Origin of the sequence: Limnohabitans sp., from assembly GCF_023910625.1 — a bacterium.
GTDB lineage: Bacteria > Pseudomonadota > Gammaproteobacteria > Burkholderiales > Burkholderiaceae_C > Limnohabitans_A.
In genome coordinates this window covers 2,299,340-2,352,773 of the sequence record NZ_JAAVVW010000003.1, presented here as the reverse complement: position 1 = coordinate 2,352,773, position 53,434 = coordinate 2,299,340, and the positions used below count along the sequence as shown (strand labels likewise).

Here is a 53,434-nt window from a genome sequence, read left to right as displayed (position 1 = left end):
CCGATCATTCGGCCACCACCCGGGTGAACGCAAACGATGTCATCTTCTTCTGCCCAGCAGGCCATGAGTTTTTCGAGGTCAGCGTTGTGCAAAGCATCGTAAAAGGCTTGCTCGACATCGTCTGGCGTCCCTCCCACCAATGCAGCGCTCAATTTTTGGCGTTTCATATTGCTCTCTTGAAGTGGTCTCCATTTTGCCAATAAAAAACCCGGCAGCATTGCTGCGCCGGGTTCTGTGATTTGCCGCACCTCACGAGGCAACAATGCAGGTCTTCAGAATTACTTTTTGCGGTATTTGCGCAGGGCAGACAATTGGGCTGCCATGACCGCCAATTCCGACTGCGCGACAGCCAAGTCGATTTCGCTGTTGGCGTTGCGCAGTGCCTCTTCGGCCAATTGTTTGGCCGCATTGGCTTTTTCTTCGTCGAGGTCTTTGCCGCGAATCGCGGTGTCCGACATCACGGTCACGCAGTCAGGTTGCACTTCCAAAATGCCACCGGCCACGAAAACGAATTCTTCACCGCCGTCAGCCTTCTCGATGCGAACCGACCCGGCCTTGATGCGGGTGATCAGGGGCGTGTGACGTGGGTAAATGCCCAGCTCGCCAGACTCACCGGGCAAGGCCACAAACCGGGCTTCACCCGACCAGATGGACTCTTCGGCACTGACCACATCAACGTGGATGGTGTTCATGTTTTCTCCTTAAAAAGGTGCTTTGACGCGGGCTGCAGGGAGACTGGTCGGCCACCCTGCGGCACTGCTTTAAGCGGCCTTTTTGGCCTTTTCGAAAGCTTCGTCGATGGTGCCGACCATGTAGAAAGCTTGCTCTGGCAGGTGATCGCATTCGCCAGCCACAATCATCTTGAAACCACGGATGGTTTCGGCCAATGTGACGTACTTGCCAGGCGAGCCGGTGAACACTTCAGCGACGTGGAAAGGTTGTGACAGGAAACGCTGGATCTTGCGAGCGCGCGCCACGGCCAACTTGTCTTCGGGAGCCAAGTCGTCCATGCCCATGATGGCGATGATGTCGCGCAGTTCGCGGTAACGCTGCAAAGTACCTTGCACGGCGCGCGCGGTTTCGTAATGGTCCTGGCCCACGACCAAGGGGTCGAGTTGGCGGCTGGTGGAGTCCAGTGGATCGACCGCTGGGTAGATACCGAGCGATGCGATGTCACGAGACAACACCACGGTGGAGTCCAAGTGAGCGAAGGTGGTCGCAGGCGATGGGTCGGTCAAGTCATCGGCTGGTACGTAAACGGCCTGAATCGATGTGATCGAGCCGACTTTGGTCGACGTGATGCGTTCTTGCAAACGGCCCATTTCTTCGGCGAGTGTTGGCTGGTAACCCACCGCAGAAGGCATACGGCCCAACAAGGCGGACACTTCGGTACCGGCCAGTGTGTAGCGATAGATGTTGTCCACGAAGAACAACACATCTTTGCCTTCGTCACGGAAAGATTCGGCGATGGTCAAACCGGTCAGGGCCACGCGCAAACGGTTGCCTGGTGGCTCGTTCATCTGACCGTACACCATGGCCACTTTTGACTCTTCGAGTTTCTCGAGGTTCACGACGCCGGAGTCCGCCATCTCGTGGTAAAAGTCGTTGCCTTCACGGGTGCGCTCACCCACACCTGCGAACACGGACAAGCCGCTGTGCGCTTTGGCGATGTTGTTGATGAGTTCCATCATGTTCACGGTCTTGCCCACACCGGCACCACCGAACAAGCCTACCTTACCGCCCTTGGCGAACGGGCAAACCAAATCAATCACCTTGATGCCGGTTTCCAGCAGTTCTTGCGAAGGCGACAGTTCGTCGTATGCAGGGGCCTTGCGGTGGATCGATGCGGTCAGTTCTTGGCTGACGGGGCCACGCTCGTCGATGGGTGAGCCGAGCACGTCCATGATGCGGCCCAGTGTGGCTTTGCCCACGGGAACGGTGATGGGGTTGCCGGTGTTGGACACCATCAAACCACGACGCAAACCGTCGGATGAACCGAGCGCAATGGTGCGCACAATGCCATCGCCGAGCTGCTGCTGCACTTCTAGGGTCAGCGCGGAGCCTTCCATTTTGAGTGCGTCATAAACCTTGGGCATCTGGTTGCGTGGAAACTCCACGTCGACCACGGCACCAATACACTGAACAATTTTTCCTTGGGCTTGCATTTTTCGCTCCAAATAATTTGAATTAGCTGAACTGGGGATCAACCGCTGATCGCGGCTGCGCCAGAGACGATTTCCGACAGTTCTTTGGTGATGGCGGCTTGACGTGTCTTGTTGTAAACGAGCTTGAGCTCGCCTATCACATTGCCTGCGTTGTCAGTAGCTGCCTTCATGGCCACCATGCGCGCGGCATGCTCGGAAGCCATGTTTTCGGCCACCGCCTGGTAGGCAAGGGCTTCTGCATAACGCACCAGCAACTCGTCAATGACGGTTTGGGCATCGGGCTCGTAGATGTAATCCCATGCATGCCCATCGCCAGCGGCTTGTGTCTGGGCCTGCATATCGGCTTTGGACAAGGGCAGCAACATATCGATGGTGGGCACTTGTGCCATGGTGCTGACAAACTTGTTGTAGCACAGGTACACCGCGCTCACCTGGCCTGCGGCGTATGCGTCGAGCAACACTTTGACGGGACCAATCAACTTGTCCAAATGTGGTTTGTCGCCCAACTGCGTCACGTGGGCCACCACCTTGGCATTGACCCGGTTCAGAAAACCCAGCCCTTTGCCACCAATGGCCACCGCCATGGGCGTTTTGCCCTGGGCTTTTGCTTCACGCAATTGACCTGTCACAGCACGCAACAAGTTGGTGTTCAAGCCACCACACAAACCCTTGTCTGTGGTGACCACAATGAAGCCCACCGACTTGCCGTCGTTGCGCTGCATGAAGGGGTGCACATACTCAGGGTTGGCCTGTCCAAGATGGCTCGCAATGGTGCGAATCTTCTCGCTGTAAGGGCGGGCCGTGCGCATACGCTCCTGCGCTTTGCGCATTTTGGAGACAGAAATCATCTCCATGGCCTTGGTGATCTTCTTGGTGTTTTCCACCGATTTGATCTTGGTGCGTAGTTCCTTGCCCGATGCCATCAGAGGCTCCTTTTGATCAGGTGGAAATTAAGCAAAGCTTTTCTTGAAAGCGGCCACGGCGGTGTGCAATTCGGCTTCTGCCTCTTTGTCCAACGCTTTGCTGCTTTCGATCTTGGCCAACAAAGCAGCGCATGAATCTTTCAAGTAAGCGTGCAAGCCGTGCTCGAAAGCCAATACCTTCTTGACGTCGATGTCGTCCATGAAGCCTTTGTTCACCGCAAACAAGCTGGCACCCATCAGGCTGATGGACAGCGGGCTGTACTGGGCTTGCTTGAGCAATTCCGTCACACGGGCACCGCGGTCCAGCTGCTTGCGTGTGGACTCGTCCAAGTCAGAAGCGAACTGCGCAAACGCCGCCAATTCACGGTACTGGGCCAAGTCGGTACGGATACCGCCGGACTGGCCTTTGATGACTTTGGTCTGGGCCGAGCTACCCACGCGAGACACCGAGATACCGGCGTTGATCGCAGGGCGGATACCGGCGTTGAACAAACTGGTTTCCAAGAAAATCTGACCGTCGGTGATCGAAATCACGTTGGTGGGCACGAAGGCCGACACGTCACCGGCTTGGGTTTCGATGATGGGCAGAGCCGTCAAAGAACCCGTCTTGCCCGTCACGGCACCTTTGGTGAAGGCTTCGACGTAATCGGCGTTGACGCGGGCTGCGCGCTCGAGCAGACGGCTGTGGAGATAGAACACGTCGCCAGGGTAGGCTTCGCGGCCTGGAGGGCGGCGCAGCAGCAGCGACACCTGACGGTAAGCCACGGCTTGCTTGGACAGGTCGTCATAAACGATCAAAGCGTCTTCGCCGCGGTCACGGAAGTACTCGCCCATCGTGCAGCCGGAATAGGCTGACACGTACTGCATCGCAGCGGATTCAGAGGCGGAAGCGGCCACCACAATGGTGTATTCCATTGCGCCAGCTTGCTCCAAAGCACGCACCACGTTCTTGATCGACGAGGCTTTTTGGCCAATCGCGACGTAAACGCAGGTCATGTTCTGACCTTTTTGGTTGATGATGGCGTCGATCGCAACAGCGGTTTTGCCTGTCTGGCGGTCGCCAATGATCAATTCGCGCTGGCCACGGCCCACGGGCACCATGGAGTCGATCGACTTCAGGCCGGTTTGCATGGGCTGGTCTACCGACTTACGCGCAATCACGCCGGGGGCGACTTTTTCGATCACGTCAGTCATCTTGGCGTTGATCGGGCCTTTGCCGTCAATCGGCTGACCCAGAGCGTTCACCACACGGCCAATCAACTCGGGGCCGACGGGCACTTCCAGAATGCGGCCAGTGCACTTGACTGTGTCGCCTTCAGAGATGTGCTCGTACTCGCCCAAAATCACGGCGCCGACTGAGTCACGCTCGAGGTTCAGGGCCAAGCCGAATGTGGCGATGCCATCGGCTGTGGATGGGAATTCAAGCATTTCGCCCTGCATCACATCAGACAAGCCGTGCACTCGAACGATACCGTCGGTCACAGACACCACAGTGCCTTGGTTACGGATGTTGGCGCTGGCGGACAGCCCCTCGATGCGGCTCTTGATCAGTTCAGAAATTTCTGCGGGATTGAGTTGCATGACTCTTTCCTTCTTTCTTTAAATATGTCCGGTCTCCACCCGCATCAAGCGGTGAGGGCCGATTTCATTTGTTCCAGTCGGGCCTTGACGGAGGTATCGAGCACCTCGTCACCCACCACCACACGAACACCACCAATCAAGGAGGCATCCAGTTCGACGCTCACGTTGAGCTTACGCGCAAAGCGTTTTTCGAGCGTGGTCGACAGGTCAGCCAAGGCCGACGCATCGATGGGAAATGCACTGTAGACAACCGCATCAGCAGTGCCACCTTTTGCATTCATAAGAACCCGGTACTGCTGCGCTACGACAGACAGTGCACTGAGACGACGGTTTTCGATCACCAGGCGCAGGAAATTCTTGCCAGCCTCGGGCAGTGCCACATTTGCATGTTTTTGCACCACGTCTGAGATCAGCTCAAATGCCTGCTCATCGGACACTTTGGGGCTGTCGATGAACTGCTGCAGTTGCGCGTTGTCGGCAACTGCAGCCAGCTCTTCCAGCCAAGCGGCCGTGCCAGCAAGATCGGATGCCTGCGCCTTGAACAGCGCTTCGGCATAAGGGCGGGCGATGGTAGCAAGTTCTGCCATGGTCTTCTCTGGCTGGAGCTTTTTACAGCTCGGTCTTCAAGCGGCTCAGCAGATCAGCGTGGACACCGGCATTGACTTCCTTGCGGAGAATCTGTTCGGCGCCTTTGACTGCCAAAGCTGCGACCTGCTCGCGCAAGGCCTCACGGGCTTTGACAGACTGCTGCTCAGCTTCGGCTTTGGCAGCGGCGATGATCTTGTTGCCTTCTTCGATGGCACGTGCCTTGGCTTCATCCACGATGCCATTTGCACGGCGCTCGGCATCAGCCAAGCGCGAAGCCGACTCGTTGCGCGACTTGGCCAACTCGGACTCAACACGCGCATTGGCATTGGTGAGTTCGGCATTGGCTTTATCAGCTGCAGCGAGACCGTCAGCGATTTTTTGTGCCCGTTCGTCTAGCGCTTTTGTGATCGGGGGCCACACGAATTTCATCGTGAACCACACCAGAATCGCAAAAACGACCATCTGAATGAACAGCGTAGCGTTAATGTTCACGGTTCAGTCCTTCTTCTGTTGGAAGAGGTGCGTGGATTACTTCAGGACGAAGGGGTTGGCAAAGGCGAACAGCAAAGCGATGGCCACACCGATCAGGAAAGCAGCGTCGATCAGACCCGCCAAAATGAACATCTTGGTTTGGAGTTCATTCATCAATTCAGGTTGACGAGCCGAAGACTCGAGAAACTTGCCGCCCATCAATGCGATGCCGATGGAAGCGCCGATAGCACCCAGACCAACGATCAAACCACATGCCAATGCCACCAGGCCGAGAATGTTTTCCATGAGAAGCTCCTAAAAGTTAGTGGAAAAAAGAAACAAGGGGAAAAAGAGTCATCAATGTGCGTCGTGCGCCTGACCTGTGTAAATCAGTGTCAACATCATAAAGATGAAGGCTTGCAAAGTGATGACCATGATGTGGAACAGCGTCCAAACCGTACCGGCGATGACATGGCCAATGGCCAGGCCCACACCAGTTGTCGACAATGCCCAACCGCCGCCCATGAGGGCAATCAACATGAACACCAACTCACCAGCAAACATGTTGCCAAACAGTCGCATGCCGTGCGAAACCGTCTTGGCCAAATATTCAATCATCTGCATCAGGAAGTTCACCGGCCACAAAGCCCAATGGTTGCCAAAAGGTGCAGCCACCAGCTCATGCGCCCAACCACCCAGACCCTTGATCTTGATGTTGTAGAAAAGGCAAATGACCAAAACCGAGGTCGACAAGCCCAAGGTGGTCGACAAATCGGCCGTGGCGACCACACGCATGTAGTCCTTAAAACCCAAAGCCGGGCCTGCTGTGTGCCAGGCGTGTGGGATCAGATCCACAGGGATCATGTCCATGAAGTTCATCAGGAAAATCCAGACGAAAACCGTCAGCGCCATAGGAGAAATGAGTTTGCGGCTCTTGGGGTTGTGGATCACGCTCTTGGCCTGGTTTTCCACCATCTCGGAAAGAATCTCTACAGCAGCCTGAAAGCGCCCGGGCACACCCGAGGTGGCCTTGCGGGCACCTGCCCACAAGAACCAGCAGCCGATTACACCCATCAAGATGGAGAAGACCACTGAGTCAAGATTGAAAAGACTGAAGTCAACGATGCTTGTCTGCTTGACACCTTCAAAAGAAAAATTCATTTGCAGGTGTTGCAAGTGATGCTGGATGTATTCTCCAGCCGTTGGGGCGTGCGCGCCAGCGTTTTCTGCAGCCATAAATCACCAATCAGTTCAAAAAATAGTCGGCTTCGATTTGCGTTGCATCCAGCCCAGCGCCATGGCCAGCCAGTACACCTTCATCGTCACCACGAAACCGGCCACCAAGGCAAGCCAGCTCAGATCAGAAACCACTTTAGGCGCCGCCAGAAGCAGCACCACGGTCAAGACCACCTTGACCAATTCCCACACCATCAGACCGATCCAAGCTGGTCCGGGTTGGGCCAGGCGCATTTGTCGGCTCAAGGCACGCACAAACACGACCGCCGGAATCACCACTGCCACAGAACCCCAAGCGGCCGAGAGGGCCAGACGGGATTGCCCTGTGACCCAGCCAGTCAACAAAGCCAACACACACCCCACACCAACTTGCAAGATCAACACCCGCCAAGGAGATGGCACCGGATTTCGCTGGCGCCAAGCCTGGGCTTGTTCTGCTGTCAGGGGCTTGAATTCGGGTTCAAGGCCTTCATCTGCAATAACTGGTGTGTGCCCGGTGGTACCCGTTTCAGGGGATGAGGCGATTTTGGTCATCTCAAATTACGCCGAGGTTAGGTACACAGCAATTGCTGCAAAGCCCATGATTATACGTAGAAACCCGTGCGCCTTATTTTTTGACCCCTTCCGAATTCCCTTGACATTGCCCGGATTGGATGCGGCAACGACAATCTCTTTTATTCGCGCCGTTGGCGCACATGGGGAAGCCAACTGATGTACGAATGGATTAAATTTTTACACCTTGCCGCTGGCATCGTCTGGCTGGGCGGCATGGCCCTGATCATTTTGGCTTTGCGCCCAGTGGTCATCGCCCGCATGGCCCCACCCGATCGGCTGGGCCTCATGTGCGGCGTATTGAGCCGCTTTTTTGCCATGGTCTGGGGCTCGATAGCCCTGATTTTGGTGAGTGGCTTCTGGATGTTGTCGGTCACCGACATGAGGCTCGCCCCAAAAGGATGGCATGCGATGTCCGGTTTGGGTCTTTTGATGTGCCTGATCTTTGCGCACATCTGGTTTTCGCCATTTCGCCGACTCAAAGCTGCTGTGCAAACCTCTGACTGGCCCACTGCAGGCAAAGCTCTTGGGCAGATTCATCCTCTGGTGGTCACCAACTTTGCCCTGGGCGGGCTGGCGGTCCTGGCTGTGGTGGTCTGGCGTTAAGCTTGCGATCCAACCGGAACACCCCCCATGAGCGCTTCCACCACCCCTCCCGCCGGCTTTGACCCGCGCAAAGACACCCTGATCGAGTACCCCTCGGTCTTTCCCATCAAGGTCATGGGTGCCATGGTCGACGGCTTTGCCGAAGCCATGTGCCAAGTCGCCCTGCAATTTGACCCGGGCTTTGACGCGCGCAGCATCGAGCTGCGCCCCAGCAAGGGCGGCAACTACCTGGGCGTGACACTGAGCATCACGGCCACCAGCCGCGAACAACTCGACGACCTGTACCGCGCCCTGACCTCGCACCCGATGGTCAAAATCGTGCTTTGAGCATGGACATCCGGCAGCTTGGGCGGGTGGACTACTTGCCAACCTACGAGGCCATGCAGGCCTTCACGGCGGCCAGGACAGCTGACACCCCGAATGAACTTTGGCTGTGTGAGCACCCCCCCGTGTTCACCCAAGGGCTGGCGGGGCAAGCCTCGCACCTTTTGACGCCAGGCGATATTCCAGTGGTGCAGACCAACCGGGGCGGGCAAGTCACTTTTCATGGCCCCGGGCAGGTCATGGCCTACCCCTTGGTCAACCTGCAGCGCGCCGGTTACTACGTGAAGGAATATGTCTTCAAACTCGAGGAATCCATCATCCGCACCTTGGCCCACTTTGGCGTCACCGGCCACCGCGTGGCAGGCGCACCGGGCATTTATGTGCGCTTGAATGATCCTTTCAGCCATGCGGCGCTGGTGGGCCCGGCCCCCGCCAACGACCCGTTCAAGGGCCTGGGCAAGATCAGCGCTCTGGGCATCAAGGTCAGCCGACATTGCACCTACCACGGTGCGGCCCTGAACGTGGCCATGGACCTTCAACCCTTTGAGCGTATCAACCCCTGTGGTCATGCCGGGTTAAAAACCGTGGACCTTTTTACAATCGGGGTAGAGACCACTTGGGACGAAGTCGCCCAGGTGCTGACGAGCCAACTCGCCGCCCTACTTTGAAACACCGCTCCGAACTGACGCACCTGACCCGCCGCCTTGCGGCGACCGAAAGAAACCCATGAGCAACACCCACACCGAACGCCCCGTGGTCCGCGAAGCGCAAAGCGTTGAAAACTACGACCCCATGGCCAAGCAAAAAGCGGCGGCCAAACTCTCGCGCATCCCGGTCAAAGTGGAACAAGCCGAAGTGCTGAAAAAGCCCGACTGGATACGCGTCAAGGCGGGTTCATCCAGCTCGCGCTTTGACGAAATCAAAAAAATCTTGCGCAGCAACAAACTGGTGACTGTGTGCGAAGAGGCCAGCTGCCCCAACATCGGCGAATGCTTTGGCAAGGGCACGGCCACCTTCATGATCATGGGCGACAAATGCACGCGCCGCTGCCCATTTTGCGACGTGGGCCATGGCCGCCCCGACCCGCTGGACGTGGACGAGCCGGACAACCTGGCCAAGACGATTGCACAGCTCAAGCTGCAATACGTGGTCATCACCAGCGTGGACCGCGATGACCTGCGCGACGGCGGCGCTGGACACTTTGTCGAGTGCATCCGCAAAACCCGCGAACTCTCGCCCAACACCCAGATCGAAGTGCTGGTGCCCGACTTCCGGGGCCGCGATGACCGCGCACTCGAGATCCTGAAGGCCGCACCGCCCGATGTGATGAACCACAACATGGAAACCGTACCGCGCCTGTACAAGGAAGCGCGCCCCGGCTCTGACTACCAGTTTTCACTGAACCTGCTGAAAAAATTCAAGGCACTGTTCCCAAATGTGCCGACCAAGAGCGGCCTGATGGTCGGCCTGGGCGAGACCGACGAAGAAATTCTGGACGTCATGCGCGACATGCGTGCGCACCACATCGAGATGCTGACCATTGGCCAGTACCTGGCCCCCAGCAACAGCCACCTGCCGGTGCGCCGCTACGTGCACCCCGACACCTTCAAGATGTTCGAGGCCAAGGCCTACGAAATGGGCTTTTCGCACGCGGCTGTGGGTGCGATGGTGCGCAGCAGTTACCACGCGGACCAGCAGGCGCATGCAGCCAGCCAAAACCTGACCGACAGCTTCACTTAACTCCCCACTCCCCTCTTGCACCCCGCCCATGACCGATTCAAGCCCTTACACACCTCCCAAAGTCTGGACATGGAACAAGGCCAACGGCGGTCGATTTGCCAACATCAACCGACCCATCTCTGGTGCGACGCACGAACAAGACCTCCCGCGCGGCAAACACCCGCTTCAGTTGTACTCGCTAGGCACGCCCAACGGTGTGAAGGTGACGGTCATGCTGGAGGAGTTGCTGGCCTTGGGGCTGGCAGGTGCTGAATACGACGCTTGGCTGATCCGCATTCAAGAAGGCCAACAGTTCAGCAGCGGCTTTGTGGGTGTCAACCCCAACTCCAAGATTCCTGCGCTGCTGGACTGCAGCGGTGAGCAGCCCGTTCGGGTGTTTGAATCGGGCGCGATTTTGCTTTATTTGGCTGAAAAATTCGGCACCCTGGTTCCCACTGACCCTACTAAACGCGCCGAATGTCTGTCGTGGCTGTTTTGGCAAATGGGCAGTGCACCTTATTTGGGCGGCGGCTTTGGCCATTTTTATGCCTACGCGCCCGTGAAGATCGAGTACGCGATTGACCGCTTTGCCATGGAAGTCAAACGTGAAATGGATGTGCTCGACCGCCGCCTGGCCGAGCACCGTTTCATCGCGGGCGACGATTACACCATCGCCGACATCGCCATCTGGCCTTGGTACGGTGCGCTGGCCAAGGGCCTGTTGTACGAAGCAGGTGAGTTTTTGCAAGTGCAAGACTACACGCATGTGCAACGATGGGCCGACACGCTGGCGGCGCGCCCAGCCGTGCAACGCGGCCGCATGGTCAACCGGGTGATGGGCGCGCCCGAAACCCAGTTGCACGAGCGTCACGATGCCGGCGACTTTGACTCCCGCACGCAGGACAAAATCGGCCAAGGCTGAACTGCTGGACATCACCCGTGGGTGAACCCGCTTGGCCTAGCGCGGCATCAGACTGGCCGGATCGTCTGTGGTCAGCACCTGTTGGGCCCAAAGCGCCAGCTTGGTGGCGTCTGATCGCAGCACCTGCTGCTTGACGGGCAGGATCTGCGAGGGGTGCATCGAAAAACTGCGCAGACCCAAACCCAGCAGCAGCCGAGTCATGGCCACATCGCCCGCCATCTCGCCACACACTGAGACCCCCTTGCCTTGCGCGCGGCACTCGGCGATGGTGTCGGCAATCAGGCGCAGCACCGCCGGGTGCAGCGGGTCATACAGGTGCGCCACCGACTCGTCGGCCCGGTCGATGGCCAGGGTGTACTGAATCAAGTCGTTGGTGCCGATGGATAAGAAATCAAAGTGTTTAAGGAACAAGCGCAATGACAAGGCCGCTGCCGGGATCTCGATCATCGCACCCAGTTTGACCGGGCCATGGGCTTGCCCTCGGCGGTCCAGCTCGTGCCGGGCTTGTTCGATCAGGGCCAGGGTCTGGCGGATCTCGCTGCCATGCGCCAGCATGGGAATGAGCAGGTGCACCTGCCCTTGTGCTGCAGCGCGCAAGATGGCGCGCAGCTGGGTCAGGAACATGGCCGGGTCGGCCAGACTCCAACGGATGGCGCGCAAGCCCAGCGCCGGATTGAGGTGCGCCGCATCGTGGCGGGTGTCATCGAGCGGCTTGTCGGCCCCGACGTCAACTGTGCGGATGGTCACGGGCAGTCCGTTCATGCCATCTACTGCGCGCCGATAGGCTTGGTATTGTTCTTCTTCGTCAGGCAAGTGGCCCTGGCGTCCCATGAACAGGAATTCGCTGCGAAACAAGCCCACGCCCACAGCCCCAGCCATAATGGCAGCCCGGGTGTCTTCGGGCATTTCGATGTTGGCCAAAAGTTCGATTTTTTGGCCGTCCAACGTCACTGCCGGGGTGTGCCGCAGGCGGACCAGCCGCTCTCGTTCAACCCTGCCCTGGCGTTGCCTGAAGCCGTAGTCGGCCAGGATGATGGGCGAGGGGTCGACGATGACCACACCCGCATCGCCGTCGATGATGACCCAATCGTCTTGCTTGACCCATTGGCTGGCGGTGCGCGCGCCCACCACAGCCGGGATGTCCAGGCTGCGGGCGACGATGGCGGTGTGCGAGGTTTTGCCCCCCACATCGGTGACAAATCCGGCAAACACGCTTTGCTTGAACTGCAGCATGTCCGCTGGTGACAAGTCGTGCGCCACCAGCACCAGCGGCACATCGGTGTCGCCGAGCTGAAGTTCTTGCTGAGGCTGCGCGGGCCGCTGAGCCTTTTCCTCCAGACTGCCCGTGCCCTTGAGAAATTGCAGCACCCGCTCGCCGACTTGCTCCATGTCGGCTTTGCGCTCGCGCAGGTAAGGGTCTTCCATTTCGTCGAACTGGCGCACGATGACGTCGAGCTGGCTGGTCAACGCCCATTCGGCGTTGTAACCACGCTCCTTGATCCAGTGCACCACTCCGGCAGTCACTTCCTCGTCCAACAACAGCATCAGGTGAACATCAAGCAGGGCCGCCAGTTCATGGGGCGCGTCTTTGGGCAGGTCTTTTTGCAGCCTTTGCAGCTCATCGACGACAGCATCGCGGGCCACCCGCAGACGTTCGATTTCGGCGTGCATTTTGTCGGGCGTTACAAAATAATGCGCCACATCGGCCCGACTGGAGGCCACAAGCACTGCGCGCCCAATGGCGATGCCACGCGCTACCGCCAGACCGTGGATGCTGAAGGTCATGGCTTACTCGCCTTCGCCGAATTTGTCATTGATCAGCGCCAGAAGAGCCTGCAGGGCTTGGTCAGCCTGCTCGCCCGAGGTCTCAAGGCTCACCTGGCTGCCCAGCCCGGCGGCCAGCATCATCACGCCCATGATGCTTTTGGCATTGATCCGGCGTTCGCCCTTGCTCATCCAGACTTCGCATGGGAAGCTGCCTGCCAACTTGGTCAGTTTGGCCGAGGCTCGTGCGTGCAAACCCAGCTTATTGCTGATGGTCACGGTGGCTTGGGGCATGTCTCTTTCCTGATTGATTTTGGGGTGCGGTGCTGCCCACGGTCATCACGCCCTGGGTGCCACCTGCTTGGGCACGGGCCGCCAGTGCCTCCAGGCTCTCGTGGCGGTAACACACGCTGCGCAACAGCATGGGCAAATTGGCCCCGGCCACCAACCGGGTGCTGAGACCGTTATTGAGTTGTTGCGCGACGTTACAAGGCGTGGCACCGAATACGTCACTGAGCAGCAAGACCTGCGCTGTGCCCAGCTCGGCCATGGCCTCACACGCCCGTTTCAGGCTGTCCTCGGGGGCGTCGTCAGGCTGGATATCGAGCGCCAGCACCCCCGTCGCACAGTCCGGAAAAACGTGCAGCGCACACTGGCGCAAGGCGCTGGCCAAGGGGGCGTGGGCTATGAGAAGGATGCCGATCATAAGCAGGGCATTATCAGGCTTGGGCAGGCTTTTTCAGCATGAAATACACCCAGGAGAGCACAGAAGTGAGCCCAAAGCAGGCCAGTGCTGCCTGGTAGGCGGCAGCGTTGGGCAAGCCCAAGCCGCGCCCGGCATCCACCAACAGACCAATGCCCCACTGCACTACGAAGATGCCCGCAAAAATCACCAGGTTGTAGGCAGACAAGGCGCGCCCTGCAAGATGCGCCGGAAATGCCGTACCCACAGCCGGCTGGGCCAAGGCCACAAAGGTGCTGCTTACACACAACAATGCCATGCCCACCGCAGCGGCAGAACCAATGGATGGCCCCATCCAGACCAGCGCAGCGATGACCCCGAAGCTCAAAGGCAAGCCCCAGGCAATCAACCGCTCGACGGGAATGCCCCGACGCGCCAGGCCCGGCGTGATCAAGCCCCACAACCAAAAGGTCACCAGCATGGCCAAGTTGATGAGGAACAAGCCGGATGCCGCCTCAGCCGCTGTCCAGCCCGCCACCTGCGTCATCCAAGGGCCCGCCCACAAAGTCTGGATGGCCACCATGCCGCCGTAGCTGAAAAAGCCGATCGGTGTCATGCGCCAAAAATAGGCGCTGCGCCAGATTTCGAGGTAACTGCCGTCGTCGTCGGGCGGCGTCTGCGCGGTAGCGGCCGTCAGCGCAGCCTTTTGCCACACCGGCACCAACAGGGCAATCAAGAGCATGGCAATGGCGATCATCACGCCCAGCATCACAAACAAGGCGCGCCAGCCCCAGATGGGCATGAGCCACTGCACCGGCAAGGTGGCGGCCAGCATGCCCAAAGAGCCGGTCATCAGCATCCATGAGTTGGTGCGCAATTGGGTGTTGGCGTCAAACCAGCGACGGTAGCCGGTCAACGGTGCCATCAGGCAGGCGCTCACCCCCATTCCGCACAGCACGCGAGCTGCCAGCAAACCATGAAAACTGTCGGCCCACGAAAACGCCAGACAGCCCAGCACCGCGAAGCTGAGGAAGCCCAGAATCACTTTTTTGGGACCATTGCGGTCCAACCAACGGCCCAGAGGCAACTGGGTCAGAGAAAACCCCAGAAAATAGCCACCTGCCAACAAACCAAGGTCTTGCGCGCTCAGATTGAACTCGGTGGTCAGGGTTGGCGACAAGGTGGCGGTGATGGCCCGCACCAGGGCTGAGAAAAAGTAAGCCAAGGCAAACGCCAGAAAAACCACCACCGCCAAGCGCCGCGGCAGGTGGTCAGGGTTCGACTGGTCGTTCTTGGGCAGGGTGGCAGCGCTCATGGCTTGAAGCTCTCAAACAAGGTGTTGGCCAGCTCGGTGGGCTTGTTTTTGTCGTACACCACGGCGTGGATCAGGCGCAGGCGATCGCCCTCGGCGAGGGCACCCCATACGGCATCCATGGCCACAGGCTCACCATTGACCAGCAGCCCCATGACCTGGACCCGAATGGACGTGGTCAAGGGCAGGTGTGTCGAGCGATGCCAGGTCTGCTGTTGTTCGGGGGCCAAGGGGCGCTCGACGCGGGCGTTGTCCAAAGCGGCTTTTTGCCATACGACCATCGCTTCGTTGGCATCGGCTCCTGTGGGCAACGTGGCCGTCATCACGGCAACCATGGACGATTCGCTTTTGCAGCCCACCACTTGCAAGTCGACAGACCCACCGGCCAAGGGCACGGCTCGGGTGGTCCGGTCGGGTTTACAAGGCAATTGGACCTTGAGTGCGCTGCCTTCAAACGAGACGTCCCGCCAGTTTTGTGCAGGGCTGCAGGCGCTCAGGCCTAAGGTCAGTGCCGAGATGGTCGTCAGGGCTGATGAGTGGTTTCGCATGGGGTGATTATCCTGTTCAGCAGGTCGCTCGTCTTTTGGTGACAATGTGTTCCATGAATTCATTAGACGGTATCCGCGTTCTTGACTTGTCCCGCGTGCTTGCAGGCCCCTGGTGTACCCAGACCTTGGCCGACCTGGGGGCCGACGTCATCAAGATCGAGCGCCCCGGCACGGGCGACGACACCCGCACCTGGGGGCCACCTTTTTTGAAAGACGCCCAAGGCCAGGACACCGCCGAGGCCGCCTACTATTTGGGCGCGAACCGCAACAAGCGATCGGTGACGTGTGACATCGCCCAGCCCGAAGGCCAAGCGCTGATCCGCGAACTGGTTCTGCACTGCGATGTGTTTGTAGAGAACTTCAAAGTCGGCGACATGGCCCGGTACGGCCTTGACTACGCGAGCCTGAGCGCGCTGAACCCCAAGCTGGTCTATTGCAGCGTGACCGGCTTTGGCCAGACCGGCCCTTACCGCGAACGGGCGGGCTACGACTATGCCGTGCAAGGCATCGGCGGCCTGATGAGCGTGACGGGTGAGCGCGACGATTTGGGCGGCGGCCCGCAAAAAGTGGGGGTGGCCGTGGCCGACCTGTTCACCGGCATGTATGCCACGGTGGCCATTTTGGCGGCCCTTCGCCATGTTGATCGCACTGGCCAGGGGCAGCAGGTGGACATGGCCTTGTTGGACACACAAGTGGCCATGCTGGCCAATTTGGGGGCGAATTACCTCGTCAGTGGCAAGGTGCCGGGACGCGTGGGCAATGCGCATCAGAACATCGTGCCCTACCAGGTGTTTGAAACAGCGCCCCCCGCAGGATCAGCCTCAGGAAGCCGAGACCACCTGATTTTGGCGGTCGGCAACGATGGTCAATTTGCCAAATTTTGTGCGGTCGCAGGCTGCCCCGAGCTGGCCCAGGACCCGCGCTATGCGCTGAATGCCGACCGCGTGCGACACCGTGCCGAACTGGTGCCCGTGCTCGAAACCCTGCTGAAAACGCGCACCAAGTCGGACTGGTTGGCAACGCTTGAAGGAGCCAAAGTGCCCTGTGGTGCCATCAACACGCTGAACGAGGTGCTCACCGACCCGCAGGTGCATGCCCGCAGTATGGTTAGCGATTGGGTGCACCCGATCAAAGCCAACCTGAAGCTGGTGGCCAGTCCAATCAAAATGAGCTTGACCCCGGTGCGCCAGGATCTGCCACCCCCCATGTTGGGGCAACACACGGCCCAAGTTCTGCAAGAGGTGCTGGGCTGGAGCGCTCAACAGCAGGGGGCATTGCGCGACAAAGGCATCATTTGATGTCTGGCTTTGTGCCAATGTCCTTAGGGCGAACGGTTTTGTGGAACGTTTTAAACTCTTGCGATGAACTATCCCGCCACGTACAAACCCCATTTGGAATCACCCCTTCGACGCCTTTTGACCGGGGGGGGGGCCATGGCGCTTTGTTTGGCGCTGTGGGGATGCGCCAATGAGCAGGCCCCCGAATCAACTTTTGTGTTGCTCGATGGCAGCACGCTCAGTTCGAACCAGTTACACGGCAAAGTCACCTTGGTCAATTTTTGGGCCACCAGCTGCACCTCCTGCGTTGCCGAAATGCCGGATTTGGTGGCCACTTATAACAAATACAAGGACCGCGGCTACGAAACAGTCGCTGTCGCCATGCGTTACGACCCTCCCAGTTATGTGGTCAATTTTGTCCAAACACGCCAGCTACCGTTCAAAGTTGCCATTGACAACACAGGGGGCGTTGCGCGTGACTGGGGCGAGGTTCAACTCACCCCCACCACCTTCTTGGTCAACAAGCGTGGAAAAATTGTCAAACGTTTTGTGGGAACTCCCAATTTTGCGGAGTTGCACCAATTGATCGACAAATTACTTGCCGAAACCTGAGCGCCAGGGCTTCATTTCGGCAGTGGTCTGACCCTGTGGTCTGGCACCAGTGTTTGATCTCAGTCTTTGCGAAGAAAGGCGTCGTGACAGGCCTTGCATGAGGCAGCAGCAGGACCCATGGCTACCTTGAGTGCGTCAATGTTGCCTGCTTTGGCTGCGGTGTTGACTTTGACGATCTCGGCTTGCATTTTGTCTGCGGCATCTTTGAATTTGATCTCCTCTGTCCAGATCTCTGGTTTGGCACGGGTGTCGCCCTTGTCTGTGCCTTGAGCAAAGGCCGCCCAGGGCAGCTTGGCCATGACGGCAACGACCTCGGCATTCTCTATCGCGGCCTTGGCGTCGTAAGGTGCCCTTCCATTGGCCATTGCCCCCAATCGGCCGAAATGTGCGGCCATCACATTTAAACTTGCCTTGCGGTATTTGATGGCGTCTTCGGCTTTGGCAAATTGGGCCTGTGCCGGTATGGCGAGGGTGCTGGCCAGCAACGTGGCGATGAGGCTCCATGTTTGTTTCATGTTTGACTCCAATCAGTTTGAAAAAGCAGCATACAGTTTATGCCGCGCCAGTATCGCAGAAATTCATGGTTTTATGCAGCTTTGAAAGTGTTTATGTTCACTGTTCGTGTTTGGGATTTACCCACCCGCCTTTTTCATGGGGCTTTGGCCATCTGTGTTTTGGGCTTGTTCATCACAGCCGAACTTGGTGGCAACGCCATGCTTTGGCATTTTCGTTTGGGCTTTACCGTCCTGGCACTTTTGTTGTTCCGCTTGGTGTGGGGGCTGGTGGGTGGTCATTGGTCGCGCTGGTTGCAATTGTCCTTGCGGCCCTCTCTGGTTTTGGCCTATCTGCAAGGTCGAGTTCCAAGCCAGCATTGGGTAGGACACAACCCCATGGGCTCTTGGTCCGTGCTGGGATTTTTGTTTGTCTTGGGTCTGCAGGTGGGCACCGGGCTGATCAGCGACGATGAAGTCAGCAACGTTGGACCCCTGTCTTTCCTGGTGCCTGGAGCTTGGGTGACTTTGGCCACCACATGGCACAAAGACTGGGGTCAACTGATTGTTGCATTGTTGATTGCCCTGCACCTGTCCGCACTGGTTTGGTACCGCGTCAAGAAAAAATTGTCTTTGGTGCCAGCGATGGTGCACGGTGACAAAACCTTCACTCAACCGGCCACACCTTCGCGTGACGATCGACCTGTCCGCTGGCTGGCCTTGTGTTTGTTTGTGCTGTCTGCTTGCGGTGTTTACCTGTTGGTTTCAATCAGGCCTTGACTTGGGCCTTAAACTGTTGATTTGACTTTGTATATACCGCCTTGCTAGCCTCTGCCGAAAATCCTTCCGTGTTGTTGTGCGCCCCCAGCTCCGATAAGGATTGGGCAATGACACGCGCCATTTTCCTAGAATATGCAGACACCCTTGCAGTTGATTTGCGTTGTTTCCAGAATTTTGAGCATGAGGTTTCCAACCTGCCCGGTGAATATGCTCACCCCCGTGGTACTTTGCTGCTGGCATGGGTAGACGGGCAATTGGCGGGCTGTTGTGCACTTCGACCCTTGGATGCTTCCGACTACACCAATGCAGCTGAAATGAAGCGCCTGTTTGTTCGCCCCCGGTTCAGGGGCCTGGGTCTGGGGCGTTTGCTGTGCGAGGCCATCTTGGACGCTGCGCGACATGCCCGTTACAGCTGCGTCTTGCTCGACACTTTGGATGATATGGAGTCCGCGCGTGCTTTGTATGAGGACTTGGGATTTTCAGAAATCCCGCCTTACTATCACAACCCCTATGCCGGGGCACACTATTTAAAGGTAGACATCGATTGACAGCCAGGGCCTGGTTTGTCATCTCTGATTCAGACTCGGCCTTCACGAAAAAAAGGGGCCCGAGGCCCCTCTTTTGTCAGTTTGACGAATTAACCTTTAGCTTGCGCCAACAGTGTGGCAGCGTCGCTGACTTCGAACTTGCCTGGGCCTTCGATGTTCAGAGTGGTGACCGTACCATCCTTGACAAGCATCGAGTAGCGGTTGCTGCGCAGACCCATGCCGCGCGCGGTCAGGTCCAACGTCAATCCAGTGGCCTTGCTGAAATCTGCACTGCCATCGCCCAGCATGCGCACTTTGGCACCCGTCTTTTGTTCACGCGCCCATGCTCCCATCACAAAGGCGTCATTCACACTGACACACCAGATCTCGTCCACACCTGCGGCTTTCAGTGCCTCGTGGTGCTCCACATAACCTGGCACATGTTTTGCTGAGCATGTGGGGGTGAACGCGCCCGGCAGAGCAAACAGGGCAATTGTCTTGCCTGCAGTGGCTTTGGCCACATCGACAGGATTGGGGCCAATGCTGCAACCGTTGCCCTCAACTTCAACAAATTCCGTCAATGTGGCGGCAGGCAGTTTGTCTCCGACTTTGATCATCTGATTCTCCTAAAGTGGGTTGTGGCCTCTTGGCCGGGTAAAAAAAACGACCCAATATTGTGGGTCGTTTTCTGGAAGTTTGCAGAAGTCAGGCTATTGGGCTTAGACCGCTTCGGCTTTCTGCACCAGGCGGCTGGCCACCCAGTTTTTGGTCTTCGAAATCGGACGGCTTTCCGTGATTTCGATGGTGTCGCCCAGGTGGTATTGACCTGTTTCGTCGTGCGCGTGGTACTTGCTCGATTTGGCCACGATCTTGCCGTAAAGCGCGTGTTTCACACGACGCTCGACCAGCACGGTCACGGTTTTGGCGCGCTTGTCGCTGACCACCTTGCCAATCAAGGTGCGCTTGAGGGATGTTTTGGCTTCCGTCATGGTCACTCCTTACTTGGCGGCTTGCTTTTGGGCAAGGATGGTTTTGGCACGGGCAATGGCACGGCGAGTCTGGCTCATCGTTCCAGTGTTGCCGAGTTGTTGCGTGGCTTTTTGCATACGCAGACCAAAGTGGGCTTTTTGCAGCGCTTTGATCTCGTCTTTCACACCAGCAACGTCTTTTTGGCGCAATTCAGCAGCATTCATTTCTTGTTTCTCCTGAATTATTGGCCAATCATGCGGGCCACAAACGTGGTGCGCAAGGGCAGCTTGGCAGCAGCCAATTTGAAGGCTTCGCGTGCCAACTCTTCGGGCACGCCTACGATTTCGTAGAGCACCTTACCGGGTTGGATCTCAGCCACGTAGTACTCGGGGTTACCTTTACCGTTACCCATACGCACTTCAGCAGGCTTGGTGGAAATCGGCTTGTCGGGGAACACACGAATCCAGATGCGACCACCACGCTTGACGTGACGGGAAATCGCACGGCGTGCGGATTCAATCTGGCGAGCGGTCAAACGTCCACGGTCTGTGGACTTCAGGCCGAAGTCACCAAACGCCACCGTGTTACCACGGGTAGCGATGCCGGTGTTGCGGCCTTTCTGTTCCTTACGGAACTTTCTGCGAGCAGGTTGCAGCATGTTGTTACTCCTTATTGACCGTCAGCTGCTGCAGCTGGCGCGGCGACTGTGCGTACGCGCTTAACGGCGGGTTTGGCATCACCACCTGCACCGGCGGGCTTGTCGCTGCCGTCGGTGGGTGCTGTGTTGGTGCCAGCGGGGCGACGTGGGCCGCCTCGGCGATCGCCTGCGGGGCGCTCACCTGGACGTGCATCACGGCGTGGACCGCGTGGGCGGCGTTCTTCTTCGGCACGTGGCTCAGCCAAAGCTGGCGCATCGTTGCGTCCCAAGGTGTCACCCTTGTAGACCCAGACCTTGACACCGATGACGCCATAAGTGGTCTTGGCTTCGGATGTGGCGTAGTCGATGTCAGCGCGCAGGGTGTGCAATGGCACACGACCTTCGCGATACCACTCTGTTCGCGCAATCTCAATGCCGTTCAGACGACCAGCGGACATGATCTTGATGCCCTGGGCACCGAGACGCATGGCGTTTTGCATGGCGCGCTTCATGGCGCGGCGGAACATGATCCGCTTTTCGAGCTGTTGCGTGATGCTGTCAGCGATCAGTTGCGCATCGATTTCGGGTTTGCGCACTTCCTCGATGTTCACGGCCACTGGCACACCCAGACGAAGAGCGAGTTCTTTCTTGAGCAACTCGATGTCTTCGCCTTTTTTGCCGATCACCACACCTGGACGAGCCGAAAAGATGGTGATGCGGGCACTCTTGGATGGACGCTCGATCAGCACGCGGGAAACCGCAGCATTCTTGAGCTTGGCCTTGAGGTACTCACGCACCTTGATGTCTTCGGCCAGCATGCCGGCGAAGTCTTTGTTGCTGGCGTACCAACGGCTGGACCAGTTACGGCTCACGGCCAAACGGAAGCCGGTAGGATGGATTTTTTGTCCCATGTTTCTTCCCTGGCTTAGTTGCCGACCGTCACATACACATGGCATGTGGGCTTGCTGATGCGGTTGCCACGGCCTTTGGCGCGGGCGGTGAAACGCTTGAGCGTAGCGCCTTGCTCGACGTAGATGGTTTTCACCTTCAACTCGTCGATGTCAGCGCCGTCGTTGTGCTCGGCGTTGGCGATGGCGGATTCCAGAACCTTCTTGACGATGCCCGCAGCTTTCTTTTGCGTGAAAGTCAAAATGTTCAGAGCTTGATCCACTTTTTTACCGCGAATCAAATCGGCGACCAGGCGGCCTTTATCGACCGACAAACGGACGCCCCGGAGGACTGCACGTGTTTCCATGGTCTTTCCTTATTTCTTCTGGACTTTTTTGTCCGCAGGGTGACCCTTGAATGTCCGGGTCAGTGCGAATTCGCCCAATTTGTGACCCACCATTTGGTCGGTCACATAGACAGGAACGTGTTGCTTGCCGTTGTGAACGGCGATGGTCAGACCGATAAAATCGGGCAGAACCATGGAGCGACGTGACCATGTCTTGACGGGCTTTTTGTCTTTGGTGGAGACGGCTTTTTCAACCTTAGCCAACAAGTGGTGGTCAACGAATGGACCCTTTTTGAGAGAGCGTGTCATTTTCTAACCCTTACTTCTTGCGACGCGACACGATCATGACCTGTGTGCGCTTGTTGTTACGGGTACGGTAGCCCTTGGTGAGGTTGCCCCACGGGTCTACTGCATGACGGCCTTCGCCGGTACGGCCTTCGCCACCACCGTGCGGGTGATCCACGGGGTTCATGGCCACGCCACGAACGGTTGGGCGGATACCCATCCAGCGCTTGACACCGGCCTTGCCCAATTGGCGCAGGCTGTGTTCTTCGTTGGCGACTTCACCGATGGTTGCTCGGCACTCGATGTGGATCTTGCGAACTTCACCGGAGCGCATACGCACCTGAGCGTAGATGCCCTCGCGAGCCAGCAAGGTGGCCGAAGCTCCTGCCGAACGTGCGATCTGGGCACCCGCACCGGGCTTGAGCTCGATGCAATGGATGGTCGAACCCACGGGGATATTGCGAATAGGCAAAGTGTTGCCAGCGCGGATCGGTGCTTCGGCACCCGACATCAGGGTTGCACCGGCTTCAATGCCACGGGGGGCAATGATGTAACGGCGCTCGCCATCGGCATAGCACAGCAAAGCAATGTGCGCAGTACGGTTAGGGTCGTACTCGATGCGCTCGACTTTCGCCGGAATCGCATCCTTGTCGCGCTTGAAATCGACCACGCGGTAGTGGTGCTTGTGACCACCGCCTTTGTGGCGGGTTGTGATGTGACCGTTGTTGTTACGGCCCGATTTTTGGTGCTGAGGTTCCAGCAACGGCGCGTAGCCTTCACCTTTGTGCAGGTGGTCACGCGTGACCTTCACCACGCCACGACGGCCTGGGGATGTCGGTTTGATCTTGATGACAGCCATGATTACGCGGCCTCCCCAGACAGGTTCAGCTCTTGACCTGGTTGCAGCGTGACATAAGCCTTGCGAATGTTGTCGCGGCGGCCAATGGTCTTGCCAAAACGCTTGGTCTTGCCCTTGGTATTCACCACAGACACGCCTTTGACCTCGACCTTGAACATCAATTGCACAGCGGCTTTGATTTCAGGCTTGGTAGCGTCCTGTAGCACTTTGAAAGTCACGGTGTTGGTTTTTTCAGCAACCATGGTGGCCTTTTCGGACACGATGGGGGCGACCAGCACGGACATCAGACGACCTTCGTCAAACTTCACGGCGCTCATGCAAACATCTCCTTGAGTTTGTCCATGGCACCTTTGGTCACGAGGACTTTCTTGAAGTTCACCAAAGACACGGGATCGGCGTAACGTGGCTCAACGATCAGGATGTTGATCAGGTTGCGCGATGCCAGGTACAGGTTTTCGTCGACTTCGTCGGCGATCACCAGCACGTTGTCCAGACTCATGGCCTTGAACTTGGCAGCGAGCTGCTTGGTCTTGGGTGTCTCAACCTTGAAAGAGTCCACCACGGCCAGACGTCCTTCGCGGGCCAACTGGGAGAAGATCGAAGCCATACCCGCGCGGTACATCTTCTTGTTGATCTTCTGTGTGAAGTTTTCGTCAGGCATGCTCGGGAAAATCCGACCACCGCCACGCCACAAGGGCGAGGAGGTCATACCCGCACGAGCGCGACCCGTACCTTTTTGCTTGAAAGGCTTCTTGGTGGAGTGGTGAACTTGTTCACGGTCCTTTTGAGCGCGGGTGCCTTGACGGGCATTGGCCTGATAAGCCACCACGATTTGGTGGATCAGGGCTTCGTTGTATTCACGACCGAACACAGTCTCGGGCGCATCCACTTTGGAGGCGGCTTGACCTTGGTCGTTCAGGAGTTCGAGCTGCATCAGTTCGCTCCTTTAACTTTAACGGCTGGACGCACAGTCACGAAGCCGCCTTTGGAACCGGGAATGGCACCCTTGATCATCAACAGGCCACGGGCTTCGTCAACGCGGATCACGGCCAGGTTCTGCGTGGTGCAAGTGACATCGCCGAGGTGACCCGACATTTTTTTGCCAGGAAACACACGGCCAGGATCTTGTGCCATCGAAATCGAACCAGGCACATTGTGCGAACGGCTGTTACCGTGCGATGCGCGCTGCGATTTGAAGTTGTGACGCTTGATCGTGCCGGTAAAGCCTTTACCAATGGAAGTGCCTTGCACGTCCACTTTCTGGCCCACAGCGAACACAGCCGCCACAGGCACAGTGGCTCCGGCGGCGAACTGGGCTGCTGTGTCAGATGTCACGCGGAATTCTTGAATGATTTCACCGGCTTCCACGCCGGCTTTGGCCAGGTGACCAGCGATGGGCTTGGTCACGCGCGATGCCTTGCGGGCACCAAATGTCATTTGCAAAGCGACATAGCCATCGTTCTCTTGGGTTTTGACCTGGGATACACGGTTGTTGGACACATCCAGCACTGTGACAGGAACGGAATCCCCATCATCAGTGAACAGACGCATCATGCCCACCTTGCGACCCAGCAACCCGAGGGAGTTACTAAGACTCATTGTTTTCTCCAAAACTTCCACCGTGGCCACTTCAATTGGCAGCCCCGTTTGGTGTGTGAAAGACTGTTAATAAATCTCACCTTCATCAGGTGAGCCTGAAATTATAGCCCGACTCGCCATTACTGGCAAATCGGGCTCTATTTCAAGTGTTCGGATGGCTTTACAGCCATCCCATACTGCATCACTGCAGCTTGATTTCGACGTCCACGCCTGCAGGCAGATCGAGCTTCATCAGGGCGTCAACTGTTTTGTCAGTCGGGTCAACGATGTCCATCAAACGCTGGTGCGTGCGGATTTCCAACTGGTCACGGCTGGTCTTGTTGACGTGCGGCGAACGCAAGATGTCAAAACGCTTCATGCGGGTTGGCAAAGGCACGGGGCCCTTGACAATCGCGCCGGTGCGCTTGGCGGTGTCAACAATCTCGGCAGCGGACTGGTCGATCAGTTTGTAGTCAAACGCCTTCAGGCGAATGCGGATTTTTTGCTTGGATGACATGTCAATTCCTTGTGGTGAGTGTTCTGCTTGCTACAGCGCAAAGGCCAATCCTTTGCGCTGCTGCGCCACAAAAGAATCAAGCGATGATCTTGGCAACGACGCCAGCGCCAACCGTGCGGCCGCCTTCGCGGATGGCAAAGCGCAGGCCTTCTTCCATCGCAATGGGGTTGATCAACTTCACAGTGATCGACACGTTGTCACCCGGCATCACCATCTCTTTGCCTTCTGGCAACTCGATCGCGCCCGTCACATCCGTCGTACGGAAGTAAAACTGTGGGCGGTAGTTGTTGAAGAATGGCGTGTGACGGCCACCTTCGTCTTTGGACAAAACATAGATCTCGCCCGTGAAGTGGGTGTGCGGCTTGATCGAGCCGGGCTTGCACAGCACTTGGCCGCGCTCGACATCTTCGCGCTTGGTGCCGCGCAACAAGATACCGACGTTGTCGCCCGCTTGACCTTGGTCCAGCAGCTTGCGGAACATCTCAACGCCCGTGCAAGTGGTCTTGACGGTGTCTTTGATACCGACGATTTCGATTTCTTCACCGACTTTGACGATACCGCGCTCGATGCGACCCGTCACCACAGTGCCGCGGCCAGAGATGGAGAACACGTCTTCCACGGGCATCAGGAAAGCACCGTCCACTGCGCGGTCAGGCGTAGGGATGTAAGTGTCCAGCGCATCGGCCAGCTTCATGATGGCTTCTTCGCCCAATGGGCCTTTGTCGCCTTCGAGGGCCAACTTGGCAGAACCCTGGATGATGGGGGTGTCGTCGCCTGGGAAGTCGTACTTGGACAACAACTCGCGCACTTCCATCTCGACCAGCTCGAGCAACTCAGCGTCGTCGACCATGTCGCACTTGTTCAGGAACACGATGATGTAAGGCACGCCCACCTGACGGGCCAACAGGATGTGCTCACGGGTCTGAGGCATAGGGCCGTCAGCTGCGGAGCACACCAAAATAGCGCCGTCCATCTGGGCAGCACCGGTGATCATGTTCTTCACATAGTCAGCGTGGCCAGGGCAGTCCACGTGGGCGTAGTGACGGTTGGCCGTCTCGTACTCAACGTGGGCGGTGTTGATCGTGATACCACGGGCTTTTTCTTCGGGTGCAGCGTCGATCTGGTCGTACGCCTTGGCAGCACCGCCGAACTTGGCAGCCAACACGGTGGTGATGGCGGCAGTCAGGGTGGTCTTGCCGTGGTCAACGTGACCGATGGTGCCCACGTTGACGTGGGGTTTGGTCCGTTCGAATTTTTCTTTAGCCATTTTTCAATCCTTAAAAAGAGCAATGCCCGTGTGTTGGTTTAATGTTTGCATCAGGTTGCTGGATCACTCCGCACGGGCACAGAGTGGCACTTGATCGCAGACAGTTTCTGAACTTTCAGATCTGACTGTTTTTAGTCAGAGGTACCCGAGCAAATTCGCAGGCGAATTTGCTCGGGCACTCATGCATTTATTTAGCCCTTGAAGCGACGATGGCTTCGGCCACGTTACGTGGGGCTTCAGCGTAGTGCTTGAATTCCATCGTGTAGGTGGCGCGACCTTGCGACATGGAGCGCAGCGTGGTCGAATAACCAAACATTTCGGACAAGGGCACTTCGGCCTTGATGGCTTTGCCACCACCAACCATGTCGTCCATGCCTTGAACCATACCGCGGCGTGAGGACAGATCGCCCATCACGTTACCGGCGTAGTCTTCAGGGGTCTCCACTTCCACAGCCATCATCGGCTCCAAAATCACGGGTTGGGCTTTGCGGCAACCTTCTTTGAAACCAAAGATGGCGGCCATCTTGAAGGCCATTTCGTTCGAGTCCACATCGTGGTACGAACCGAAGTGCAGCGTGACTTTGACGTCAACGACTGGGTAGCCCGCCAACACGCCTTGACCCAGAGCTTCGATCACGCCTTTTTCCACCGCAGGGATGTATTCACGAGGAACCACACCGCCTTTGATGGCGTCCACGAATTCGAAACCCTTTCCCGGCTCTTGAGGCTCGACCTTCAACACCACGTGACCGTATTGACCCTTACCACCGGACTGACGCACGAACTTGCCTTCGGCTTCGTCCACGGTCTTGCGGATGGTTTCGCGGTAGGCCACTTGGGGCTTGCCCACGTTGGCCTCCACACCGAATTCACGCTTCATGCGGTCCACGATGATTTCCAGGTGCAGTTCGCCCTGTCCGCCAATGATGGTCTGGCCGGATTCTTCGTCGGTTTGTACGCGGAAAGATGGGTCTTCAGCAGCCAGTCTCGACAAGGCAATGCCCATCTTTTCCTGGTCCGCTTTGGACTTGGGCTCCACTGCTTGGCGGATCACCGAGTCAGGGAACACCATGCGCTCGAGCGTGATCACCGAGTTGGGATCGCACAAAGTCTCGCCCGTGGTCACGTCTTTCAAGCCCACGCATGCGGCGATGTCGCCGGCACGGATTTCGTCGACTTCTTCGCGGTTGTTGGCGTGCATCTGGACGATACGACCAATGCGCTCTTTCTTGCCGCGCACCGCGTTGTAAACGGTGTCGCCCTTTTTCAGAACGCCGGAGTAAACGCGCACAAAAGTCAGCTGACCCACAAACGGGTCGGTCATCAACTTGAAAGCCAGCGCAGAGAATTTTTCCTGGTCATCGGCCTTGCGGGTGATTTCTTGTTCTTCTTCGTCGAAGCCTTTAATGGCTTTCACGTCCAAAGGCGAAGGCAGGAAATCGATGACACCGTCCAGCATGCGCTGCACGCCCTTGTTCTTGAAGGCGGTACCGCAGAACATCGGCTGAATCTCGGAAGCCAACGTACGGATACGGATGCCTCGCTTGATTTCTTCTTCGGACAAGTCCCCCTCTTCAAGGTACTTGTTCATCATGTCTTCCGATGCCTCAGCAGCGGCTTCAACCATCTTCTCGCGCCACTCTTTGGCGGTTTCCACCAGATTGGCAGGAATGTCTTCGAAGGTGAACTTCATGCCCTGGGAAGCTTCGTCCCAGATGATGGCCTTCATCTTGATCAAGTCAACCACACCTGTGAAGTTGTCTTCAGCACCGATAGGGATCACGATCGGCACGGGGTTGGCCTTCAGGCGCAGCTTCATTTGCTCAACGACTTTGAAGAAGTTGGCACCTGTACGGTCCATCTTGTTCACAAAGGCCAAACGGGGCACTTTGTATTTGTTGGCCTGACGCCACACGGTTTCAGACTGGGGCTGCACGCCGCCCACCGCGCAGTAAACCATGCAAGCACCGTCCAGCACGCGCATGGAACGCTCCACTTCGATCGTGAAGTCCACGTGGCCAGGGGTGTCGATGATGTTGAAGCGGTGCTCCTCAAAGGAGCTGTCCATGCCTTTCCAGAAGCAGGTGGTGGCGGCAGAGGTGATCGTGATGCCACGCTCTTGCTCTTGCTCCATCCAATCCATGGTGGCAGCGCCGTCGTGCACTTCACCAATCTTGTGGTTCACGCCGGTGTAAAACAGGATACGTTCGGTTGTGGTGGTCTTGCCGGCATCAATGTGGGCCGAAATACCGATGTTGCGATAACGCTCGATGGGGGTGGTGCGAGCCATGATGGTCCTCTTGAGAATTCAGATTCAAAAATGAAACCTCGCTACGCCGTCTCTAGGGCATAGCGAGCGGGTCTCTAGCCAGGTGGGGCCGCACAGACCATGCTTTGCAGCAAGCCGGCGGCCTCAACGATGCATGAGAACCACGCACTAGCCGCCTCAGAAGCGGAAATGCGAGAAGGCCTTGTTGGCTTCGGCCATGCGGTGAACTTCGTCACGCTTTTTCATGGCACCACCACGGCCTTCGTTGGCCTCGAGCAACTCGTTGGCCAGGCGCAGGGCCATGGACTTTTCACCGCGCTTGCGAGCGGCTTCTTTGATCCAGCGCATCGACAGGGCCAAGCGACGAACTGGGCGCACTTCAACAGGCACCTGGTAGTTCGCACCACCCACGCGGCGGGATTTCACTTCCACCATGGGCTTGACGTTGTTGATGGCAATGGAGAACAGCTCGACAGGGTCTTTGCCTGTTTTCTTTTCCATGTTTTCGAGGGCACCGTAAATGATGCGCTCGGCCACAGCTTTTTTTCCACCTTCCATGATCACGTTCATGAACTTGGACAACTCGACATTGCCGAACTTGGGATCCGGCAGGATTTCACGTTTAGGGACTTCGCGACGACGTGGCATATTTCACCTCATATTGCTTCAGTTGGTATCTTTTCAGACACCGCGAGGGTTATTCAAAACCGCTCACTTACTCGACCCACCTGGACAATTCCGGGTTTCGGGTCACTTCGCTGTATCACCGCGCCACGCGGGAAACAGCACCGAAAATTTTCAACCCGAAAGGATTTACTTGGCTTTTGGCTTCTTCGCGCCGTACTTGGAGCGAGACTGCTTGCGGTCTTTCACGCCTTGCAAGTCCAAAGAACCGCGGACGATGTGGTAACGCACACCCGGCAAGTCTTTGACACGACCACCGCGCACCAGAACCACGGAGTGCTCCTGCAGGTTGTGGCCTTCACCGCCGATGTACGAAATGACTTCGAAACCGTTGGTCAAGCGAACTTTGGCGACTTTACGCAGCGCAGAGTTAGGCTTTTTTGGCGTCGTGGTGTACACGCGGGTGCACACGCCACGGCGTTGTGGAGAGTTTTGCATCGCAGGGCTTTTGGACTTGATCGTTTCGACCTCGCGCCCCTGACGCACCAATTGATTGATGGTTGGCATTGTTTGTAACGTCCCTAAACGTTGAATTTCGACAAAAGAATCTTCCCCGCCCCAAAAGCGGAAAAGCCCGCCAGTATAACCGCAGCCAGGATGCAGGGCAAGTTATCCACAATCAATCGCGTGGGTTACTTGATCCAAAGCCGCAAAGACCCCCAGGCACGCCCGAAAACGCCCGCTTGCTCGACCGGCTCGAGTACCGTCAAGGGCACCTCAAACAAAGGCCTGTCACCCTGCAAAACCTTGAGACTACCCACAGTCTGGCCCTTGACAAAAGGAGCGACCAAGGGGTCTGGGCGAACAACTTGCGTTTTCAATTGGGCCACCGTGCCCGACGGCACAGCCACCACCAAAGGGCGCTCGGTGCCCAACTTGAGGACCGCCTGTTTGCCTTTCCAAACCGCAGGCGTTACCACGGCTTGGTTGGCGTCAAACAGTTTGACCGCGTCAAAAGCGGCGTAACCCCAATTGAGCAGTTTCTGGCTTTCATTGGCTCGCGCGTTTTCGCTTTCGGCACCCAACACCACGCTGAGCAGGCGACGTACCCCGACATTGGGGAACTCGCGTTTGGCCGAAGCCACCAGACAATAACCCGCAGCCTGGGTGTGGCCAGTCTTGAGTCCGTCCACCGCAGCATCCCTGAACAACAGCAAATTGCGGTTGGTGTCATTGGCAGCAGGGGTACCCGAATAACGGTACTTCTTGATCGCGTAATAGGACACGTACTCCGGAAAATCACGCATCAATCGGGTGGCCAACATGGCCAGGTCACGCGCCGTAGTGGTGTGACCCGGTGCTGTCAAACCCTCCGGATTTTTGTAGGCAGTGTTGCTCATGCCCAGAAAACGGGCTTGATCGTTCATGAGCTGGACAAACCGTTCGACGCTACCCGCCACCCCTTCAGCCAAGGCCACCGTGGCATCGTTACCGGACTGCACGATCATGCCCTTGATCAGATCCTCAACGGGCACCTGCATCTTCGGGTCAATGAACATGCGCGATCCTGGCATTTTCCAGGCACGCTCGGAAACAGGCAGGGTTTGTTGCAAGCTCAATTTGCGGGATTTGAGCGCATCAAAAACCAAATAGGCGGTCATCAGTTTGGTCAAAGAGGCCGGCTCGACCATCAAGTCGGGATCCTTGGCTGCGAGTACCTGATTGGCCGTGATATCCATCAACAAATAAGCCCTGGCAGCCACCTCGGGCGGCTGAGGCATTTGGGCCTGGGCAAACCAAGGGAAAGCGAGAAAAAAACCGCTGATCAGAATTGTGAGAAATGTATTCATGCGCAAAGGGGTCATGGAAAAACAGAGTGCCAACAAGCGCCCAGATGAAGCGGCACTTTGGCAAGTCAGGCAAGAGCGCTGGCGCGTCAAATCAGCCACTCAGTTATTCAAATGGCGGATCACCAAAGATTTGAGCAAGGGCAATTGTCCATGAAAAAAATGCTCAACTCCCGGAATCACCGTGATCGGCAAGAATTGCGGCCTGGCCCAGTCCAGCACGCTGGTCAAGGGCACCGTGTCGTCTTGTTCGCCGTGCAAAACCAGGCAGCGATCGTGCAACATCTGGGGCAAGGGTGCCACCTCAAAACGCGAAGCCGCCGTGCCCACGAGCACCACGGATTGGGGCAACCGCTGATCACCCAGAGCCTGGATCACGTGGCTGGTCACAAAAGCCCCAAAAGAAAACCCCGCCAGAGCCAATGGGCCTTGCGCCGCCACTTGCTCAATCACCTGAAGCATGTCGCGGACCTCACCGCGGCCCTCATCGTAGGCGCCTTCACTGGCACCCACACCCCTGAATTGGAAACGTACAGCCCGCCATCCGCTCTGCACGAAAGCGCGAGCCAATGTCTGTACCACCTTGTTGTGCATTGAACCCCCAAATAAGGGGTGGGGATGCGCAATGACCGCAGTGCCCTGGGCGGTTTCGCCTAGGGGCAAATCCACCAAGGTTTCAATGGCGCCCGCCTCACCTTGCAAGCAAATTGACTGTGTAGCTTGGTTCATCAACGCCCCAATTGCTCAGGGGTCAGCAACCGTTCAACCACTTGCCCGTTTTTGAGGTGTGATTCGACAATTTCGTCAATGTCCGACTGATCGACATAGGTGTACCAGACACCCTCGGGATACACCACGGCCACTGGGCCAGCAGCGCACCGATCGAGGCAGCCAGCCTTGTTGACCCGAACTTCGCCAGGCCCGGCCAAGCCCTTGGCTTTGACTTGGGCTTTACATCGGTCAAAAGCCGCTTGCGCGTCATGTTGGGCGCAGCAAGCCTCATTGTTTTTTCGCTCATTCAGGCAAAAGAAAATGTGACGTTTGAAAAAAGGAGGAATCTTGAGGACGGTCATTCGGCAATTCTAGGGCTGCAAGGGGTGCCCCACGCATTCAGCCCCGCCCAACGGTCTGGGCTCTGGACAGCCTGTGCACCAGATACACCAGCAAGGCATAGGGCCATAACCAGCCCAACCATTGAATCAGGCCATGAAAACGGATGAACCGCCCCTGCTCCCAAGTCTGCAAAGTCATCGGAAAATACACACCGGCCGCTGCGGTATTGAGCAAACTCAACTGCAGGACCAAGGCTGCCAAGGCCAGCACCCAGCACATTCGCGCCGAAGCCAAAGACAGGATCAAAGCCAGGATCAAGGCCATCACCGAACCACGCAGCACCTCTGGACTGACCCAGCCCCAGGCATGCACAGGCCCATAAGTCAAAGCTGCCGACAAGGCGCTGGCCAACAGACCCAAAGTCAGGCACACCCCGGCCACAGCCCAGCGCTGCGGTCTTCGCTGCACCACGCCATAGGCCAGCAAACAGGGCAACAACAAGCCCAATGCAACGCATACCGATTCGGTGATGGGCAGCATGGGCTGGAATTCGACATCGCGCAGCGGCCAGGACTCCAGCCAGGGCGTGTCTTTAAGAACATGAACCCAGGTGGTCTCCAGGCGCTCTAGCACCTGCCCCAAACCAAAAGGCACCGCAGCCGGGAACATCAAGGCCAAAGGCCAAATCGCCAACAAAGCCAAGGCCCCACCGGCTTCCAATTCAAACCACCGGTCCCTGAAACGGCTCCAACGGTTCACCAGCCCGACCCATGCCAAACCACGCGCCACCACCGCACCCGCAAAAGCGCCAGCAATGTTCAAGGCGGTGTCCACGTTCGATGGCACACGCACAGGCAGAAACATTTGGAGAGACTCCAGCAGCAGGGACAGGACGCCCGCAAAAAAGGTCGCCAAACCGATGGCCGGCCAATGGGGTCGGGTGTGATGCAGGCTCACCGCCAACAAAAATCCCAGCGGTGCATAGCCCAGCGCATTCGACATCACATCAAAGCCGGTCCAGTATCGCGGCCATGGTTCGGTCAGAAAAGACCAAGAAACCACCCCCTGGAAACGCCAGTTATCAAAGGGATAGAGACTGGCATAAACAATTAAAACCGCATAAATGCAGAACAGGGGCCAAGCGGCTGATGTGCGACGAATCATCTTGCCCTCATGGCAGTGTCGCCCTCAAAAGGGTTTGACCACCACCAAAATGACCACCGCCACCATCATGAGCACCGGGGCTTCGTTGAACCAGCGGAACCAGACATGGCTGCGCTGCATCTGGCCGCTTTCAAACTTACGCAGCAAAACACCACAACTGTGGTGATACCCCAACAATGCCAGCACGATCAGCAGCTTGGCATGCATCCAGCCCTGGCCAGGCCCCAGGCCAATGCCGTAGTAAAGCCAAAGCCACAAGCCGAGCGCCAAGGCCGGAACAGCCAGGATGGTCATAAAGCGGTAGAGCTTGCGTGCCATCAAGAGCAGGCGATCGCGCTCGGCGGCCGAGTCGGCCGGCACCATCGCCAGGTTGACGTAAATGCGTGGCAAATAAAACAAGCCAGCAAACCAGCTGGCAATGAAAACGATATGAAGGGCCTTGATCCAGAGCATGGGGCAAGTGTAGCCAGAGATGCTGGCCACTCCACAAGTGCGTCTTGGAATTGAGTAGGGTGAGAGGTTACCCCCTCAGCCCTCTCACACCACCGTACGTGCGGTTCCGCATACGGCGATTCAAGTGGAGCACTGGAGATGCTGGTGGGTTGCCACCAGCGAGACCAGTCCGAGTTGGGTGAAGTATTTTGGGAGGGTGTACGGCATTTTGTGTAAACGGGGCTGCGATCAGTCATTGGGCATCCTGCCTTCGAACTGAATGGTAAACCGGGTCAATGCGGCTTTCCAATCTCTGAGCGGCATCGTCCACTTCTTGCTGATGTTGTTCAGCGCCAGGTAGAACAATTTCAGCAATGCCTCATCGCTGGGGAACGAGCCCCGGCTCTTGGTCACCTTGCGCAGACTCATGTTCACCGACTCGATGGCGTTGGTCGTGTAAATGATCCGCCGAATCTCTGGAGGATATTCAAAGAACGGCACGATCCGCTCCCAGTTGCTGCACCACGATTTCACAATGGTCGGGTAGTCAGCGCCCCATTTTTCTTCGAATTCCTGCAGCCGCAGCACGGCATCATCCGCAGTTGCGCTGCTGTAGATGGTCTTCAGGTCTGCGGCCACCACTTTGCGCATCTTCCAGCTCACATAGTTCAGGCTGTGGCGCACCATGTGCACCAGACACAGCTGCACCGCCGTTTGCGGATATACAGCCTCTATTGCCTCGGGAAAGCCCTTCAAGCCATCCACGCAGGCGATGAAGATGTCAGCCACGCCCCGGTTCTTGAGCTCCGTGACCACCTGCAGCCAGAACTTGGCCCCTTCGGTCTGGGCAATCCACAGCCCCAGGATTTCCTTCTCGCCAGCCATGTTGATGCCCAAGGCCAGATATACGGCCTTGTTGCGCACCACGCCTGAGTCACGGGTTTTGACGTGGATGCAGTCCAGGTAAACGATCGGGTACAGCGCATCCAGTGGACGCGCCTGCCAAGCCTTGACCTCGTCCATGACGGCATCCGTAACCGATGAGATCAGCGTGGGCGACACCTCGGTGCCATACATTTCCTGGAGATGCCCCTGAATCTCACGTACCGTCATGCCTCGGGCATACAGGGACAAAATCTTGTCATCAAAACCCGTCCAGCGCGTCTGGTGCTTGGGCACGATCTGCGGCTCAAAGCTGGCGTGGCGATCACGGGGGATATCAATGGGCAGCTCGCCAAAGTCGCCTTTGAGGGTCTTTTTGCTTTTGCCGTTGCGGGCATTGCCAGCGGCGTTGGCCACGCTGGCATTCTTGGTGTGACCCAAGTGCTCGGTCATCTCGGCTTCCAAAGCGCGCTCCACAAGGCGCTTGGTCAGCTGCTTGAGCAGGCCGTTCTCGCCGATGAGGTCTTCAGGCTTTTTATAGCCAGCGAGCAGCTGGTCGATCAATTCGTTGCTGACGGTCATGGTTCATCTTTCTTGATGTTCGGCAGTTTCCTGCCATTTGACCGTTTACACAAAATTTAGGACACCCTCTATTTTGGCGGTAACGCCGCAACCATGTGTTTGGCCCCGGCATTCCACCAAGGGCCTCTACCGTTAACGCTGGATTTCCACGCCCGTTGGGCATCAAGGCCCAATGAGCGCATCTTGGATTCCCGCGTATGGGGTCGCTTCCATTGCCTCCAGACCAAGCATCTCAGGCGTCGCCTCACCCACGCATCCAGTTCTTCAATTGGCCTGCGACTTTGCGTGAGACTGAAGTAATTCATCCAGCCGCGCAAAATCGAATTGAGCCTCTCGATGGTGTCGAGCAAAACCCGCCCCCGTCCCTGTGCGCATATCTCGCCTACGCTGTGTCGCAGTCGGTCTATGCTGGGTTTGGCGATGCGGATTTTCAGGGTCCGCTGCGAGGTGACGCTGTAGCCCAAGAACTTGCGCTCCCAGGGCCTGGCCACCGCGCTCTTGGCCGCATTCACGCTCAGTTTCAAGCGCTCCGTGAGAAACGCCGTGATCCCGGCCATGATCCGCTGCCCGGCCCTTTGACTGCCCACGTAGATGTTGCAGTCGTCCGCGTACCTGCAAAACGACAGTCCGCGCCTCTCCAGCTCCCGGTCAAGATCGGTCAACAGGATGTTCGACAGCAGCGGTGACAGTGGGCCACCTTGCGGCGTCCCTTGCTCCCGGACTGTCTCTATCCCATCGGCCATCATTCCTGCCTGAAGAAAGCTCCGTATCAGGTGCAGCACCTTGCGATCCTGTACCTGCCGCGTCACCCGAGCCATCAGCACATCATGGTTCACACGGTCGAAGAATTTCTCCAAGTCCATGTCTATCACCCAGCGCTTGCCGCTGCGAATGTGCTCCGTCGCTTGAGCAACCGCCTGTCGTGCGCTTCGCCCCGGACGGAAGCCGTAGCTGCTGCCCGAGAGCGTCGGCTCAAAGATCGGTTGCATTACTTGGTGCAGCGCCTGCTGGATCAGTCGATCCACCACCGTCGGCACGCCCAGTGTCCTGACCCCGCCTTGTGGCTTGGGTATGTCCACTCGGCGCACCGACTGCGGCCGATACCGGCCCGCCAGCAAGTCCTGCTTCACGCGCACCCAGTTCGCTTGTAGCCACGCTTTGAGTTCCCCGCATCGCATTCCGTCTACGCCGGGTGCGCCGCGATTCTTCATCACACGGCTGTACGCGAGCTGCATGTTGGTGCGCTCCACCACCTGGCTCATGAGCCAGTCTCTCTCCGATTTCGGTTGTTCGCCGCACGCCGTGTCAGCCTCTGCACCCGCGTGCGCACTCCCCAGATTCCGTCCGGTTCCTTCGCCGCTGGCCCCTCCTGCGAGGGCTTCTGCTTCATCGACTGACATCGAGTAACTTCGCACCTACTCTCGTTTCCACTTGTTCGGGCCTTCAGTGTTTCCACCTACTATGCCTTGTGCTGACTTCTGACAGGGCCTCCCGTCACCTCTCGGTGCCGGTAGCCATTTCTGGCACCTCTGTCAGATCTCTCCGGGTATGACACACCCACCTTCACGCTTATGTCCGTTGGATCTACGTCGTGGCATCCCGTGCAAGTTTTGGGCTTCAGAGATTTTGGACTCCTTACCCTGCCACGCCGCCTCATATCCACTTCCTGTTCGTCGGACCAGCGCTTTGCCCTCCGGCTTCCTTCAGACTCGCGGTCACCCGCGAAGCCCTTGCCATTGGCTAACTCTTCCCCTTGCAGGGCGAGTAGAGGACTTGCACCTCCAAGTGAGTGCGCCCTGCCGGACGCACCAAAAAAAACCCCCGGCCATGCGCCGGGGGCAGGAAGCCTTACCGCAATGAAGCCGCAAAGCACCCGCTCAGGGAGGAGAAGCGGGAGGCAGCAAGCTACCCGAAGGCGAGTTTAGCAAATATCAAAAAAGATAACAAGGTTGAATTTATACTTAAAAACACTTTTGACATTTACGGCGCAGATCCGTTCTGGCCCCATCCGTCTGCTTGCCTGAGCGACTGGGATGAGTCGCCAACTTTTGGCATCCGCAGGGACTTCAGGCACAATTTTCAACATGAACCCCGTCGCCCCCTTCCCCGCCAACCGCCCACGCCGCTTGCGCCGTGACGAATTCACCCGCAACCTGGTGCGTGAGCACCGGGTCTCAGCGCACGACCTGATCTACCCGGTCTTTGTGCTGGACGGGCAAAACCAGCGCCAGGCCGTGGGCTCCATGCCCGGAGTGGAGCGCCTGAGTCTGGACCTGTTGTTGCCCGTGGCCGAAGACTGCGTCAAGCTGGGCATCCCGGTCATGGCGCTGTTCCCGGTGATCGACGCCAGCCTGAAGGACCCCACAGGCAGCGAAGCCATGAACCCCAATGGCCTGGTGCCCCGCGTGGTGCGTGAGCTGAAAAAACGCTTTCCCGAACTGGGCGTGATGACCGATGTGGCGCTCGACCCCTTCACCAGCCACGGCCAAGATGGCCTGCTGGACGAAACCGGCTACATCATGAACGACGAAACCACCGCCGTGCTGGTGCAGCAAGCCCTGACCCAAGCCGAAGCCGGCGTGGACATGGTCGCGCCCAGCGACATGATGGACGGGCGCATCGGCGCGATCCGCCAAGCGCTCGAAGCACGCGGCCTGATCCACACGCGCATCATGGCCTACAGCGCCAAGTACGCCAGCGCCTTTTATGGCCCCTTCCGTGACGCGGTCGGCTCTGCCGGCAACCTGGGCAAGAGCAACAAAAAGGTCTACCAGATGGACCCCGGCAACAGCGACGAAGCCCTGCGCGAAGTGGCCATGGACCTGGCCGAAGGCGCAGACATGGTCATGGTCAAGCCCGGCATGCCGTATTTGGACATCGTGCGCCGCGTCAAAGACGAATTCAAGGTGCCGACCTTCGCTTATCAGGTGTCGGGCGAATACGCCATGCTCAAAGCGGCCGCACAAAACGGCTGGCTCGACCATGACTTGGTGATGATGGAAAGCCTGCTGGCCTTCAAGCGGGCCGGTGCCGATGGCGTGCTGACTTACTTTGCCCGCGAAGCAGCCCGCCTGATTCGCAAAAGTTGAACGCCTTCATGCGGGTTTTCAGCGTCGCGGGCGCACACGTTCAGGCCGGACTGACCTTACCGGAGCAGCTGCCCGATCAGGGCTATGTCTGGATCGCTTGCTCCCGCGAGGACTTCCAGAGTGAGCTGGGGGCGATCCAGCGCAGCCTTGAGCAACTCACCGGTCAGACCCTGGTAGACCTGCATGTTTCAGACCTGCTGAATGCCCAGTTGCCCTCGCGTTTTGATTACAGCTCGCATTACGACCTGATGGTGTTCCGTCGACTGGCCCAGCGCCCGGAAAGCACCGTGACCAGCCCGGACAAGGGTCTGAACCTGCAAACTGGCAAGCGCCCTGGCCCACCCGTGCTGCAACGCATCGACACCAGCCCCGTGGGTTTTGCCGTCTTTGACAGGGTGCTGGTCAGCGTGCACCCAGCCGACTGCGCCGTGCGAGAAGCCTACGCCAGTCGCCTTCTGGCCAGCACACACAATCCGGATTCGGCGGACCCGCGCTCGTCCGGCGCACGTGGCGTGCCCCAGAGTCCGGCCGACATGATGCTGCGCATCGTCAGCCACATGGTCGATGGCTACCTCCATTTGCGTCGCGAATTGAGCCGTCAACTCGACCACTGGCAAGGCGAGCTGCTGCACCCGCGCACCCGCTTCAACCGCTGGGATGCCCTGCTGCACGCACGCATGGCACTGCACCAGATTGAAGCCCTGTGCGAGGACCAACACACCGCCGTGCAAAGCTGGACGGAATCGCTGGACAATTGGCGCGTGGCCGAAGACGCAGCCGCACAAGGCGAACATGAACTGCTCAAAATCCGCAGCCGAGACGTGCTGGAGCACATTGAGCGGGTGGTGCAGCATGTGCGCCGGCTGGAGCACAACACCGAAAGCGCCGTGCAGATGCACTTCAACGTTCAAAGCAACCGAACCAACGACACCATGCGCACCCTGACAGCGCTGACCGCCATCTTTTTACCGCTGAACCTGATTGCGGGCATTTTTGGCATGAACTTTGAATTCATGCCCTGGCTGCACAAGGCCAGCGCCTTCTGGTGGACCTTAGGCAGCATGATCACAATTGCCTTGATCATGGGCCTGGTGTTTTGGCGTAAACGCTACCTGGCCCGAACGGGAAAATGATCGCGATCCAGCGTTGCCAAAATGAGCCCTCCATGGGCTGGGCAGTTCAAGCCAGGTGCTGCTTGAAAAACGCCAGCGTGCGCTCACGCGCCAGCTGGGCCGAAGGCGCATGCCATGAAGCGCGCTGGTCGCAGTTGAAGCCGTGGTGTGCGGCATAGGTGAACACCTGCACTTGCGGATGTGCGTTTTTGAAAGTCGCGACAGAATCCAACGGGATCCATTTGTCTTCTTCCGCAAAATGCGCCATGACAGGCACGCGAGGCTGGCGGACGCTTTCGGCTTCTGTGGTCACACCGCCACCGTAATACGGTGCCGCCGCGCTGAGGCCGGACAAAGTGCAGGCCGCACGCCAAGTCAGCAAGCCGCCCCAGCAATAACCCACGATGCCCACCTTGCCCCCTGAAGCCTGGGCCCCATGGTCAACGGCCGCCTGAATGTCTTGCAGCACGCCGGGCGCGGGCAAAGCCTCCACCGCCGTTTTGTAACCAAAGCCTTCGCCCATGTCGGCATCGGTGTACCCCAGCTCCACCCCCAGCTTGACGCGGTGGAAGGCGGCCGGGGCCACAGCCAGGTAACCCTCTGCCGCATAGCCATCGGCCACTTGGCGGATGTGGCTATTGACGCCAAAAATTTCCTGAATCACCACCACAGCCCCCTTGGGTGTGCCTGCAGGGCGTGCTTCGTAGGCGGGCACCAACGTGCCGTCGGCCGACTTCAGTTCGATCATCGTTCCCATGTGTCTTCCTTTCAGTGAAAAATGCGTGTCAGCGTGCCAGTGCGCGCTCGACAAAATCGAGGCGGTCCTGGCCCCAGAACAACTCGCCACCGACGACATAGCTGGGCGCGCCAAACACGCCCGCGTCTATCGCCGCCTGGGTATAGGTCTCGTAACGCACCTGCACCGCCTGGCTGCGTGACTGCGTCATCAAGCTGACTGGCAAGTTCTGCTCTTGCAACAGTTCGGCCAGCACCTTGTCGTCGGCCATGTTGCGCTCTTGCGCCCAGCAAGCCGCCAAAATCGCGCCCGTGATCTGCATGGCCGCCTGCGGGCCTTGGGCCAGATCGGTGGCAATGATCAGACGGGCCGAGTCGTCGCCACCGACAGGGAAATACTTGGGCTTGATGTTCAGGGGCAGATTCAGGTGCTGGCTGAAACGCTGCAACTCCAACAGCCGATACGCCTGGCGCTGCGGGGCACGCTGCCCCAAGGGCAAGCCACCCGAAATCGGGAACACCTTGCCCCCCAAATCGATCGGCATCACCCGCACCGTGGCCCCGTGGCGCAGCACCATGTCGGCCAGGCGCTGGTGGCCCAAATAAGCCCAGGGGCTTTGGGGGGCGAAGTAATAGTCCACTGTGCGACCCATGCTGTCTCCTTGTGTGTTGTGTAATCTTTGAACGAGACAAGGTTTTAACCGTTCTCACCATTTTTTGCAGGAGACACTCCATGAACAAAGTCTTGTTGGTGACCGGCGGCAGCCGGGGCATCGGGGCGGCCACCGCCTTGTTGGCGGCACAAAGCGACTGGGCTATCGCAGTGAACTACACCGCCAACTCGCTGGCGGCCGACGAAGTAGTGCGCCAGATCCGCGCCTCGGGCGGGCAAGCCATGTCGGTGCAAGCCGACGTGGCCGACGAAGCGCAGGTGCTGCGCATGTTCGAGCACATCGACGCCAAATTCGGCCGCCTGACCGGGCTGGTCAACAACGCAGGCGTGGTGGACGTGACGGCACGCGTCGATGAAATGAGCGTGGCCCGCTGGAAGCGCATGTTCGACATCAACGTGATCGGCAGCATGATCTGCGCCCGCGAAGCCGTGCGCCGCATGAGCACCCGCCATGGCGGTGAAGGCGGCAGCATCGTCAACGTGTCGAGCGCCGCATCGCGCCTGGGCTCACCGGGCCAATACGTGGATTACGCCGCCGCCAAGGGCGCCATCGATGCTTTCACCATCGGTTTGGCCAAAGAAGTTGCCGCCGAGGGCGTTCGCGTCAACGCCGTGCGTCCGGGCCTGATCGAGACCGAGATCCACGCCTCGGGCGGCTTGCCCAACCGGGTCAAAGATCTGCAGCACCTGGTGCCTGCCCAACGCGGCGGCACAGCCGAAGAAGTGGCGCAGGGCATTGTGTGGCTGCTTTCGGACAGTGCCAGCTACACCACCATGAGTTTTCTGGACATTTCGGGAGGCCGTTGATGGCGCAGATCAAGTATTACTGGGAAGACATGCAAGTGGGCCAGGTGCGCGACATGGGCAGCATCACGCCCACCCGCGAAGAGATCATCGCTTTTGCCAACCAGTTTGACCCGCAACCCTTTCACCTGGACGACGAAGCGGCCAAAGCCTCGGTCTTTGGCGCACTGTCAGCCAGTGGCTGGCACACCTGCGCCATGGCCATGCGGCTGATGGTGACCAACTTCTTGCAAGAGACCTCCAGCCTGGGCTCACCCGGCATTGAAGGTCTCAAATGGCTCAAACCGGTCTACCCGAACGACACCCTGCGCCTGCAAAGCACGGTGCTCGAGACCAAACCCATGAGCAAGCGCCCCGATGTCGGCATGACGCGCAACCTGTGGGAAATGTTCAACCAGCATGGCGACAAGGTGCTGCACATGGAAGGCTGGAGCATGTTCCGACGCCGCACCCCAGCGGCCTGAACCGCCGCCCGAAGGGGCACAATGGCGCGATGGACTTCAAACCGCTCATCACCCTGCTGGCCATCGTCAACCCCTTGGCCATCGTTCCTTTTTTCATCCACTACACACAAGGCTTCAGCCCGGCACAGCGCAAGCGAACGATTTGGGTGTCGTCCTTTTCCGCCTTTGTGGTGATCGCAGCCAGCGCCTTGCTGGGCCTGCAAATTCTGGAGTTTTTTGGCATCTCGCTGGCCAGCTTTCAGGTCGGCGGCGGCATGCTGCTGCTCACAGCGGCTTTGTCGATGCTCAACGCCCAGCCCGCCGAAGCCCGCGCCAACGCCGACGAGGTGCACGATGCCGAAGCCAAAGCAGCTGTCGGTGCCAGCATCGCCGTGGTGCCGCTGACCATTCCCCTGCTCACCGGCCCGGCCACCATGTCCACCGTGGTGATTTACGCCGAAAAAGCCAAAGACTTTGCCCAACTGGCCACCCTAGTGGGCTACGGCGTGGTCATCGCCCTGGCCACCGCGCTGTGTTTCTCGCTGGCCACCCCGATTGCCCGCATTTTGGGCAAAACCGGTATCAACGTCATGACGCGGCTGATGGGTTTGATTTTGGCTGCGCTGGCGGTGGAGGTGATGGCCGACGGGCTGCACAAGCTGTTTCCGGTGCTAGCCGGTCGCTGAACTGCGCCTTGACTGAAAGGTTCAGACGCCGAAACCGCCCTCCAAACTTGACCTCAAATGCGCGACCAACGTCGTCACTGCCCGGGGCACATGCGGCGCATACGGTCGGATCGCGTAGATGGTTTCGGCAAAAGCGCCTACGGGTTTCCAGTCGGGCAGCACCCGCACCAAGTGACCCTTGCGCAACTCGGCTTGGGCGCTGAAGTCGGGCAGGAGGGCAACGCCTGCGCCGGTCAAGGCCGCTTCGCGCAAGGCTTCGCTGTTGTTGGCGGCGAAATTGCCACTCACGGGCACGGTGATGCGCTCGCCCACGTCTGAAGGCTGGCGCGGCTCGAAAGTCCACGCCGGGGTGTCTTGCGAGCGGGGGTAATGCAGGCAGTTGTGGGCTTGCAGCTCGGCGGGGCTTTGCGGATCACCATGTTGGCCCATGTAAGCACGGGTGGCCACCAGCACCGATTCGGTGGCGCACAGTGCCCAAGCCACATGGGTGTCGGGCGGGCGGGCGGTGTGGCGGATGGCCAAGTGGTAGCCTTCCGTGGCCAAGGCGCTCAGGCGGCCGGACAAGTCCAGCTCAATGCGCACATCCGGAAAGTCTTGCAAGAAAGCGGCGAACAGCGGCACCAGTTGCTGGCGGGCCAGCGCCACAGGGGCGGTCACGCGCAGCAAACCGCTGGGCTGTTCGGCCAAGTCACGCACCTGGGCAAAGCTTTGCTCGATCTGTTCAAAGGCACCGACAGCACCCACTGGCGCACCGGCAGGCGGGGGAAGACGTGGTCGGTGAGGTGTGCCGCCGTCTCTGCCATGAGCCGCGCATTGCAGGATGGGCAGACGCCCCGGCCCTTGCAGGAGAAGGCGACAAGAAAGTCGTGCCCGCAGTCACCGCAGCGGGCGCGGGCAAAGCCGTGCGCAAAGATGCCGCACTCCAGATATTTCTCGAAGGCTTTGCGCACATAGGATTTGGGGCTGTGGTGGTCGCCCTGCCCGTCGAACTGGCCCGCGCTGGCCAACTCAAGCCAGCTCTCGTAGTGCTCGGTCACTGTTGCGCCACCAGCGACGGCTGTTCACCGCCACTTGCCGCGCCACATTCTCCTTCGCTCCCAATGCCTTCAATTCCCGATAGATCGCCCTGGGCCGTTTCCAGTGCTTGAGCTGGATGGCCCGCAGTCGGTGGCGCAGCCACTCGTCCAGCTCGCGCCAGACCCTGGTTGTTTGCGCCATCCCGAAGTACGCCTTCCAGCCCAGCAGGTAGGGCCGCAGTTTCTCCACCACCTGCGCCATGCTGCACCCGCCCGAGCGGCACGTGAGTTGCCGGATGCGAGCCTTGAAGTTGTCCAGTGCCTTGTAGGCCACCGCACATTTGACTTCTTTGCCCTTGGCCATCCACAACGCATACCCCAGGAACTTGCGCCCAAGGGCGCTGGCTACGGCACTCTTGGCTTCGTTGATCTGAAGCTTCAAGCCCGTGTACAGCTTCCTGAGGTAGCCCATCACCCTCTCGCCCGCCTGCTTGCTGCCCACGTAAACGTTGCAATCGTCGGCGTAGCGCGCGAAGCAGTAGCTGCGCGCCTCCAACGCCTTGCCCACTTCGTCTAGCAGCACGTTGGCCAACAGCGGGCTGAGCGGTCCGCCTTGCGGCGTGCCCAGATGGCGATCGACCACCACCCCGCCATCCATGATCCCAGCGTTCAAGTAAGCCCGAATCAGCCGGATGACTCCAGCGTCGTCGATGCGCCTTTTGAGCCTGTCGATCAGGATGTCGTGGTTGACCCGGTCAAAGAACTTGGCCAGGTCCACGTCCACCACCACGCGTTTGCCCGATTGGACGTACGCCCGTGCGGCCTTGACCGCATCGTGTGCACGCCTGCCCGGTCTAAACCCGTGGCTGTGGTCGCTGAAGGTGGAGTCGATCAGCGGTCGCAGCACCTGTAAAAGGGCCTGCTGGATCAGTCGATCTGTCACCGTCGGGATGCCCAGCTCTCGCTGGCTGCCGTCCGGTTTGGGAATCATCACCTTGCGTACCGGGCTGGGCCGGTAGCGTCCTGCCAGCAGCGCTTGGCGAATGTCTGGCCAGCTTTGGCGCAGCAATTGGGCCGTTTGCTCAATGCTGAGCCCGTCCACCCCTGCTGCACCCTTGTTGGCCTTGACCCACTTCCACGCCGCCTGCTGGTTCTGTCTCGTCAGCGCCGCCTCCAGCAGGCCACCAGTGCCTGCCAGCTGCTTTGCCGACCCTGTGCGCGGGTGCTCAAGAGGCGGGCCGCAGGCTTCGCCGCTGGCAAGATCACTGGCGGCTTCACCGCTTGCTACGCTTGCCCGCCCAGGTTGCCCCGGCATCTGACGCATGGCCTTTGACATCTTCTTGTCCTCGCTCACTCACTCTCGTTCGGTCCTTCGTGCTGGCCGCACCTCCCATTCAGGTTTCGGGCTTGCACTACTACGACCTGTGCTGACTTCTCACTCCGGCAAAGCCGTCGCCCTTTCAGACGCAAGGCGAGATCTCCCCAGGTAAGGGTCGCACACCTTCATCGCACAACCGCCGCATCTACGCCACCTCGCCTTGGTCACAAGAGCTTTGCGGTTCTTTGCCCACTCGCCCTGCTTGGCAGCGCCTTCTATGCGGTTCTTGTTCATCGGCTCGCGATTTACGCTCCACGCTTCCTTCCCACGCTCGGTCGCCCTCACGCAGTTGCGCTTGACTTTGCTCACTGTGACCAGCTCGCAGCGGGACATGCACCCGCAGGTGCGCGCCCATGCTGGGCGCACAAAGCGCAAAGCCCGAACCGTTGCCGGATCGGGCTTTGTCAAAACTCGGGCGACGATGGCTGGTGTGCCACCAGTCACCCGCAAATCATTTTGAGTTGGCGATGCAAATGATTAGTCTTGCTTGATTGCTTCTACTTGGATATTCAAACGAATGGCATCAGGGATTCCTGGCAGGCCATAGCTCATGTCGTATTGGCTGCGTGTGATGGTTGTTTCAAAATCACCGCCGCACACTTCACGTTTCACAAATGGGCTGATATAACAGCCAAAACCATTCGATTTGAGCGTGACGGGGTTGGTTTTGCCGCGCAGCGTCAATGTACCAGCGACTTCCGTCACCTTGTCGCCGTCAAACTTGAAGCTGGTACCAACAAACTTGGCTTCAGGAAATTTCTCAGCGGCAAAAAAATCGTCGCTCGTCAAGTGTTTGTCAAACGCCGCCACACCTGTATTCATCGACTTCATATCGATGGTGATTTCGGCTTTGCCGGTCTTGGCGCTACGGTCGATGGTGATGGTGCCGCTCTTTTTGTCGAAGCGGCCGTGCGAGGTGGATGTCCCAAAATGCTTCGCCGCCCACGTCACAAAAGTATGCGTTGGTTCCACGACATAAGTTGCCGATTGGGCGGATGCCACCGAGCTTGCACAGATGCTCATGACAGCAGCAGCGGTTCCAATAGAAATTGTTGAAAGCTTCATATTCGTCGTCCTTATCAGATTGAAACAATGTTGAGAAAAGTTACTGCAAAAAACTAGCCGGAATACTTCATCGCACACCCGCCACGTCGAGGCACGACGGATAGGAAATCCAACCACATGAGGACAATTATGGCCCAGGTTTTGGGCATCACAGGCCTTCAGCCTGGGTCTGTCTGAGCGCTTGTTCAAGGCCAGTCGCCCGAGATTTTCGGTTTGCGCATTTTACGCGGGCGACAACTGTCGGGTACGTGCGCATCGCGGAAATACACCCAACCAAGTTGGATGGCAACAGTGGGCTGAACACCGACATTGAGTTGCGCGTTCCAGCCACCCTGAACGCATCGCTCGAGAGTGCTGTTCATCGACTACTTGATTGCTTTTCTTTCATTCGCCAGCGCGGAACGACTGAGCATTTCAACGAGTGCCGGAAACCACCTTCCCATGCGCCATGCCATACGTGCCCGAGCTGGCAACACGATAACGCTCTTGTTTTTGTCTACTGCCTCCATGATTTCCTGAACGCACTTCTCCACTGAGTAAGGTGGTCCGGCCAACGCCGTCAAAAAGCGTCGAGAATCCGGTGCTGAACCGATCTTGAATTCAGCAGGATTATCGCTGTCCAGTAGCGGGGTTTCAACAGCGGCTGGGCAAACCACGCTCACGCGCACGCCTTTCGATGCCGCTTCAATGCGTAAACTGGTACTCAACCCGACAACTGCATGTTTGGTCAATGCGTAAGGCGCAAAGAGTGGCGCCGGTCCCAAACCCGCCAGCGACGCTGTATTGACGATGTGTCCATAACCCTGTTTCAACATGATCGGGTACGCGGCGAGCACGCCATGTAGAACGCCGTACAAGTTGATATCAACGATACGTCTCCACGCGTCAAGCGGGATGTCGTTGGCTTCGCCGGCAATCCCGATTCCAGCATTGTTGAAAATGTAGTCCAGCCTTCCATTGCCAGCAGCAAAATTTTCAATACCCACTTTGACCGCATCTGCATCACACACGTCGAGTGCAATAGCGGTGGCACGAGGACCACATTCCACTGCAACGGCCTGCGCTGCATTCAGGTTTAGGTCGGATACACACACGGTTATCCCTCGTGCTGACAAGGCAAACGATAAAGCCTTTCCGATACCGGAGCCGCCGCCAGTAACGAAGGCTGTCATATTCGTACTAGAAGACATCAAACCCTCCCCCTAAATTTTGGACAAAATAATGCCAACCCATGAAATCTTGCCATGAAAGCTATTGAACCCGCAAGATACGAACCCCCGCAAAAGCTGGTCAGACCAGACCGACCGGTCGCGGGTCAAGGGTCTCGAAGCAAGCCAACCCGGCGGATAGGAAATCCAACCGCATGAGGGCGATTATGACCCATGTTTTGGACATCACAGGCCTTCAACCTGGGTCTGTCTGAGCGCTTGTTCAAGGCCTGTCGCCCGAGATTTTCGGTTTGCGCATTTTTGGGCAGCACCAGGCGCAGCCCTGCCCCGCAGCGTTGACAAAACCGCTGTTGCCTTCCCTCATCAACTGATGCGCTGATCGACCTCAAAGTCCGGCGCCGGTTGGGCCGCTTCGTCCCAATCTGGCTCAACCTCGACACCCTCGCCCATGGGCGCATCGCACCCGTCCCACAGCGGCGGCCCGCGTGCCGGAGTGATGCGCGGTGGCTCTGTCTCCACCCCGATGTGCTCCAGTATTAGCCGGATGTCAGCGCTGTAGGTGATGAAGGCGATGATGCGCATTTGCCCGCCACAGATGGGGCATACCAGCGGGAACACCTCGTAGATGCGGGCAATCAGCACCGCCCACAGGTAGTGCGCTGGGCGCTTAGGCTGCACCGGCTGGGTCGGCTCGGCCTGGGTTAGGAGTGGGTTGCCTGCCTCAGGTGCCGCTGCGCCCGCGACCGCCCCTGTGCTGGCTGGCTCAGCTTGCACCTGCGCCGGTTGTACCACTGCATCTTGTGCCAGCGCCGTGACAGCAGGCCTCAAGGGTGAGTTCGGTGCCAGCACGCCGAAATACCGGTGGCTATGCGTGCGCGGTGGCGGCACCAAGGCGGCCATGCGATCAATCAGCTCCAGCGGCGTGAGGGTGATCTCGTCGACCTTTGCGCCGCGCCACCGAAAAGCCGCTGTGCCGGTAGGCCAGCATCTCTTGGGCCTCGAAACTCTCCAGCAAGCCACGGCCTACGAAGGCGCGCAGGATGAGTCGGTGCAAGTTGGCCTGCACTTGGACCACGGTATCCGCATCTACGCCAGTGGCCGGGTGGAAGATGACACCCGGCGCACAGGCTTGCGCACGGGCTTGAGCTTGAGCGGCAGCACCGCCCTCGCCCGCCACTTCCTCAAACACGCCATCGACTGCGCAGACGTGGAAGTGCACATGCCCGTTCAGGCTGGAGCCGAAGCGGTGGATGAAGGCGATTGCGCCGATGTGCAGTGCTGCGTTGTCTGCATTGGCCGCACCCGGACTGTTGACTTGCAGCGTTTGTGCAATGCCCCGCAGAAAGATGCGCAGCACCATGCCCAGCACCGCGCTGTCGCGCTGCATGAAGTAGCGCAGTCGTTTGATGCGCGGGTCTCGTCGACCAGTCTTTGGCCCGCCTCGGTCAGGCGCAGGCTGCGGGTGGTGCGCTGCACCAGGGTGACTTTGGCGGCACGCTCCAGCTCGGCGATGCGTTGGCTCATGGCGGCCTTGCTCACACCCAACCGAGCGGCAGCGGCCGTGTAGCTGCCTTGCTGCGCCAACACGCTCAGCCAGTGCAGGTGGGTCCAAAGGGTGTTGATTTTTTGCTCTTCCATATAAGTATTGTTCACTATTTTGAACAATCAATTCAGCTTTACGGGCTTGTGAGGGGGTGCGGAGGTGCCTACACTCAATGCACTTTCAGTGCTTTTGATGGGCAAGAGCTGCAATAAAGGCGCTGATTTTTTGTAGGAGCCCACCCCTGTGGGCGATTGTTTGACGCTGTGGCCAGCCATCATCGCCCACAGGGTGGGCTCCTACACAAGACACACATTCACGAGCAACAGGCGCAAGCCACAAGGAGCACCCCATGAGCATCACCCGCATCGGTCATTACATCGGCGGCCAAGTCGCCGCAGGCGCTTCGGGCCGCAGCCAGCCCGTCACCAACCCCGCCACCGGTGGCGTGACCGGCCACGTGGCCTTGGCCAACAGCGCTGAAGTCGCCAAGGCCGTGGCCGCTGCGCAAGCGGCGTTTCCCGCCTGGGCCGACACGCCGCCGCTGCGACGCGCCCGGGTGATGTTCAAGTTCCTCGAACTGCTGAACACCCACAAAGACGAGCTGGCCCACATGATCACCGCCGAGCACGGCAAGGTGTTCACCGATGCGCAGGGCGAAGTCTCGCGCGGGATCGACATCGTGGAATTTGCCACCGGCATCCCGCAGCTGCTCAAGGGCGACTTCACCGACCAGGTGTCGACTGGCATCGACAACTGGACCTTGCGCCAGCCGCTGGGCGTGGTGGCGGGCATCACGCCGTTCAACTTCCCGGTGATGGTGCCCATGTGGATGTTCCCGGTGGCGATTGCGGCGGGCAACACCTTCATCTTGAAGCCCAGCCCGACCGACCCCAGCGCGTCGCTGTTCATGGCCGAGTTGCTGAAAAAAGCCGGTCTGCCCGACGGCGTGTTCAACGTGGTGCAAGGCGACAAAGAAGCCGTGGACGCGTTGCTGGAGCACCCCGATGTGAAGGCCATCAGTTTTGTCGGCTCCACCCCGATCGCCAACTACATCTACGAAACCGGTGCGCACCACGGCAAGCGCGTGCAAGCCCTGGGCGGTGCCAAAAACCACCTGGTGGTCATGCCCGACGCCGACATCGACCAGACCGTGGACGCGCTGATTGGCGCGGGCTATGGCTCGGCGGGCGAGCGCTGCATGGCGATTTCGGTGGCCGTGCTGGTGGGCGATGTGGCCGGCAAAATTTTGCCCAAGCTGATTGAGCGCACCCAAGCGCTGCAAGTGCTCAACGGTGAAAACCTGGCCGCTGAGATGGGCCCCATCGTGACCGACGCGGCGCGTCAGCGCATCAAAGGCTTCATCGACGCCGGTGTGACCGAAGGCGCCAAGCTGCTGGTTGACGGTCGCGAGTTTGACGGCGCGAAAGCCGGTGCCGGTTGTGACCACGGCTTCTGGCTGGGCGGCACGCTGTTCGACCACGTGACCACCGACATGAAGATCTACAAGGAAGAAATCTTCGGCCCCGTTTTGTCCTGCGTGCGCGTGCCCGACTTTGGCACGGCGGTGCAAATCATCAACGACCACGAGTTCGGCAACGGTGTGAGCTGTTTCACCCGCGACGGCAACGTGGCGCGCGAGTTTGCGCGCCGCATTCAGGTGGGCATGGTGGGCATCAACGTGCCTATTCCCGTGCCCATGGCCTGGCACGGCTTTGGCGGCTGGAAGCGTTCGCTGTTTGGCGACATGCACGCTTATGGTGAAGAAGGCGTGCGTTTTTACACCAAGCAAAAGTCCATCATGCAGCGCTGGCCCGAGAGCATCGGCAAGGGTGCTGAGTTTGTGATGCCCACCGCCAAATGATGCGCTTGTGAGCCCCGACCTGCAAGAATCCACAGGCACAATCGGCTGTGCAGGAGACCGGGTAAAACCATGAGCAACAACAGCTTCGACTTCATGATCGTCGGCGCGGGCACTGCGGGCTGTTTGCTGGCCAACCGCCTGAGCGCCGACCCCAGCAAGCGGGTCTTGCTGGTGGAGGCGGGCCAAAAGGACAATTACCACTGGGTGCACATTCCGGTGGGTTACCTGTACTGCATCGGCAACCCGCGCACCGACTGGCTGTACCAGACCGAACCGACCGAGGGTCTGAATGGGCGCAGCTTGCGCTACCCGCGTGGCAAAGTGCTGGGTGGGTGTTCCAGCATCAACGGCATGATTTACATGCGCGGCCAGTCGCGTGACTTCGACCATTGGGCGCAGATCACAGGCGACGAGCAGTGGCTTTGGCGCAACTGCCTGCCCGCTTTCAAGGCGCACGAAAACCACCACAAACTGGACGCCGCAGCGCCTGCCGAATTTGCCGCGCTGCACGGCCATGGGGGCGAATGGCGCATCGAAAAGCAGCGCCTGCGCTGGGAGGTGCTGGACGCCTTTGCCCAAGCCGCGGTGCAGGCCGGCATCCCGGCCACGCCGGACTTCAACACCGGCAACAACGAGGGCGTGGGCTACTTTGAGGTGAACCAAAAAGACGGCTGGCGCTGGAATGCCTCGAAGGCGTTTTTGCGTCCCGCCCAGCAGCGCCCCAATCTGACGGTCTGGACCGAAACTCAGGTGCAAGCTTTGCAACTGGCCCCCCGGCCCGATGGCAGCATGCGATGCGTGGGCGCGAACTTGGTGCGCCAGGGACAAGCCGTGAGCGTGAGTGCCCGGGCCGAGGTGATCTTGAGCGCGGGCAGCATCGGCTCGGTGCAGATTTTGCAGCTCTCGGGCATTGGCCCGGCCGATCTGCTGCGGTCCAAAGGCGTGCCGGTGCAGGTCGATTTGCCCGGGGTGGGGGCCAACTTGCAAGACCATTTGCAGATCCGCTCGGTCTACAAGGTCCAAAACGCCAAGACCCTGAACACCTTGGCCAGCAGCCTGTGGGGCAAGGCCATGATCGGCCTGGAATACGCCTTCAAGCGCACCGGCCCCATGAGCATGGCACCCAGCCAGCTGGGGGCCTTCACCCGCAGCGATCCGGGCCGGGCCTGGCCCAACATCCAATACCACGTACAGCCCCTGAGTCTGGACGCGTTTGGTGGGCCGCTGCACAGCTTCCCGGCCATCACGGCCAGCGTGTGCAACCTCAACCCCACCAGTCGGGGCACAGTGCAGATCAAGACACCCCACTTTGAAGACGCCCCCGCCATCGCGCCCAATTACCTGGCCACCGCCGAAGACCGCAAGGTGGCCGCTGACAGCCTGCGCGTGACGCGCCGCATCATGGCGCAAGACGCGATGAGGGCTTTTGCGCCCGAAGAGTTCAAACCCGGCGTGCAGTACCAAAGCGACGAAGAGCTGGCCAAACTGGCCGGCGACATTGCCAGCACCATCTTTCACCCGGTGGGCACCACCCGCATGGGGCGCGACGACGACCCGATGGCGGTGGTGAATGCGCGCTTGCAAGTGCGCGGCGTGGCCGGCTTGCGCGTGGTCGACGCCGGTGTCATGCCCACCATCACCAGTGGCAACACCAACAGCCCTACCCTGATGGTTGCAGAAAAAGCGGCTCGATTGATCTTGAGCGACGCAGCTCGCGAGGCCTGAACACCGATTGCAGCTGCCCACGGGCAGGGATTTCCCCCGGTCGGGAAACCCCTGAGAATAAACAGGGGCATCACCCATTACAGTCCATGAACTCGATGCAATGCAGTCTTTGCATCCTGAGGGCTGAGGAGACAACTCGAAACCCGAAGAATTCGAACATCACCCAACACCCAAACGAGGTGTATCTTTCAAAGCGTCGCCTCTGCGGCGCTTTTTTTTACCCGTCAACTTGCGACTGCGCGACAGTTCAGCCGCCCTAGCAGTGACACAATACTTTGTATGGAATTATTGATTGTCACGCTGGCCTCATTGTTGGCCGGACTGGTGGACTCCATCGTGGGCGGCGGCGGTCTGATTTTGCTTCCCGTCTTGTTTGCCACCTTTCCGGGGGCAGCCCCCGCCACTTTGTTTGGCACCAACAAAAGCGCCTCCATCTGGGGCACCGCTTTTGCCACGGTGCAGTACAGCCGCAAAGTGGTCATGCCCTGGCGCGCCTTGCTGCCTGCGGCTGGGGCGGGTCTGTTGGGCTCCTTGATCGGGGCCTGGGTGGTCACACAGGTCGACCCCGCACTGTTTCGCAAAGCCTTACCGGTGATGTTGGCCGTGTTGCTGATCTACACCCTGGCCAAAAAAGACATGGGCCGCAACCACGCGCCACGCTATAGCGGGGCACAAGAGGCCTGGGTGGGTGCCGCCATCGGATTGACGATCGGCTTTTACGACGGATTTTTCGGTCCTGGCACGGGCAGCTTCTTGGTATTTGCCTATGTACGGCTGATGGGCTACGACTTTTTGAACGCCTCGGCTTCGGCCAAGCTGATCAATGTGGCCACCAACTTTTCTGCGCTCATGCTGT

Annotated in this window: 61 protein-coding genes and 4 pseudogenes (2 of these 65 cut by a window edge); 17 read left to right on the top strand and 48 right to left on the bottom strand. The window is 58.6% G+C overall.

From position 1 onward, the window contains the following. From HEQ17_RS14810 to HEQ17_RS14765, 10 genes are all read right to left on the bottom strand, one after another. Nucleotides 1–167, bottom strand: partial view of a nuclear transport factor 2 family protein gene (locus HEQ17_RS14810; RefSeq protein ID WP_296293444.1) — the start only. The gene continues 283 nt to the left of window position 1, outside the view; the window shows 167 of its 450 coding nt (coding positions 1–167); its start codon is at nt 165–167; the stop codon falls past the left edge of the window. A 111-nt stretch (nt 168–278) separates the two neighbouring features. Beyond that, nucleotides 279–692, bottom strand: coding sequence for a F0F1 ATP synthase subunit epsilon (locus HEQ17_RS14805; RefSeq protein ID WP_296293442.1), 414 nt, complete (start codon nt 690–692; stop codon nt 279–281). A gap of 69 nt (nt 693–761) precedes the next feature. Continuing rightward, entirely contained in the window at nt 762–2,165 is a 1,404-nt protein-coding gene (gene atpD / locus HEQ17_RS14800; protein ID WP_296293441.1) for a F0F1 ATP synthase subunit beta, read from the bottom strand. A 38-nt stretch (nt 2,166–2,203) separates the two neighbouring features. Further along, nucleotides 2,204–3,088: a F0F1 ATP synthase subunit gamma gene (gene atpG / locus HEQ17_RS14795; RefSeq protein ID WP_296293440.1), complete on the bottom strand. Its 885-nt coding sequence runs from the start codon at nt 3,086–3,088 to the stop codon at nt 2,204–2,206. 27 nt (nt 3,089–3,115) lie between these two features. After that, nucleotides 3,116–4,669, bottom strand: a complete 1,554-nt coding sequence (gene atpA / locus HEQ17_RS14790; protein ID WP_296293439.1) for a F0F1 ATP synthase subunit alpha — start codon at nt 4,667–4,669, stop codon at nt 3,116–3,118. A gap of 44 nt (nt 4,670–4,713) precedes the next feature. Continuing rightward, nucleotides 4,714–5,256, bottom strand: a complete 543-nt coding sequence (locus HEQ17_RS14785) for a F0F1 ATP synthase subunit delta (RefSeq protein ID WP_296293438.1) — start codon at nt 5,254–5,256, stop codon at nt 4,714–4,716. 22 nt (nt 5,257–5,278) lie between these two features. Further along, complete coding sequence (locus HEQ17_RS14780) at nt 5,279–5,749, bottom strand: F0F1 ATP synthase subunit B (protein WP_296293437.1); 471 nt, start codon at nt 5,747–5,749, stop codon at nt 5,279–5,281. A 36-nt stretch (nt 5,750–5,785) separates the two neighbouring features. Next, complete coding sequence (gene atpE / locus HEQ17_RS14775; RefSeq protein ID WP_019429175.1) at nt 5,786–6,034, bottom strand: F0F1 ATP synthase subunit C; 249 nt, start codon at nt 6,032–6,034, stop codon at nt 5,786–5,788. Between the two features lie 51 nt (nt 6,035–6,085). Further along, entirely contained in the window at nt 6,086–6,964 is an 879-nt protein-coding gene (gene atpB / locus HEQ17_RS14770) for a F0F1 ATP synthase subunit A (protein WP_296293435.1), read from the bottom strand. A 15-nt stretch (nt 6,965–6,979) separates the two neighbouring features. Then, the gene (locus tag HEQ17_RS14765; protein WP_296293434.1) at nt 6,980–7,498 is read right to left on the bottom strand and encodes an ATP synthase subunit I; all 519 of its coding nucleotides are present in this window, start codon (nt 7,496–7,498) and stop codon (nt 6,980–6,982) included. Nucleotides 7,499–7,675: 177 nt separating this feature from the next. Here HEQ17_RS14765 and HEQ17_RS14760 point away from each other — a divergent pair, with 177 nt between their 5' ends. From HEQ17_RS14760 to yghU, 5 genes are read left to right on the top strand one after another with little or no spacing between them, the layout of a single operon-like run. Next, nucleotides 7,676–8,122: a CopD family protein gene (locus tag HEQ17_RS14760; RefSeq protein WP_296293433.1), complete on the top strand. Its 447-nt coding sequence runs from the start codon at nt 7,676–7,678 to the stop codon at nt 8,120–8,122. Nucleotides 8,123–8,149: 27 nt separating this feature from the next. Beyond that, entirely contained in the window at nt 8,150–8,449 is a 300-nt protein-coding gene (locus tag HEQ17_RS14755) for a DUF493 family protein (protein WP_296293432.1), read from the top strand. A 2-nt stretch (nt 8,450–8,451) separates the two neighbouring features. After that, entirely contained in the window at nt 8,452–9,114 is a 663-nt protein-coding gene (lipB, locus tag HEQ17_RS14750) for a lipoyl(octanoyl) transferase LipB (protein ID WP_296293431.1), read from the top strand. Between the two features lie 58 nt (nt 9,115–9,172). Beyond that, nucleotides 9,173–10,186: a lipoyl synthase gene (gene lipA, locus HEQ17_RS14745; RefSeq protein WP_296293430.1), complete on the top strand. Its 1,014-nt coding sequence runs from the start codon at nt 9,173–9,175 to the stop codon at nt 10,184–10,186. A 28-nt stretch (nt 10,187–10,214) separates the two neighbouring features. After that, the gene (yghU, locus tag HEQ17_RS14740) at nt 10,215–11,087 is read left to right on the top strand and encodes a glutathione-dependent disulfide-bond oxidoreductase (RefSeq protein ID WP_296293429.1); all 873 of its coding nucleotides are present in this window, start codon (nt 10,215–10,217) and stop codon (nt 11,085–11,087) included. Between the two features lie 36 nt (nt 11,088–11,123). On the opposite strand, the gene ptsP is transcribed toward yghU, so the two are convergent. Genes ptsP through HEQ17_RS14715 form a run of 5 tightly spaced genes read right to left on the bottom strand, consistent with a single transcriptional unit; the run spans nt 11,124 to nt 15,393 of the window. Further along, nucleotides 11,124–12,872: a phosphoenolpyruvate--protein phosphotransferase gene (gene ptsP, locus HEQ17_RS14735; protein ID WP_296293428.1), complete on the bottom strand. Its 1,749-nt coding sequence runs from the start codon at nt 12,870–12,872 to the stop codon at nt 11,124–11,126. 3 nt (nt 12,873–12,875) lie between these two features. Then, nucleotides 12,876–13,145: an HPr family phosphocarrier protein gene (locus tag HEQ17_RS14730; RefSeq protein WP_296293427.1), complete on the bottom strand. Its 270-nt coding sequence runs from the start codon at nt 13,143–13,145 to the stop codon at nt 12,876–12,878. Beyond that, nucleotides 13,114–13,557: a PTS fructose transporter subunit IIA gene (locus HEQ17_RS14725; RefSeq protein ID WP_296293426.1), complete on the bottom strand. Its 444-nt coding sequence runs from the start codon at nt 13,555–13,557 to the stop codon at nt 13,114–13,116. Before HEQ17_RS14725 ends, HEQ17_RS14730 begins: the two co-directional genes overlap by 32 nt. 13 nt (nt 13,558–13,570) lie before the next feature. Then, nucleotides 13,571–14,848 (bottom strand): MFS transporter, encoded by a 1,278-nt coding sequence (locus tag HEQ17_RS14720; protein ID WP_296293425.1) that lies wholly within the window; start codon nt 14,846–14,848, stop codon nt 13,571–13,573. Next, nucleotides 14,845–15,393 (bottom strand): hypothetical protein, encoded by a 549-nt coding sequence (locus HEQ17_RS14715; RefSeq protein ID WP_296293424.1) that lies wholly within the window; start codon nt 15,391–15,393, stop codon nt 14,845–14,847. Before HEQ17_RS14715 ends, HEQ17_RS14720 begins: the two co-directional genes overlap by 4 nt. 53 nt (nt 15,394–15,446) lie before the next feature. Between HEQ17_RS14715 and HEQ17_RS14710 the strand changes: the two genes are divergently transcribed. Both HEQ17_RS14710 and HEQ17_RS14705 read left to right on the top strand, forming a co-directional pair. Beyond that, complete coding sequence (locus HEQ17_RS14710) at nt 15,447–16,691, top strand: CaiB/BaiF CoA-transferase family protein (RefSeq protein ID WP_296293423.1); 1,245 nt, start codon at nt 15,447–15,449, stop codon at nt 16,689–16,691. A gap of 135 nt (nt 16,692–16,826) precedes the next feature. Next, the gene (locus HEQ17_RS14705; RefSeq protein ID WP_296293765.1) at nt 16,827–17,282 is read left to right on the top strand and encodes a TlpA disulfide reductase family protein; all 456 of its coding nucleotides are present in this window, start codon (nt 16,827–16,829) and stop codon (nt 17,280–17,282) included. Nucleotides 17,283–17,341: 59 nt separating this feature from the next. Here the strand turns inward: HEQ17_RS14705 and HEQ17_RS14700 are convergent, their stop codons facing one another. Further along, entirely contained in the window at nt 17,342–17,797 is a 456-nt protein-coding gene (locus HEQ17_RS14700; protein WP_296293422.1) for a cytochrome c, read from the bottom strand. A gap of 93 nt (nt 17,798–17,890) precedes the next feature. Here HEQ17_RS14700 and HEQ17_RS14695 point away from each other — a divergent pair, with 93 nt between their 5' ends. Together HEQ17_RS14695 and HEQ17_RS14690 are read left to right on the top strand one after the other, a co-directional pair. Then, the gene (locus tag HEQ17_RS14695; RefSeq protein ID WP_296293421.1) at nt 17,891–18,553 is read left to right on the top strand and encodes a cytochrome b/b6 domain-containing protein; all 663 of its coding nucleotides are present in this window, start codon (nt 17,891–17,893) and stop codon (nt 18,551–18,553) included. 107 nt (nt 18,554–18,660) lie between these two features. Beyond that, nucleotides 18,661–19,101: a GNAT family N-acetyltransferase gene (locus HEQ17_RS14690; protein WP_296293420.1), complete on the top strand. Its 441-nt coding sequence runs from the start codon at nt 18,661–18,663 to the stop codon at nt 19,099–19,101. A gap of 89 nt (nt 19,102–19,190) precedes the next feature. On the opposite strand, the gene HEQ17_RS14685 is transcribed toward HEQ17_RS14690, so the two are convergent. The 23 genes from HEQ17_RS14685 to ltrA (HEQ17_RS14575) all read right to left on the bottom strand — a co-directional run bounded on the left by HEQ17_RS14685 (nt 19,191) and on the right by ltrA (HEQ17_RS14575) (nt 36,679). Next, nucleotides 19,191–19,697 (bottom strand): peroxiredoxin, encoded by a 507-nt coding sequence (locus tag HEQ17_RS14685; RefSeq protein WP_296293419.1) that lies wholly within the window; start codon nt 19,695–19,697, stop codon nt 19,191–19,193. Nucleotides 19,698–19,799: 102 nt separating this feature from the next. Then, nucleotides 19,800–20,069 (bottom strand): 30S ribosomal protein S17, encoded by a 270-nt coding sequence (rpsQ, locus tag HEQ17_RS14680; RefSeq protein ID WP_053172811.1) that lies wholly within the window; start codon nt 20,067–20,069, stop codon nt 19,800–19,802. Between the two features lie 9 nt (nt 20,070–20,078). Further along, entirely contained in the window at nt 20,079–20,273 is a 195-nt protein-coding gene (rpmC, locus tag HEQ17_RS14675; RefSeq protein WP_296293418.1) for a 50S ribosomal protein L29, read from the bottom strand. A 17-nt stretch (nt 20,274–20,290) separates the two neighbouring features. Further along, a complete protein-coding gene (gene rplP, locus HEQ17_RS14670; RefSeq protein ID WP_296293417.1) occupies nt 20,291–20,707 on the bottom strand; it encodes a 50S ribosomal protein L16 in 417 nt (138 codons plus the stop codon). Nucleotides 20,708–20,718: 11 nt separating this feature from the next. Then, nucleotides 20,719–21,597, bottom strand: a complete 879-nt coding sequence (rpsC, locus tag HEQ17_RS14665) for a 30S ribosomal protein S3 (protein WP_296293416.1) — start codon at nt 21,595–21,597, stop codon at nt 20,719–20,721. A 14-nt stretch (nt 21,598–21,611) separates the two neighbouring features. Then, a complete protein-coding gene (rplV, locus tag HEQ17_RS14660) occupies nt 21,612–21,941 on the bottom strand; it encodes a 50S ribosomal protein L22 (RefSeq protein WP_055359488.1) in 330 nt (109 codons plus the stop codon). A gap of 9 nt (nt 21,942–21,950) precedes the next feature. Then, a complete protein-coding gene (gene rpsS, locus HEQ17_RS14655) occupies nt 21,951–22,229 on the bottom strand; it encodes a 30S ribosomal protein S19 (protein ID WP_296293415.1) in 279 nt (92 codons plus the stop codon). A 10-nt stretch (nt 22,230–22,239) separates the two neighbouring features. Next, nucleotides 22,240–23,064: a 50S ribosomal protein L2 gene (gene rplB / locus HEQ17_RS14650; RefSeq protein ID WP_296293414.1), complete on the bottom strand. Its 825-nt coding sequence runs from the start codon at nt 23,062–23,064 to the stop codon at nt 22,240–22,242. A gap of 2 nt (nt 23,065–23,066) precedes the next feature. Next, the gene (rplW, locus tag HEQ17_RS14645; protein ID WP_108352549.1) at nt 23,067–23,381 is read right to left on the bottom strand and encodes a 50S ribosomal protein L23; all 315 of its coding nucleotides are present in this window, start codon (nt 23,379–23,381) and stop codon (nt 23,067–23,069) included. Further along, nucleotides 23,378–23,998 (bottom strand): 50S ribosomal protein L4, encoded by a 621-nt coding sequence (gene rplD / locus HEQ17_RS14640; protein WP_296293413.1) that lies wholly within the window; start codon nt 23,996–23,998, stop codon nt 23,378–23,380. Before rplD ends, rplW begins: the two co-directional genes overlap by 4 nt. After that, entirely contained in the window at nt 23,998–24,663 is a 666-nt protein-coding gene (gene rplC / locus HEQ17_RS14635; RefSeq protein ID WP_296293412.1) for a 50S ribosomal protein L3, read from the bottom strand. Before rplC ends, rplD begins: the two co-directional genes overlap by 1 nt. A 181-nt stretch (nt 24,664–24,844) precedes the next feature. Beyond that, nucleotides 24,845–25,159, bottom strand: coding sequence for a 30S ribosomal protein S10 (rpsJ, locus tag HEQ17_RS14630; RefSeq protein ID WP_019426908.1), 315 nt, complete (start codon nt 25,157–25,159; stop codon nt 24,845–24,847). A 76-nt stretch (nt 25,160–25,235) separates the two neighbouring features. Then, a complete protein-coding gene (gene tuf / locus HEQ17_RS14625; protein ID WP_296293050.1) occupies nt 25,236–26,426 on the bottom strand; it encodes an elongation factor Tu in 1,191 nt (396 codons plus the stop codon). Between the two features lie 187 nt (nt 26,427–26,613). Next, nucleotides 26,614–28,716 carry an elongation factor G gene (gene fusA, locus HEQ17_RS14620; protein ID WP_296293411.1) on the bottom strand — a complete coding sequence of 701 codons (2,103 nt, stop codon included), beginning with the start codon at nt 28,714–28,716 and terminating at the stop codon, nt 26,614–26,616. A gap of 156 nt (nt 28,717–28,872) precedes the next feature. Then, a complete protein-coding gene (rpsG, locus tag HEQ17_RS14615; protein WP_019426275.1) occupies nt 28,873–29,343 on the bottom strand; it encodes a 30S ribosomal protein S7 in 471 nt (156 codons plus the stop codon). A gap of 165 nt (nt 29,344–29,508) precedes the next feature. Further along, nucleotides 29,509–29,886, bottom strand: a complete 378-nt coding sequence (gene rpsL, locus HEQ17_RS14610) for a 30S ribosomal protein S12 (RefSeq protein ID WP_011466063.1) — start codon at nt 29,884–29,886, stop codon at nt 29,509–29,511. Nucleotides 29,887–30,011: 125 nt separating this feature from the next. Then, nucleotides 30,012–31,169, bottom strand: a complete 1,158-nt coding sequence (locus HEQ17_RS14605) for a D-alanyl-D-alanine carboxypeptidase family protein (protein WP_296293410.1) — start codon at nt 31,167–31,169, stop codon at nt 30,012–30,014. Between the two features lie 99 nt (nt 31,170–31,268). Then, nucleotides 31,269–31,895 carry an alpha/beta hydrolase gene (locus HEQ17_RS14600; protein WP_296293409.1) on the bottom strand — a complete coding sequence of 209 codons (627 nt, stop codon included), beginning with the start codon at nt 31,893–31,895 and terminating at the stop codon, nt 31,269–31,271. Continuing rightward, nucleotides 31,895–32,239, bottom strand: a complete 345-nt coding sequence (locus HEQ17_RS14595) for a (2Fe-2S) ferredoxin domain-containing protein (RefSeq protein WP_296293408.1) — start codon at nt 32,237–32,239, stop codon at nt 31,895–31,897. The genes HEQ17_RS14600 and HEQ17_RS14595 overlap by 1 nt, the downstream gene beginning before the upstream one ends. Nucleotides 32,240–32,276: 37 nt before the next feature. Next, a complete protein-coding gene (locus HEQ17_RS14590) occupies nt 32,277–33,383 on the bottom strand; it encodes a VanZ family protein (protein ID WP_296293407.1) in 1,107 nt (368 codons plus the stop codon). Nucleotides 33,384–33,407: 24 nt separating this feature from the next. Then, nucleotides 33,408–33,836 (bottom strand): CopD family protein, encoded by a 429-nt coding sequence (locus HEQ17_RS14585; protein WP_296293406.1) that lies wholly within the window; start codon nt 33,834–33,836, stop codon nt 33,408–33,410. Nucleotides 33,837–34,064: 228 nt separating this feature from the next. Continuing rightward, nucleotides 34,065–35,279: an IS256 family transposase gene (locus tag HEQ17_RS14580; RefSeq protein ID WP_296293218.1), complete on the bottom strand. Its 1,215-nt coding sequence runs from the start codon at nt 35,277–35,279 to the stop codon at nt 34,065–34,067. Between the two features lie 68 nt (nt 35,280–35,347). Then, on the bottom strand, nt 35,348–36,679 hold the full coding sequence (ltrA, locus tag HEQ17_RS14575; protein WP_296293405.1) for a group II intron reverse transcriptase/maturase: 1,332 nt from the start codon (nt 36,677–36,679) through the stop codon (nt 35,348–35,350). 684 nt (nt 36,680–37,363) lie between these two features. Here ltrA (HEQ17_RS14575) and hemB point away from each other — a divergent pair. Continuing rightward, nucleotides 37,364–38,368, top strand: coding sequence for a porphobilinogen synthase (gene hemB / locus HEQ17_RS14570; protein ID WP_296293404.1), 1,005 nt, complete (start codon nt 37,364–37,366; stop codon nt 38,366–38,368). An 8-nt stretch (nt 38,369–38,376) separates the two neighbouring features. Continuing rightward, nucleotides 38,377–39,501: a magnesium transporter CorA family protein gene (locus HEQ17_RS14565; RefSeq protein WP_296293403.1), complete on the top strand. Its 1,125-nt coding sequence runs from the start codon at nt 38,377–38,379 to the stop codon at nt 39,499–39,501. Between the two features lie 46 nt (nt 39,502–39,547). On the opposite strand, the gene HEQ17_RS14560 is transcribed toward HEQ17_RS14565, so the two are convergent. Then, the gene (locus tag HEQ17_RS14560) at nt 39,548–40,237 is read right to left on the bottom strand and encodes a dienelactone hydrolase family protein (RefSeq protein ID WP_296293402.1); all 690 of its coding nucleotides are present in this window, start codon (nt 40,235–40,237) and stop codon (nt 39,548–39,550) included. Between the two features lie 28 nt (nt 40,238–40,265). Further along, nucleotides 40,266–40,868 (bottom strand): 2-hydroxychromene-2-carboxylate isomerase, encoded by a 603-nt coding sequence (locus HEQ17_RS14555; protein ID WP_296293401.1) that lies wholly within the window; start codon nt 40,866–40,868, stop codon nt 40,266–40,268. Nucleotides 40,869–40,948: 80 nt separating this feature from the next. Here HEQ17_RS14555 and HEQ17_RS14550 point away from each other — a divergent pair, with 80 nt between their 5' ends. The 3 genes from HEQ17_RS14550 to HEQ17_RS14540 are packed head-to-tail and all read left to right on the top strand — an operon-like array spanning nt 40,949 to nt 42,821. Next, nucleotides 40,949–41,695 carry an SDR family oxidoreductase gene (locus HEQ17_RS14550; RefSeq protein WP_296293400.1) on the top strand — a complete coding sequence of 249 codons (747 nt, stop codon included), beginning with the start codon at nt 40,949–40,951 and terminating at the stop codon, nt 41,693–41,695. Then, on the top strand, nt 41,695–42,156 hold the full coding sequence (locus HEQ17_RS14545; protein ID WP_296293399.1) for a MaoC family dehydratase: 462 nt from the start codon (nt 41,695–41,697) through the stop codon (nt 42,154–42,156). The genes HEQ17_RS14550 and HEQ17_RS14545 overlap by 1 nt, the downstream gene beginning before the upstream one ends. Nucleotides 42,157–42,185: 29 nt before the next feature. Next, entirely contained in the window at nt 42,186–42,821 is a 636-nt protein-coding gene (locus HEQ17_RS14540) for a MarC family protein (protein WP_296293398.1), read from the top strand. Between the two features lie 21 nt (nt 42,822–42,842). On the opposite strand, the pseudogene HEQ17_RS14535 reads toward HEQ17_RS14540, so the two are convergent. The 7 genes and pseudogenes from HEQ17_RS14535 to HEQ17_RS14505 all read right to left on the bottom strand — a co-directional run. Continuing rightward, nucleotides 42,843–43,550: pseudogene (locus tag HEQ17_RS14535) on the bottom strand (substrate binding domain-containing protein); the annotation flags it as partial. Next, nucleotides 43,547–43,858, bottom strand: a pseudogene (locus HEQ17_RS14530) (transposase zinc-binding domain-containing protein); the annotation flags it as partial. The pseudogenes HEQ17_RS14530 and HEQ17_RS14535, both read right to left, overlap by 4 nt. Next, on the bottom strand, nt 43,830–45,173 hold the full coding sequence (gene ltrA / locus HEQ17_RS14525) for a group II intron reverse transcriptase/maturase (protein WP_366938050.1): 1,344 nt from the start codon (nt 45,171–45,173) through the stop codon (nt 43,830–43,832). The pseudogene HEQ17_RS14530 and the gene ltrA (HEQ17_RS14525), both read right to left, overlap by 29 nt. Nucleotides 45,174–45,692: 519 nt before the next feature. Then, nucleotides 45,693–46,280: a YceI family protein gene (locus HEQ17_RS14520; protein WP_296293397.1), complete on the bottom strand. Its 588-nt coding sequence runs from the start codon at nt 46,278–46,280 to the stop codon at nt 45,693–45,695. Nucleotides 46,281–46,645: 365 nt separating this feature from the next. Continuing rightward, entirely contained in the window at nt 46,646–47,470 is an 825-nt protein-coding gene (locus tag HEQ17_RS14515; RefSeq protein ID WP_296293396.1) for an SDR family oxidoreductase, read from the bottom strand. Nucleotides 47,471–47,812: 342 nt separating this feature from the next. Beyond that, nucleotides 47,813–48,854 (bottom strand): annotated as a pseudogene (locus tag HEQ17_RS14510) (transposase); the annotation flags it as partial. 5 nt (nt 48,855–48,859) lie between these two features. Next, nucleotides 48,860–49,087, bottom strand: a pseudogene (locus HEQ17_RS14505) (LysR family transcriptional regulator); the annotation flags it as partial. Between the two features lie 254 nt (nt 49,088–49,341). Between HEQ17_RS14505 and HEQ17_RS14500 the strand changes: the two are divergent. The 3 genes from HEQ17_RS14500 to HEQ17_RS14490 all read left to right on the top strand — a co-directional run. Further along, complete coding sequence (locus HEQ17_RS14500; RefSeq protein ID WP_296293395.1) at nt 49,342–50,853, top strand: CoA-acylating methylmalonate-semialdehyde dehydrogenase; 1,512 nt, start codon at nt 49,342–49,344, stop codon at nt 50,851–50,853. Between the two features lie 69 nt (nt 50,854–50,922). Further along, nucleotides 50,923–52,578, top strand: coding sequence for a GMC family oxidoreductase N-terminal domain-containing protein (locus tag HEQ17_RS14495; protein WP_296293394.1), 1,656 nt, complete (start codon nt 50,923–50,925; stop codon nt 52,576–52,578). 279 nt (nt 52,579–52,857) lie between these two features. Then, on the top strand, nt 52,858–53,434 hold the 5' portion of the coding sequence (locus HEQ17_RS14490) for a TSUP family transporter (RefSeq protein WP_296293393.1). It continues 185 nt past the right edge of the window; 577 of the gene's 762 nt are visible here — the first part of the coding sequence; the start codon lies at nt 52,858–52,860; its stop codon lies off the right edge, out of view.

What these genes read in the sequence shown, in the direction of transcription:
- HEQ17_RS14700 (WP_296293422.1), bottom strand. Translation starts at nt 17,797, where the DNA reads ATGAAACAAACATGGAGCCTCATCGCCACGTTGCTGGCCAGCACCCTC.
- HEQ17_RS14565 (WP_296293403.1), top strand. Translation starts at nt 38,377, where the DNA reads ATGCGGGTTTTCAGCGTCGCGGGCGCACACGTTCAGGCCGGACTGACC.
- HEQ17_RS14720 (WP_296293425.1), bottom strand. Translation starts at nt 14,848, where the DNA reads ATGAGCGCTGCCACCCTGCCCAAGAACGACCAGTCGAACCCTGACCAC.
- HEQ17_RS14705 (WP_296293765.1), top strand. Translation starts at nt 16,827, where the DNA reads ATGGCGCTTTGTTTGGCGCTGTGGGGATGCGCCAATGAGCAGGCCCCC.
- rplC (WP_296293412.1), bottom strand. Translation starts at nt 24,663, where the DNA reads ATGAGTCTTAGTAACTCCCTCGGGTTGCTGGGTCGCAAGGTGGGCATG.
- rpsL (WP_011466063.1), bottom strand. Translation starts at nt 29,886, where the DNA reads ATGCCAACCATCAATCAATTGGTGCGTCAGGGGCGCGAGGTCGAAACG.
- tuf (WP_296293050.1), bottom strand. Translation starts at nt 26,426, where the DNA reads ATGGCTAAAGAAAAATTCGAACGGACCAAACCCCACGTCAACGTGGGC.
- rplD (WP_296293413.1), bottom strand. Translation starts at nt 23,998, where the DNA reads ATGCAGCTCGAACTCCTGAACGACCAAGGTCAAGCCGCCTCCAAAGTG.
- ltrA (WP_296293405.1), bottom strand. Translation starts at nt 36,679, where the DNA reads ATGTCAGTCGATGAAGCAGAAGCCCTCGCAGGAGGGGCCAGCGGCGAA.
- ltrA (WP_366938050.1), bottom strand. Translation starts at nt 45,173, where the DNA reads ATGTCAAAGGCCATGCGTCAGATGCCGGGGCAACCTGGGCGGGCAAGC.
- rplW (WP_108352549.1), bottom strand. Translation starts at nt 23,381, where the DNA reads ATGAGCGCCGTGAAGTTTGACGAAGGTCGTCTGATGTCCGTGCTGGTC.
- HEQ17_RS14590 (WP_296293407.1), bottom strand. Translation starts at nt 33,383, where the DNA reads ATGATTCGTCGCACATCAGCCGCTTGGCCCCTGTTCTGCATTTATGCG.
- HEQ17_RS14555 (WP_296293401.1), bottom strand. Translation starts at nt 40,868, where the DNA reads ATGGGTCGCACAGTGGACTATTACTTCGCCCCCCAAAGCCCCTGGGCT.
- atpE (WP_019429175.1), bottom strand. Translation starts at nt 6,034, where the DNA reads ATGGAAAACATTCTCGGCCTGGTGGCATTGGCATGTGGTTTGATCGTT.
- lipA (WP_296293430.1), top strand. Translation starts at nt 9,173, where the DNA reads ATGAGCAACACCCACACCGAACGCCCCGTGGTCCGCGAAGCGCAAAGC.
- HEQ17_RS14760 (WP_296293433.1), top strand. Translation starts at nt 7,676, where the DNA reads ATGTACGAATGGATTAAATTTTTACACCTTGCCGCTGGCATCGTCTGG.
- HEQ17_RS14560 (WP_296293402.1), bottom strand. Translation starts at nt 40,237, where the DNA reads ATGGGAACGATGATCGAACTGAAGTCGGCCGACGGCACGTTGGTGCCC.
- atpB (WP_296293435.1), bottom strand. Translation starts at nt 6,964, where the DNA reads ATGGCTGCAGAAAACGCTGGCGCGCACGCCCCAACGGCTGGAGAATAC.
- HEQ17_RS14695 (WP_296293421.1), top strand. Translation starts at nt 17,891, where the DNA reads ATGTTCACTGTTCGTGTTTGGGATTTACCCACCCGCCTTTTTCATGGG.
- HEQ17_RS14500 (WP_296293395.1), top strand. Translation starts at nt 49,342, where the DNA reads ATGAGCATCACCCGCATCGGTCATTACATCGGCGGCCAAGTCGCCGCA.
- rpsC (WP_296293416.1), bottom strand. Translation starts at nt 21,597, where the DNA reads ATGGGACAAAAAATCCATCCTACCGGCTTCCGTTTGGCCGTGAGCCGT.
- fusA (WP_296293411.1), bottom strand. Translation starts at nt 28,716, where the DNA reads ATGGCTCGCACCACCCCCATCGAGCGTTATCGCAACATCGGTATTTCG.
- HEQ17_RS14600 (WP_296293409.1), bottom strand. Translation starts at nt 31,895, where the DNA reads ATGAACCAAGCTACACAGTCAATTTGCTTGCAAGGTGAGGCGGGCGCC.
- rpsG (WP_019426275.1), bottom strand. Translation starts at nt 29,343, where the DNA reads ATGCCACGTCGTCGCGAAGTCCCTAAACGTGAAATCCTGCCGGATCCC.
- HEQ17_RS14685 (WP_296293419.1), bottom strand. Translation starts at nt 19,697, where the DNA reads ATGATCAAAGTCGGAGACAAACTGCCTGCCGCCACATTGACGGAATTT.
- rplV (WP_055359488.1), bottom strand. Translation starts at nt 21,941, where the DNA reads ATGGAAACACGTGCAGTCCTCCGGGGCGTCCGTTTGTCGGTCGATAAA.
- HEQ17_RS14765 (WP_296293434.1), bottom strand. Translation starts at nt 7,498, where the DNA reads ATGACCAAAATCGCCTCATCCCCTGAAACGGGTACCACCGGGCACACA.
- rpsQ (WP_053172811.1), bottom strand. Translation starts at nt 20,069, where the DNA reads ATGACGGAAGCCAAAACATCCCTCAAGCGCACCTTGATTGGCAAGGTG.
- HEQ17_RS14690 (WP_296293420.1), top strand. Translation starts at nt 18,661, where the DNA reads ATGACACGCGCCATTTTCCTAGAATATGCAGACACCCTTGCAGTTGAT.
- atpG (WP_296293440.1), bottom strand. Translation starts at nt 3,088, where the DNA reads ATGGCATCGGGCAAGGAACTACGCACCAAGATCAAATCGGTGGAAAAC.
- rplP (WP_296293417.1), bottom strand. Translation starts at nt 20,707, where the DNA reads ATGCTGCAACCTGCTCGCAGAAAGTTCCGTAAGGAACAGAAAGGCCGC.
- HEQ17_RS14785 (WP_296293438.1), bottom strand. Translation starts at nt 5,256, where the DNA reads ATGGCAGAACTTGCTACCATCGCCCGCCCTTATGCCGAAGCGCTGTTC.
- HEQ17_RS14605 (WP_296293410.1), bottom strand. Translation starts at nt 31,169, where the DNA reads ATGAATACATTTCTCACAATTCTGATCAGCGGTTTTTTTCTCGCTTTC.
- hemB (WP_296293404.1), top strand. Translation starts at nt 37,364, where the DNA reads ATGAACCCCGTCGCCCCCTTCCCCGCCAACCGCCCACGCCGCTTGCGC.
- HEQ17_RS14715 (WP_296293424.1), bottom strand. Translation starts at nt 15,393, where the DNA reads ATGCGAAACCACTCATCAGCCCTGACGACCATCTCGGCACTGACCTTA.
- HEQ17_RS14805 (WP_296293442.1), bottom strand. Translation starts at nt 692, where the DNA reads ATGAACACCATCCACGTTGATGTGGTCAGTGCCGAAGAGTCCATCTGG.
- rplB (WP_296293414.1), bottom strand. Translation starts at nt 23,064, where the DNA reads ATGGCTGTCATCAAGATCAAACCGACATCCCCAGGCCGTCGTGGCGTG.
- HEQ17_RS14730 (WP_296293427.1), bottom strand. Translation starts at nt 13,145, where the DNA reads ATGCCCCAAGCCACCGTGACCATCAGCAATAAGCTGGGTTTGCACGCA.
- HEQ17_RS14540 (WP_296293398.1), top strand. Translation starts at nt 42,186, where the DNA reads ATGGACTTCAAACCGCTCATCACCCTGCTGGCCATCGTCAACCCCTTG.
- HEQ17_RS14755 (WP_296293432.1), top strand. Translation starts at nt 8,150, where the DNA reads ATGAGCGCTTCCACCACCCCTCCCGCCGGCTTTGACCCGCGCAAAGAC.
- yghU (WP_296293429.1), top strand. Translation starts at nt 10,215, where the DNA reads ATGACCGATTCAAGCCCTTACACACCTCCCAAAGTCTGGACATGGAAC.
- HEQ17_RS14520 (WP_296293397.1), bottom strand. Translation starts at nt 46,280, where the DNA reads ATGAAGCTTTCAACAATTTCTATTGGAACCGCTGCTGCTGTCATGAGC.
- ptsP (WP_296293428.1), bottom strand. Translation starts at nt 12,872, where the DNA reads ATGACCTTCAGCATCCACGGTCTGGCGGTAGCGCGTGGCATCGCCATT.
- HEQ17_RS14725 (WP_296293426.1), bottom strand. Translation starts at nt 13,557, where the DNA reads ATGATCGGCATCCTTCTCATAGCCCACGCCCCCTTGGCCAGCGCCTTG.
- rpsJ (WP_019426908.1), bottom strand. Translation starts at nt 25,159, where the DNA reads ATGTCATCCAAGCAAAAAATCCGCATTCGCCTGAAGGCGTTTGACTAC.
- lipB (WP_296293431.1), top strand. Translation starts at nt 8,452, where the DNA reads ATGGACATCCGGCAGCTTGGGCGGGTGGACTACTTGCCAACCTACGAG.
- HEQ17_RS14515 (WP_296293396.1), bottom strand. Translation starts at nt 47,470, where the DNA reads ATGTCTTCTAGTACGAATATGACAGCCTTCGTTACTGGCGGCGGCTCC.
- HEQ17_RS14495 (WP_296293394.1), top strand. Translation starts at nt 50,923, where the DNA reads ATGAGCAACAACAGCTTCGACTTCATGATCGTCGGCGCGGGCACTGCG.
- HEQ17_RS14710 (WP_296293423.1), top strand. Translation starts at nt 15,447, where the DNA reads ATGAATTCATTAGACGGTATCCGCGTTCTTGACTTGTCCCGCGTGCTT.
- rpmC (WP_296293418.1), bottom strand. Translation starts at nt 20,273, where the DNA reads ATGAATGCTGCTGAATTGCGCCAAAAAGACGTTGCTGGTGTGAAAGAC.
- HEQ17_RS14585 (WP_296293406.1), bottom strand. Translation starts at nt 33,836, where the DNA reads ATGCTCTGGATCAAGGCCCTTCATATCGTTTTCATTGCCAGCTGGTTT.
- atpA (WP_296293439.1), bottom strand. Translation starts at nt 4,669, where the DNA reads ATGCAACTCAATCCCGCAGAAATTTCTGAACTGATCAAGAGCCGCATC.
- atpD (WP_296293441.1), bottom strand. Translation starts at nt 2,165, where the DNA reads ATGCAAGCCCAAGGAAAAATTGTTCAGTGTATTGGTGCCGTGGTCGAC.
- HEQ17_RS14595 (WP_296293408.1), bottom strand. Translation starts at nt 32,239, where the DNA reads ATGACCGTCCTCAAGATTCCTCCTTTTTTCAAACGTCACATTTTCTTT.
- HEQ17_RS14545 (WP_296293399.1), top strand. Translation starts at nt 41,695, where the DNA reads ATGGCGCAGATCAAGTATTACTGGGAAGACATGCAAGTGGGCCAGGTG.
- rpsS (WP_296293415.1), bottom strand. Translation starts at nt 22,229, where the DNA reads ATGACACGCTCTCTCAAAAAGGGTCCATTCGTTGACCACCACTTGTTG.
- HEQ17_RS14580 (WP_296293218.1), bottom strand. Translation starts at nt 35,279, where the DNA reads ATGACCGTCAGCAACGAATTGATCGACCAGCTGCTCGCTGGCTATAAA.
- HEQ17_RS14550 (WP_296293400.1), top strand. Translation starts at nt 40,949, where the DNA reads ATGAACAAAGTCTTGTTGGTGACCGGCGGCAGCCGGGGCATCGGGGCG.